Source organism: Citrobacter sp. wls829 (assembly GCF_005280825.1).
GTDB lineage: Bacteria > Pseudomonadota > Gammaproteobacteria > Enterobacterales > Enterobacteriaceae > Citrobacter > Citrobacter gillenii.
Genome location: NZ_SZWP01000058.1, coordinates 1 through 57,671 on the forward strand (window position 1 = coordinate 1; position 57,671 = coordinate 57,671).

At 54.3% G+C, this 57,671-nt stretch carries 45 protein-coding genes and 1 pseudogene (1 of these 46 running past the window's edge); 25 read left to right on the top strand and 21 right to left on the bottom strand.

Annotated elements, in window-relative coordinates:
* The coding region (locus FDW88_RS11735; protein ID WP_137362597.1) for an Ig-like domain-containing protein at positions 1-7,041 on the top strand (7,041 nt) is incomplete at its 5' end.
* A 65-nt stretch (positions 7,042-7,106) separates the two neighbouring features.
* A complete protein-coding gene (locus FDW88_RS11740; RefSeq protein WP_370316670.1) occupies positions 7,107-7,358 on the top strand; it encodes a hypothetical protein in 252 nt (83 codons plus the stop codon).
* A 157-nt stretch (positions 7,359-7,515) separates the two neighbouring features.
* Here the strand turns inward: FDW88_RS11740 and lapD are convergent, their stop codons facing one another.
* From lapD to FDW88_RS11765, 5 genes are read right to left on the bottom strand one after another with little or no spacing between them, the layout of a single operon-like run.
* Positions 7,516-9,450 (bottom strand): cyclic di-GMP receptor LapD, encoded by a 1,935-nt coding sequence (gene lapD, locus FDW88_RS11745; protein WP_137362598.1) that lies wholly within the window; start codon positions 9,448-9,450, stop codon positions 7,516-7,518.
* A gap of 9 nt (positions 9,451-9,459) precedes the next feature.
* Positions 9,460-10,149, bottom strand: coding sequence for a cysteine protease LapG (gene lapG / locus FDW88_RS11750; protein ID WP_170974167.1), 690 nt, complete (start codon positions 10,147-10,149; stop codon positions 9,460-9,462).
* A 5-nt stretch (positions 10,150-10,154) separates the two neighbouring features.
* Positions 10,155-11,048: a transporter substrate-binding domain-containing protein gene (locus tag FDW88_RS11755; RefSeq protein WP_096755939.1), complete on the bottom strand. Its 894-nt coding sequence runs from the start codon at positions 11,046-11,048 to the stop codon at positions 10,155-10,157.
* Positions 11,032-11,964: a transporter substrate-binding domain-containing protein gene (locus FDW88_RS11760; protein ID WP_137362599.1), complete on the bottom strand. Its 933-nt coding sequence runs from the start codon at positions 11,962-11,964 to the stop codon at positions 11,032-11,034. The genes FDW88_RS11755 and FDW88_RS11760 overlap by 17 nt, the downstream gene beginning before the upstream one ends.
* Complete coding sequence (locus FDW88_RS11765; RefSeq protein WP_137362600.1) at positions 11,957-14,149, bottom strand: bifunctional diguanylate cyclase/phosphodiesterase; 2,193 nt, start codon at positions 14,147-14,149, stop codon at positions 11,957-11,959. Before FDW88_RS11765 ends, FDW88_RS11760 begins: the two co-directional genes overlap by 8 nt.
* Positions 14,150-14,770: 621 nt before the next feature.
* Between FDW88_RS11765 and FDW88_RS11770 the strand changes: the two genes are divergently transcribed.
* The 9 genes from FDW88_RS11770 (at position 14,771) to FDW88_RS11810 (ending at position 26,674) form a co-directional block, all read left to right on the top strand.
* Complete coding sequence (locus FDW88_RS11770; RefSeq protein WP_096755942.1) at positions 14,771-16,963, top strand: EAL domain-containing protein; 2,193 nt, start codon at positions 14,771-14,773, stop codon at positions 16,961-16,963.
* A 65-nt stretch (positions 16,964-17,028) separates the two neighbouring features.
* Positions 17,029-19,119, top strand: coding sequence for a Cache 3/Cache 2 fusion domain-containing protein (locus FDW88_RS11775; protein WP_137362601.1), 2,091 nt, complete (start codon positions 17,029-17,031; stop codon positions 19,117-19,119).
* The gene (locus tag FDW88_RS11780) at positions 19,116-20,183 is read left to right on the top strand and encodes a chemotaxis protein CheB (protein WP_137362602.1); all 1,068 of its coding nucleotides are present in this window, start codon (positions 19,116-19,118) and stop codon (positions 20,181-20,183) included. The genes FDW88_RS11775 and FDW88_RS11780 overlap by 4 nt, the downstream gene beginning before the upstream one ends.
* Positions 20,180-21,592 carry a protein-glutamate O-methyltransferase CheR gene (locus tag FDW88_RS11785; RefSeq protein WP_137362603.1) on the top strand — a complete coding sequence of 471 codons (1,413 nt, stop codon included), beginning with the start codon at positions 20,180-20,182 and terminating at the stop codon, positions 21,590-21,592. The genes FDW88_RS11780 and FDW88_RS11785 overlap by 4 nt, the downstream gene beginning before the upstream one ends.
* A gap of 11 nt (positions 21,593-21,603) precedes the next feature.
* Positions 21,604-23,730 carry a response regulator gene (locus tag FDW88_RS11790; RefSeq protein WP_137362604.1) on the top strand — a complete coding sequence of 709 codons (2,127 nt, stop codon included), beginning with the start codon at positions 21,604-21,606 and terminating at the stop codon, positions 23,728-23,730.
* 22 nt (positions 23,731-23,752) lie between these two features.
* Entirely contained in the window at positions 23,753-24,109 is a 357-nt protein-coding gene (locus tag FDW88_RS11795) for a response regulator (RefSeq protein WP_115257614.1), read from the top strand.
* A 15-nt stretch (positions 24,110-24,124) separates the two neighbouring features.
* Positions 24,125-25,810, top strand: a complete 1,686-nt coding sequence (locus tag FDW88_RS11800; protein ID WP_137362605.1) for a diguanylate cyclase — start codon at positions 24,125-24,127, stop codon at positions 25,808-25,810.
* Entirely contained in the window at positions 25,807-26,331 is a 525-nt protein-coding gene (locus FDW88_RS11805; RefSeq protein WP_096755949.1) for a chemotaxis protein CheW, read from the top strand. The genes FDW88_RS11800 and FDW88_RS11805 overlap by 4 nt, the downstream gene beginning before the upstream one ends.
* Positions 26,315-26,674, top strand: a complete 360-nt coding sequence (locus FDW88_RS11810) for a hypothetical protein (RefSeq protein ID WP_096755950.1) — start codon at positions 26,315-26,317, stop codon at positions 26,672-26,674. Before FDW88_RS11805 ends, FDW88_RS11810 begins: the two co-directional genes overlap by 17 nt.
* A 29-nt stretch (positions 26,675-26,703) precedes the next feature.
* On the opposite strand, the gene sitD is transcribed toward FDW88_RS11810, so the two are convergent.
* From sitD to sitA, 4 genes are read right to left on the bottom strand one after another with little or no spacing between them, the layout of a single operon-like run.
* Positions 26,704-27,555, bottom strand: a complete 852-nt coding sequence (gene sitD, locus FDW88_RS11815; protein WP_115257616.1) for an iron/manganese ABC transporter permease subunit SitD — start codon at positions 27,553-27,555, stop codon at positions 26,704-26,706.
* Entirely contained in the window at positions 27,546-28,409 is an 864-nt protein-coding gene (sitC, locus tag FDW88_RS11820) for an iron/manganese ABC transporter permease subunit SitC (protein WP_137362606.1), read from the bottom strand. Before sitC ends, sitD begins: the two co-directional genes overlap by 10 nt.
* Positions 28,406-29,227 (bottom strand): iron/manganese ABC transporter ATP-binding protein SitB, encoded by an 822-nt coding sequence (sitB, locus tag FDW88_RS11825; protein WP_137362607.1) that lies wholly within the window; start codon positions 29,225-29,227, stop codon positions 28,406-28,408. The genes sitC and sitB overlap by 4 nt, the downstream gene beginning before the upstream one ends.
* Complete coding sequence (sitA, locus tag FDW88_RS11830) at positions 29,224-30,141, bottom strand: iron/manganese ABC transporter substrate-binding protein SitA (protein WP_137362608.1); 918 nt, start codon at positions 30,139-30,141, stop codon at positions 29,224-29,226. Before sitA ends, sitB begins: the two co-directional genes overlap by 4 nt.
* A 186-nt stretch (positions 30,142-30,327) precedes the next feature.
* On the opposite strand from sitA, the gene FDW88_RS11835 reads away from it, so the two are divergent.
* Positions 30,328-30,672, top strand: coding sequence for a nitrous oxide-stimulated promoter family protein (locus FDW88_RS11835; protein ID WP_137362609.1), 345 nt, complete (start codon positions 30,328-30,330; stop codon positions 30,670-30,672).
* Between the two features lie 78 nt (positions 30,673-30,750).
* On the opposite strand, the gene flhA is transcribed toward FDW88_RS11835, so the two are convergent.
* From flhA to hypA, 6 genes are all read right to left on the bottom strand, one after another.
* Positions 30,751-32,829, bottom strand: a complete 2,079-nt coding sequence (gene flhA, locus FDW88_RS11840; RefSeq protein WP_115257620.1) for a formate hydrogenlyase transcriptional activator FlhA — start codon at positions 32,827-32,829, stop codon at positions 30,751-30,753.
* Between the two features lie 131 nt (positions 32,830-32,960).
* Positions 32,961-33,971, bottom strand: a complete 1,011-nt coding sequence (gene hypE, locus FDW88_RS11845; RefSeq protein ID WP_137362610.1) for a hydrogenase maturation carbamoyl dehydratase HypE — start codon at positions 33,969-33,971, stop codon at positions 32,961-32,963.
* Positions 33,968-35,089: a hydrogenase formation protein HypD gene (gene hypD / locus FDW88_RS11850; protein ID WP_096755957.1), complete on the bottom strand. Its 1,122-nt coding sequence runs from the start codon at positions 35,087-35,089 to the stop codon at positions 33,968-33,970. The genes hypE and hypD overlap by 4 nt, the downstream gene beginning before the upstream one ends.
* Complete coding sequence (gene hypC / locus FDW88_RS11855; RefSeq protein ID WP_096755958.1) at positions 35,090-35,362, bottom strand: hydrogenase 3 maturation protein HypC; 273 nt, start codon at positions 35,360-35,362, stop codon at positions 35,090-35,092. It lies immediately after the preceding gene.
* Positions 35,353-36,225 (bottom strand): hydrogenase nickel incorporation protein HypB, encoded by an 873-nt coding sequence (hypB, locus tag FDW88_RS11860; RefSeq protein WP_096755959.1) that lies wholly within the window; start codon positions 36,223-36,225, stop codon positions 35,353-35,355. Before hypB ends, hypC begins: the two co-directional genes overlap by 10 nt.
* A gap of 85 nt (positions 36,226-36,310) precedes the next feature.
* Positions 36,311-36,667, bottom strand: a complete 357-nt coding sequence (hypA, locus tag FDW88_RS11865; protein ID WP_096755960.1) for a hydrogenase maturation nickel metallochaperone HypA — start codon at positions 36,665-36,667, stop codon at positions 36,311-36,313.
* A 198-nt stretch (positions 36,668-36,865) separates the two neighbouring features.
* On the opposite strand from hypA, the gene hycA reads away from it, so the two are divergent.
* The 9 genes from hycA to hycI all read left to right on the top strand — a co-directional run bounded on the left by hycA (position 36,866) and on the right by hycI (position 44,745).
* Positions 36,866-37,324, top strand: coding sequence for a formate hydrogenlyase regulator HycA (hycA, locus tag FDW88_RS11870; protein WP_096755961.1), 459 nt, complete (start codon positions 36,866-36,868; stop codon positions 37,322-37,324).
* Positions 37,325-37,468: 144 nt separating this feature from the next.
* Positions 37,469-38,080 (top strand): formate hydrogenlyase subunit HycB, encoded by a 612-nt coding sequence (gene hycB, locus FDW88_RS11875; RefSeq protein ID WP_096755962.1) that lies wholly within the window; start codon positions 37,469-37,471, stop codon positions 38,078-38,080.
* Positions 38,077-39,903: a formate hydrogenlyase subunit 3 gene (gene hycC / locus FDW88_RS11880; RefSeq protein WP_137362611.1), complete on the top strand. Its 1,827-nt coding sequence runs from the start codon at positions 38,077-38,079 to the stop codon at positions 39,901-39,903. Before hycB ends, hycC begins: the two co-directional genes overlap by 4 nt.
* 2 nt (positions 39,904-39,905) lie before the next feature.
* Positions 39,906-40,829, top strand: a complete 924-nt coding sequence (locus FDW88_RS11885) for a respiratory chain complex I subunit 1 family protein (protein ID WP_096755964.1) — start codon at positions 39,906-39,908, stop codon at positions 40,827-40,829.
* A 17-nt stretch (positions 40,830-40,846) separates the two neighbouring features.
* Positions 40,847-42,556: a formate hydrogenlyase subunit HycE gene (gene hycE, locus FDW88_RS11890; protein WP_096755965.1), complete on the top strand. Its 1,710-nt coding sequence runs from the start codon at positions 40,847-40,849 to the stop codon at positions 42,554-42,556.
* Between the two features lie 9 nt (positions 42,557-42,565).
* Positions 42,566-43,108, top strand: a complete 543-nt coding sequence (gene hycF, locus FDW88_RS11895) for a formate hydrogenlyase subunit HycF (protein ID WP_115257624.1) — start codon at positions 42,566-42,568, stop codon at positions 43,106-43,108.
* Complete coding sequence (hycG, locus tag FDW88_RS11900; RefSeq protein WP_115257625.1) at positions 43,108-43,875, top strand: formate hydrogenlyase subunit HycG; 768 nt, start codon at positions 43,108-43,110, stop codon at positions 43,873-43,875. The genes hycF and hycG overlap by 1 nt, the downstream gene beginning before the upstream one ends.
* A complete protein-coding gene (locus FDW88_RS11905) occupies positions 43,872-44,282 on the top strand; it encodes a formate hydrogenlyase maturation HycH family protein (RefSeq protein WP_115257626.1) in 411 nt (136 codons plus the stop codon). The genes hycG and FDW88_RS11905 overlap by 4 nt, the downstream gene beginning before the upstream one ends.
* Complete coding sequence (hycI, locus tag FDW88_RS11910) at positions 44,275-44,745, top strand: hydrogenase maturation peptidase HycI (protein ID WP_117343181.1); 471 nt, start codon at positions 44,275-44,277, stop codon at positions 44,743-44,745. The genes FDW88_RS11905 and hycI overlap by 8 nt, the downstream gene beginning before the upstream one ends.
* A 67-nt stretch (positions 44,746-44,812) precedes the next feature.
* On the opposite strand, the gene FDW88_RS11915 is transcribed toward hycI, so the two are convergent.
* The 3 genes from FDW88_RS11915 to ascF all read right to left on the bottom strand — a co-directional run bounded on the left by FDW88_RS11915 (position 44,813) and on the right by ascF (position 48,148).
* Positions 44,813-45,052, bottom strand: a complete 240-nt coding sequence (locus FDW88_RS11915; RefSeq protein WP_115257628.1) for a SymE family type I addiction module toxin — start codon at positions 45,050-45,052, stop codon at positions 44,813-44,815.
* 194 nt (positions 45,053-45,246) lie between these two features.
* Positions 45,247-46,671 (bottom strand): 6-phospho-beta-glucosidase, encoded by a 1,425-nt coding sequence (locus FDW88_RS11920; RefSeq protein WP_135911523.1) that lies wholly within the window; start codon positions 46,669-46,671, stop codon positions 45,247-45,249.
* Positions 46,672-46,693: 22 nt separating this feature from the next.
* A complete protein-coding gene (gene ascF / locus FDW88_RS11925; protein ID WP_117343183.1) occupies positions 46,694-48,148 on the bottom strand; it encodes a PTS cellobiose/arbutin/salicin transporter subunit IIBC in 1,455 nt (484 codons plus the stop codon).
* Between the two features lie 263 nt (positions 48,149-48,411).
* Between ascF and FDW88_RS11930 the strand changes: the two genes are divergently transcribed.
* The 3 genes and pseudogenes from FDW88_RS11930 (at position 48,412) to hypF (ending at position 52,472) form a co-directional block, all read left to right on the top strand.
* On the top strand, positions 48,412-49,425 hold the full coding sequence (locus FDW88_RS11930) for a LacI family DNA-binding transcriptional regulator (RefSeq protein WP_115257631.1): 1,014 nt from the start codon (positions 48,412-48,414) through the stop codon (positions 49,423-49,425).
* 144 nt (positions 49,426-49,569) lie between these two features.
* Positions 49,570-50,115, top strand: coding sequence for an electron transport protein HydN (gene hydN, locus FDW88_RS11935; protein WP_096759340.1), 546 nt, complete (start codon positions 49,570-49,572; stop codon positions 50,113-50,115).
* A 141-nt stretch (positions 50,116-50,256) separates the two neighbouring features.
* Positions 50,257-52,472 (top strand): annotated as a pseudogene (gene hypF, locus FDW88_RS11940) (carbamoyltransferase HypF).
* A 117-nt stretch (positions 52,473-52,589) separates the two neighbouring features.
* On the opposite strand, the gene norW reads toward hypF, so the two are convergent.
* On the bottom strand, positions 52,590-53,723 hold the full coding sequence (gene norW / locus FDW88_RS11945; protein WP_096755975.1) for an NADH:flavorubredoxin reductase NorW: 1,134 nt from the start codon (positions 53,721-53,723) through the stop codon (positions 52,590-52,592).
* Positions 53,720-55,168, bottom strand: coding sequence for an anaerobic nitric oxide reductase flavorubredoxin (gene norV / locus FDW88_RS11950; RefSeq protein WP_096755976.1), 1,449 nt, complete (start codon positions 55,166-55,168; stop codon positions 53,720-53,722). Before norV ends, norW begins: the two co-directional genes overlap by 4 nt.
* Before the next feature lie 191 nt (positions 55,169-55,359).
* Between norV and norR the strand changes: the two genes are divergently transcribed.
* The gene (norR, locus tag FDW88_RS11955; RefSeq protein WP_117343185.1) at positions 55,360-56,883 is read left to right on the top strand and encodes a nitric oxide reductase transcriptional regulator NorR; all 1,524 of its coding nucleotides are present in this window, start codon (positions 55,360-55,362) and stop codon (positions 56,881-56,883) included.
* Here the strand turns inward: norR and gutQ are convergent.
* On the bottom strand, positions 56,880-57,671 hold the 3' portion of the coding sequence (gene gutQ / locus FDW88_RS11960; protein ID WP_096755978.1) for an arabinose-5-phosphate isomerase GutQ. 174 nt of this gene lie beyond the right edge of the window; 792 of the gene's 966 nt are visible here — the last part of the coding sequence; the start codon falls outside the window, past its right edge — the gene reads right to left on this strand; the stop codon is at positions 56,880-56,882. The two genes, norR and gutQ, sit on opposite strands and share 4 nt — an antisense overlap.

Consider the following 57,671-nt stretch of genomic DNA (forward strand, 5'->3'; position numbering starts at 1 on the left):
ACCACGGTGACGCTGGATACCCAGGCGGCGGATGCCATCAGTATTGATACGGTGGCGGATGACAACACCGTCAACCGCAGTGAGTCCCGTATGCCGACGCTGATTTCTGGCGCAGTGACCGGGGATGCGCAGCCGGGTGACCCGGTGGCGGTGCAGGTGAACGGCCAGACCTTTAACGGTGTGGTGGTGACTGATGAACACGGGGCGCTGCGCTATAACGTGGCGGTGCCGACCTCCGCCCTCCACGAAGGCCGCAACGACGTGCAGGTGACCGTCACCGGCGTGGATACGGCAGGCAACACCGCGGTGGCGGTGCAGAACACCACGGTGACGCTGGATACCCAGGCTCACAACGCCCTGACCATCGATGATACGCTGAATTTTAATGAGCTATCGGCGAAAACGCGGACCATTACCGGTACCGTCAGCGGGGAAGATGCCCGGGCGGGCGACCGGGTGGATCTGGTCATCAACGGGCACGACTACCACGGGCGGGTGATCGATCTGGGCAACGGCAGCCTGGGCTACAGCATCGCGGTGGACTCCGCCGCCTTTGCGGACAACAGCGGCAAGGTGCTGAAAGATGTTGATGTGCACGCCAGCGTAGTCTCACAGGATGCGGCGGGTAACGTGGCGGTGGCGGTCAGCACCCACACCGTGCATATCGACAATTACGCTGAAAACCAGGTGCATATTGATCAAGTAGCCGTCGATGACATTATCAATATTAAAGAGTTTTCAGAAAACGGCGGCTTTACGCATATCACCGGAACAGTGACCGGTATTGACGCGAAAGCAGGCGATGTGGTGACGCTGGAGCTGAAAGGCGGATATACCCTTACAACGACGGTGATTGCGCTGGCGGGTGGTGGGTTAGGTTATAGCTTCCCGGTAAACACCCATATGCTGATAATGCATCCGGAGATTAACGTTACTGTGACCTCAAGCGATGCGGCGGGTAACCACGTCACCCATAGCGCGTCAAAAGCTATCGACTCGGATATGTACACACAGTCGCATATCACCATTGATGGCGTGACCGCTGATAACGTCATCAACATCAAGGAGTCGACGGACAATAACGGTCAGACGAAGATCAGCGGCACGGTGAGCGGAGATGCAAAACTGCATGACACCGTTGAGCTGATGATTGATGGTCATCGGTACTCTGGTTTTGTCGAAGCATTGCCTGGCGGGAATCTGGGGTATCACATCCTGGTGGATACCCAGTCGCTGGTTAACGATCCGGTGATTCATGCCCGTATCAACACCACCGATAATCACGGTAACGAAAGCACCGCCACGACAGAACGTACCGTTGGGCTCGATCTCAATGCCAGCGCCAGTATCGGTATTGATACCGTGGCAGGTGATGACATTATCAGTCATGCCGAATCTCTGCTGAACACGACGACGATAACAGGACCGGTCGGTGGCGATGCGAAACCTGGCGATGTTGTGACCTTAACGTTCAACAACCAGACCTGGCACGGTAGCGTGGTGGTGCTGGCGGACGGCTCGCTAGGCTACAGCATTCCGGTGAGCACCAAAAACCTGCCTGATGGTGTCGATCAGAACGTGCATGTTTCAATCTCCACCGTCGATGAACACGGTAATCAGTTAACCGTGTCCCACGATCATACGGTGCATATCGACCTGCATGCGGATGCGAAAATCACCATCGATAAGGTGACCGACGATAATGTGCTGAACCACTTTGAACTGGATAAGCCTAAACAGTTGGTGAGCGGTACGGTGGGCGGCGATGCACAGGTCGGTGATGCGGTGAACATTGAGATTAATGGTTACACGTTTACCGGCAAGGTTATCGACCTGGGTGGGGGTAAGCTGGGTTATCAAATTCCAGTTGATTCGGCTGCATTCAGCAATAACCAGGGTAATCAGGATAAAAATGTCACCTTTACGGCAACGGTGACTTCCCACGATGCGGTGGGTAATGAAGTCACCATCGGCACTTCCCACACTGTTCATATCGACAACCATGCAAGGGCAGGGATCACTGTTGATACCGTAGCGGGTGACGATGTGCTCAATGGTGCAGAGGCTGCTCGACATACCACCGAGGTGATGGGTACCGTTTCTGGCGATGTGAAATTCGGCGATAAGGTGCAGATCATCGTCAACGGGCATACCTACAATACAACCGTACAGCACTTACCTGAACATAATGGCGCACTGGGTTATAAACTGGATGTTCTGACCCGCGATCTGCTTAAAGACCCTCATATTATTGCCCAGGTCAATGGCGTGGATACTCCACACAATATTCAGCATATGCAGACGCCTCACGATCTGACGGTGGATCTGCACGCGAAAGCAATGCTGAGCATCGATCCCGTTACCGGCGATAACCGGGTGAACGGTGATGAATCTCACCAGCCGTTTACCTGGGTAACCGGAAAAGTCGCTGGTGATGTGCACGTCAATGATGTGGTGTATCTGACGGTGAAAGGCCACGTCCTGACAGGGAAAGTTGTCGATCTGGGCGGTGGAGTTCTCGGGTATAGCATCAAGGTCAGCACCGCTGATTTGCTGGCCGACCCGCACTTAACCGCCACCGTCAGCACCACCGATGCGGCGGGCAACGTGGCGAAAGCGGATGCCGAAACGACGGTGATTATTGATACGCGTGTCGACGCAGCAATCAAGATTGATACGGTAACGCCGGATAACACGCTTAACCGCGATGAGCAAATGCAGGGCCATACGCTGGTCAGCGGCACGGTAACGGGCGAAGTGCATCCGGGCGATCCGCTGGTGATGACAATCAACGGGCAGATTTATACCGGGGTGGTGGAAGACCTCGGCGGTAATAAAATGGGCTTCCATATTTCGGTGGCGACGTCCGATATTATCGCCAGCCCACATATCGATGTGTCGATGGATGTCACCGATGCGGCGCAAAACCATGCGCATATTACGGCACACCATAACGTGGGGCTGGATGATAAAGCCTACGCCGCAATCACTATCGATCCGGTCACCGGTGATAAGGTTCTGAACGGTGCTGAGTTGCAGAAAACAACCACCGTAGTGAGCGGGACGGTGGGCGGTGACGCGAAGGCGGGCGATATTGTTCATCTCAATATCGGCGGACATCTGGTGGACACTCAAGTGATTCCGCTGCCGAATTTGGGCGGAACATTAGGCTACAGCGTCGATGTGGCCACCCAGTGGTTGCAGCACGATCCGCATATTACCGCCACCATTACCGCCACCGATCCGCATGGCAATAGTGCCACAGCGCAGGCGCAGGATGTCCTGACGATTGACGACCATGCTGTGGCTACGGTGCACATAAACCCTATCGTTACGGCGGATCACGATTCCGTCATCAACTATAACGAGGCGCATAACCCGCTGACAACCGTCACCGGGACGGTGGGCGGTGATGTGCTGGTGGGCGATTGGGTTGAGCTGACCGTCAACAATCAGGTCTATTACGCCCAGGTACAGGACAGTAACGGGCAGCATACCTTTAGCGCGGATGTCTCCACGCTGGACTTGCTGTTGGATCCGCACATCCATGCGGAAGTGTCGGCCACAGACGCGGCAGGTAACGTGGCATATGGGCATGATGACCGTCCGGTAGTGATTGATACCCATGCCGATGCCAGGATTACGATTGATTCAATGACCACCGGTTTATTGCCCAACATGACGACCCCGCAGGATCTTGCTCCGGGCAGAAAACCTGACTATGTGATTGTCACCGGACATGTTGACCCAGATGCTAAGTTGAATGATGAGGTGATTCTTATTGTTGGGAATGGGATCCGATATACAACCCATGTCATTGAATTACCAAATCACATTCTGGGTTTTCAGGCCTCAGTGAGCACGGGTGATCTCGGTGATAACGGTAATATCACCGTGTCGATTACCACGCATGATGATCATGGTAATACCGCGACGGCAACGGACCACAAACTGATTGATCTGCCATGGACTCACAATCAGGCTGTCAGTGGGAATACGCCGTATATCATGCATAACCCGCCAGCGATCACTACGCCACCAACCGGCACTGGAACGTCAGCGCCGCATCAGCCGCATGTTCATCTGACCGTTGATAAGGTGACGGGTGATGATGTGCTGAACCACGATGAAGCACAAAAAACCACCACGCCGGTGCGCGGGCGGGTGACGGGGGATGTGCATGCCAACGACGTTGTCACCGTCACGGTGAACGGCGTGGACTACCACGGCAAGGTATTTGCGATTCCGGGGCTGTCAGGCGAATTTGGCTACCAGGTTGATGTTCCCTCAAATGTGCTTCAGGCACACCCGACGTTTGATGTCTCTGTTACCGTGACCGAGGGCAATCTGACGGGATCGGATACGCAGCACAAGGTTATTAGCATCGACACCGATAACCCTATCACCATCAACATGAACCCTGTGGCCAGCGATGATGTCATCAATGGCAAAGAAGCGCTTACAGGCAAAACGATGATAACGGGTACGGTTAAAGGCGAAGGGTTACACGATGGCAGCGTGGTGTCCTTGCAGGTCAATGGCAATACCTTAACCACCGTGGTGCATAACAATAACGGCACGCTGGAGTGGTCAAAAGAGGTCAGCATTAATGACCTGCGCATCAACCCGACTATTGTTGCGACCGTAACCGGCACCGATGCGGCCGGGAACACGGTCACCGGGTCGACGGACCGACATCTCATCGTCGATCTGAACGCCGTTGCGGGAGTGACGATTGATAACATCACCGCTGATAACGTGCTCAACGCGCAGGAGTCTGACGTCACTGTGCATCCGATGACTACGGTGACGGGCTCCGTGACCGGCGATGTGAAGTTCGGCGATATCGTAACACTGGAAGTGGACAATCATACCTACACCGCGACGGTTGATAACCAGCTGCATTATTCGGTGGATATCGACACCCAACACCTGAACGCCGACCACTCAATTGTGGCGAAAGTCACTGGTCATGACGTTCACGGTAACGATCAGGACGCCAGCTACACGAAGAACTTTACGCGTGATACCACGGCGGCAGCGACGGTGACCATTAACACCGTCGGCGGTGACGATGTCATTAATGCGGATGAAGTGAAGGCAGGCCAGATTGAAGTCAGCGGCACCGTGGGTGGCGATGTGCATAAAGGCGATAAAGTGCATATCACCGTCAATAACATCACGGTGGATGCCGATGTGGTCGAACTGCCGCATATGAACGGACAACTGGGCTACTCCGCGTTAGTGAGCACCGCTGGTCTGCAAACCGATCCCACTATTTACGTTAGCGTGACGGGTGAAGATGCGGCGAAAAATACCCAGACTGCGAACAGTCAGAAACCGGTGACCATTGACACCAATGTGGTGGCAGAAATTCATCTGGATAAGGTGTCGGATGATGATGTGTTGAATAACGCGCAAACGAAACTTCAGCACACCAAAATCAGCGGCTATGTCACCGGTGATGTTGACGTTGGCGATCTGGTCACCATCAGGGTCGGCGGCAAAGACCTGGTGGCGAAAGTTACCAGCAGCGGCGGTAAAAAAGTGTTTAGCGTCGATGCCAGCACCGTGGATTTGGTCCATGACCAGAATATTACGGCACATGTGACCGCCCATGATGATGCGGGCAACCGTCAGGAAATCGATACTGCGAAAACCCTCACCATTGATCGGGAGGCGAAGGGGACGGTGGATATCGATAACGTCACTGCTGACAACGTCCTGAACCAGCAGGAGCTGCAGGCGCTGAAAACGACGATTACCGGTACTGTGGGAGGGGATGCGCAGAAAGGCGATCCGGTGGTTTTAACGATTGGTAACCGTACATTTAATGGTTCGGTGGACGTGCTGCCAGGCGGCAGGCTGGGCTATCAGATTGATGTGGATACCGATGTATTAAAAGCCAACACCAGTATTGATGCCAAAGTCACTGGTCATGATGCCCCCGGCAACCCGTACAGCATCCACATATCCCATTCTTACGTGGTTGATGATCATGCCGAAGGTACGATTGTCATCAACAACGGTATTGCGGGAGATAACGTAATAAATCAAACGGAATCTCAACACGACACCGTTATTTCTGGCGTCGTTACCGGTGATGCGAAAATGGGGGATAGCGTCACCCTGACGGTGAACAGTTTCTCCACAACGGTGAAGGTGACACAGGATCCGCACAGCAATAAATTGGTTTACGCAGTTGCGGTACCGACCAGCGCGCTGAATGAAGGCGATAACGACGTTCAGGTGAAAACCACGGTTAAGGATGCGGCAGGTAACACGCTGGATGTGACCAATCATAAAACCGTGGTGCTGGATACTCACGCTGATGCCACTATCGTGGTGGATAAAATCACCGGCGATAACCACATTTCGCAGGCAGAGTCGCAGAACGCGATCACCCACCTTACCGGCAGCGTAACCGGCGACGTGCATGATGGTGAACACATTACAGCGCGGGTCAATGGTCATCAGTACGATACGGTTATTCATCTGAATAATAACGAACTGCGTTATGACTTTGCGGTGGATACGTCGACCTTGCGTACCGGCCATAATCGCGTCAGCGTGATGGTTGAGGCGAACGATAACCACGGCAATACCACGACACATGCGCAAATGGCTGATGTCACCATGGAAGATCATGCGCCAGTGAAAGCGCATGCGGCAGACAAGGGACAGCACGCCGCAGCACAGCATGCGCTGCACAATCTGTTTGATGACAGCGCATTGTCTTTGTCATACGCGCCAGCGGCATCCGCGCACGGACAGGCGGCAGCCGTACTGGGTCCTGACGATAAAGCGAAGGCCGTGCTCGATAAAGTCGATCTGAGCGATTTGGCCCGTGAGCTGCATGAAGGCGTTGATATTGCGAAGTACATTCAAAGCGGCGGCGATCATCATCTGATTGCCAGCCCGGCGAAGGTTGCGCATGGCATTGACACGGCAGTCTCCACACCGTTGAGTAGCGATGTGCATGCGTCAACGTACTCGCTGGATCACCTGATCGCCAAACCGGAACAAAATCACTCTCACTAACGGAAGCTGACTGCCCTGTGTAAACGGGGCAGTCACGTCACGACATATTAATCTAAGGCAACAAGATGAATGCTGTTCCACCTGATGAACACGGCACTGAAATAGACAACCAACAGTTCCTGGCCATGCTGCAAAAGAGCGACCTGGAGATGGTGCGCGTACTGGATGACTTGATTTACCTGTTGATCCGTAAAGGCGTTATAGCGATTACCGATCTACCGCCGATGGCGCAGGTTAAATTAATGAATCGCGCGAACGCGCGTCAGGAACTCGGAGGGTTAGAACAACTGCTCGGTAACGATGACCGAATTTTTTAACGGCAACAGACAGCCTGCAGACAACGTAGAAAATGCCCGGTGGCGCAGGCTTACCGGGCCTACAAAAATCATAACCATTTGATTTTATAGGCCAGATAAGCGAAGCGCTATCCGGCAAAAGCAAGCAAAACAACGGTGCCCAGACGGCCTGTTTTCATCACAGCGGTGCGGGCTCGCCTAACAGCTGTCCCATTGCGCCATCCACGCCCAATTCCTGCAACACCTTAAGCTCACCTGCGGTTTCAACGCGCTCGGCAATCAGCGGTAAATCAATACTGCGGGTGGCGTTACAGAGCACTTCAATAAACAAGCGCTTATCTTTTTCTTTGTCGATATGGCGGATATAGCTGCTGTCGATTTTCAGATACGCCAGGCCCCACTGTGACAGATGACCAATCATATCGAAGCGACTGCCGAAGTGTTGCAGGCCCAGCGAGCAGCGATATTGACTTACGGCTTTAACAAACATCGCCATTTGGTTCGGCCCAGGTAGCTGGTTTTCATCCAGCTCGAGAATTAACCGACCGGCCAGCTTTGGTGCGTATTTCAGCGGATTTAACAGGTCGGAAATGGCGCGAGCACTGGTTACTGAACTGCCTGAAATACTCAGCGCTAACTTACCGGGGGCGATTTTCAGCTGATTTAAGGTTAGTTTTAACATGACCTTGTCCAGACGATGGCTCCAGCCAAAGCGGTGGATCCACGGCAGGAAACGACCGGCGTTAATGGTATTGCCCTGCTCATCAACAATGCGCGACAGCACTTTGTAATGCAGGATTTTATCCGGCTGATGACAATCGACCACGGGCTGATACACCAGCTGAAATTGCTGATTCTCCAGCGCGTGCTCCAGACGCACAAACCATAAATGCTGATCTTCGCTCGCTGTGGCGACCTCTGTCGTCGGCACGACCTGGTGGTCGGTATGCGTTTCCGCTTCGACCAGCAGACGATCGGCCTGAATCAACAACGACTGCGGACTGTCTCCGGCGCTGAAGGGCACCATGCTGCAGTAGGCGACCGGCTGTTGATCTGACATTCCGGTGGCATAAAATGCCGTCAGTTTTTGCGTCAGCGAAGTACGCAGTTCCAGCATCTCACCGTGCGTGACGCCGGGGCAGAGCAGGGCGAACTCGCCGCCCCGAATGCGGGCGAGCGTGCTGTCGAGCGGCGCGTATTTGGCTTTGTGTGCATTCAACAGGTTGGCGATATTCAGCAACAGCTTATCGGTATGCGGGCCGCCAAAACGCTGGTTCAGCCCCCCCAAATCCTGAACGCGAACCAACATCAAATAGCCCGGTGCGGTATCCGCATCGCTCAGTCGCGCCTGCAACTGCATATCAAATGCGCGGCGGTTGGCAATACCGGTCTGGCTGTCGAGATAGGCTTCATTGTGCAGGCGCTCGCTGTAGATAGCCTGCTCTTCAAAGAGTGATTTCAGCTTGGTCGCCATCAGGTTCATGGCTGCGACGACCCGGCGCAGTTCCGGCGTTTTTGGCAGTTCAGGCAGCGTCAGGAATTCGCGACGGGTAATCGCTTCTGATTGTTTCGCCAGATAGTTGAGTGGGCGCAGCAGTTTACGCAACAGCATAACTCCCGCCAGCAGGCAGGCCAGACTGCAGGACAGCATCCACACCAAATTGCCTACAGTGCTGCTCCACAAACGTTGCACCGCAAAGATGGGGTCACTGGTGACCTCCACGCGGGCGGCCTGTTGCCAACCGCGCATAATGGTGGCATTGCCCGTTTGCGGGACCACATCTACCAGATCCACAAACCAGCCGGGTACATCCGGGATCGACGCCGCCGCGTGACGTTCCAGCATCGTTGTACCGTTGGTCAGATCGACGATGCGGATTTTTTGATAGTAACCACTATCAAAAATAGAGCTCACCATCAGCTCGATCATCGCCGGATCGTTGACGTTCGGTGTGAGTGAAACCCCCAGAGCCGTTGCCGCATCCTGGGCATGCGCCAGCAGCTGGTTGTTGTATTGATGGCGGGAGCTTTCCAGCGTCACAATAAAACTGCCGCTGAAGACAATCATCATGAAAAGAGAAATAGAAAAAAGTAACTGTTTAAAAAGTGACACTGACGTTCCCTATTTATCTATCGGGAAGCCTTCTTCCCGCATTTTGGTGAATACTTGCTGCCAGCGAGAAAGTCTCTTGCTGTCCCCAATACGTTTTGTGTTCTGGTTGCCCGGCAGCCACAGGCCGCTATCGTTAAATGAGTACACCGGTAATAAATCCTGACGCTGGCTGGCCGGTGAAAGGGTGTTTGTCAGACTATCGAGAACCAGAGGGATGGCGTCAGGCGTGGCATACCAGGTCAGTACCATATGTGCGCGGTTTAAACGTAGGGCTTTAACGTAAGTGATACGCAGCTTCTCTTCGGAAACGCCCAACTGCCGCAGCGTGAAATATTTCGCGATGGCGTAGTCTTCGCAGTCCGCTTTACCCTGGCGCAGGGATTCCACTGGCGTCGCCCAGTAATCGACGTTGTGCCAGACGTCGCTATCCTCGGCGTAACGGAGCTGGGTATTAAAAAACAGATTTACCGCGCGCAGCTGTGTTTGCTCATCGGCATGATGCAGTTGAATTAAAAGCTGTTGCCAGGCATTGATGCGCTGTTGTGCCGCAGCGCTGGCGGGGCCATAGAGGGCATCGGACTTCTGCATGATGGTGGCAAAATCCCACGCCGCGCGCAGCGAATTGACCATCAATAGCAACAACAGCGCCCCTGGGATCTGCCAGAGGCGAAGTAAGCGAGTGAGTGAACAGACGCTTATTTTTTTCAAGGGTGATGCTGACACGGTGTAGGAGGTTGATTTCCCGTATGTTTACAGGCATAAGGCGCCAGCCATTTTTTGCGCAGCTGTACATTAATAGGGGAAGCAAAAATGGTTTTCAGTGAACTGTCGATGAACGCCACAAACTGCGGATCGTTTTTGCGCATCATAATGGCATAGTGCATATCCGCGCCGATGGTTTCGGCCGACACGCTAAATGTGTCAGGCAGTTCACTCTGATTAATCAGCGGCCAGGCCAGGATATCATCGATAAACAGCGCTGCAGATTCATTCTGCGCCATTTTATTAAACGCCCCGTTTATCGTGGTAGTGGTTATTGTTGAAATATTAAGATGCTGTTCCCGGTTCGCCTTATTGAATTCCAGCAAATCTTTTGAACTACCTGTCAGGCTAACCGTTCGTCCTTTTAAGTCAGCCAGGGAATGGATATTGTTTTTACGTAAAGAGATGATGCGCATTTTCGCGATGTAGTAGTTAACGGAAAATGAAACGCTGGAGGTCCGCTCTGGCGCGTTAGTATTTACGCCACAGTCCATGTCTATTTTACGTGTTTTTAATGCAGAAAAGCGTTCCGCAAAATTCACCGGAATATAATGAATGGTTAAGTTATTGAGCTTGAGATACTGCCGCAGTTTGTCCGCAATCAGGTTACACACCGCAATGGTATACCCCGTTACCTTGCCGTTTTGGTCGGTAAAGGAAAACGGCGGCAGCTGGCGATAACCCACGTTCAGTACGCTGCTGATTTGTATGTGTTCCAGCGTGGCGGCATTCTGCTGCGCCATCAACACAGGGGACACGGTGAGGCCAGCCAGTAAAATCAGCCCCTGCGCCACACGTTTTATCCGGGCCATCTCATGCTTAATTATATTTTTCATAATCAAAACCGATCTTCTTTTTTGCTGACGTTAATGCTTTCAGATTATCTGACATGGGAATATTTAAATTGATGGCTTTCGGCGGTATTGGAGACTGAAACCATTTATTGTACAAGGTCGTAAACTCACCGCTGGTCATCAGAGAAGATAACGTGTCATCCACAAAAGCTTTAAATTCTTTATCGTGTAAAGGGATCAGCAGTCCCGCCGGAAGTGGCGCACTGAGCGCAATACGGGATAGCATATATTCATCCGGGTTGGCGGCCTGCGCAATCATCCCTTTTAATAATACAGTGCTGGAAATCAGCGCCGGATAGGCGCCGCTCTGAACGCCATTGAAGGCGACGTTGTTGTTAGTATCCAGCTCAATATTAATGTTAAGCGCGTTGGCGGTATTAATTTTCTGTAGTTGCTCAACGTAAACTGTGCCGCTTTTTACCAGCACGCTGTGCCCGGAAAGTGCTTGTAGATTGCCATTATAATCATTCCTACGCATCACATAGCGAGTGCTGGAAAAGTAAAATGGCAATGAGAATTCGCTAATGCTGTGGCGACCCTTCGAATAAAAAGCCGGAATGCACATGATATCGGCCATGTGTTTTTTAATGAGCACAAACTGAGATGCCGAGTTTGCGCGCACCCATTGCGTTTTCAATGTTTTAAGCTGTAGTTTGGTTTTCAGCGCAGCGACGATATTTTTACAGATATCAATGGAATAGCCAGCAGGTGACGTGCCTTCCTGGTACGAGAAAGGAAAGGCATCATCCTGGTAACCGAGGGTGATAGTTTTCATACTGGCAATCTTCTCCAGCGTGCGCTGCTCGGGCGAAAAATCCGTCGCGCAGCGTGCAGAGAAGGGGATTAACAGCGCAGCGGCAAGCACAATACGCGTTGCCAAACGCAGGCGATTAGTCATGCATAACCTCTTCTGCAAGGGCTTCATCGGCAAAAGCAGACAACACGTCACGCTCGCGTAGCGGATAGCTGAAGAAATATCCCTGCACATGTTGGCACTTAATTTTGCGCAAAATGTTGCGCTGGAGCGGTGTTTCCACCCCTTCCGCGGTGACGGAGATATTGTACTTTTGCGCGAACTGGATAAGCATCACAATCAAGTACTGGCTGGCATTATCCTGCTCTAATTTATCGATAAGCGTGCGGGCAATCTTGATGCGCGTGAAGGGATAGACCAGCAAATAGTCCAGCGCGGCGTAGCCTGTTCCCAGATCGTCCATTGCGATGTCGATCCCCATCGCGCGGATCTCTTTCAGTACCGGGAGGGCAATAGACTGATCCAGTTTCTCGGATTCGGTGATTTCAATTTCGAGTCGATTGGCTGACAGTTGGCTGGTGCGTAACGCTTCTTTGATGACGTCGACCAGCCCTGGGCTGTGTAGCTGGTTGGCTGACACATTGACGGCAATGCGGATGTGTTCCGGCCATTTTGCGGCGACGGCGCAAGATTGGCGAATGACCCATTCACCTAAACGCACAATCAGGCCCGAGCTTTCAGCAATATTGATAAAGTAATCCGGGTAAATCAGCCCTTTCGTCGGGTGATTCCAGCGGATCAGCGATTCGTAGCCGTGAACCGTTTCATCCTGCAGATTAACGATGGGCTGGTAGTAAAGTTCGAACTGCTCGTTATCAATACCATCAATAATTTCCTGATTAATGAACAGGCTGTGGCTCTGTTTCATCACCATGCCGTCTTCGAAGAAATGGAAGCAACCACGGCCATGGTGCTTGGAGGCATACATGGCCAGATCGGCATTGATCATCAATGTTGAGGTATTATTGCCCTGATTAGGGGCGCTGGTAATGCCAATGCTGCAACTGATAGAGAACGTGTGGGTGCTCCAGCTAAACGGTGTGCTCAGCGCGCGCAGAATACGTTTCGCCAGCCGGTTCGCCTCTTTAACGGCGTTGTCGCTGACCTGTTGCAGAATCGCAAACTCATCCCCGCCCAGACGTGCCGCCATATCGTTTGGCCCCAGCAATAATTGCAGGCGCTGCGCCACGTTGATTAACACTTCATCGCCGGCTTTATGGCCGAAGGTGTCGTTTACCGGCTTGAAGTTGTCGAGGTCAATCAACAGCAGGTTGAACGGTTTCTCTGCCTGCTGGACTTCACTGACGCGTTTATCCAGCGCCAGTCCGAAAGAGACGCGATTGGGTAAGCCTGTCAGCGAATCATGATGGGCCATATGCTCCATCTTTTGCGACATTTCATGCATGCGCTGTAGATAGCCGCGTTCTTTCATCGCGACGCGCAATTTTTCAATGGCGCTGGCGAGATGTCCAATCTCATCATCCTGGTCAAGATAGGGGGTGACAGAGTCGGTTTCTTCGCGGGCAATGCGGGTAATGGAGTTAATCAGCAACGGAACCGGGCGGAACAGACGGCGCATGAACAGCGTCACCAGCGTCAGCGTTGCCAGTAAAATGAGGACGAAAATGATACTGCTTTTTTTCAACATCGCATCATAGGCAGCGTACAGATCACTCTTCTTACCAATGCTGCTTATCAGGCTGCCGAGGATTTCACCTGAGGGCGTCAGAACAGGGACGGCGCTGATGAAGCACGCTTCGCCGTTGATCTGGGCAAATCCGATATAGTCATTGACCAGCACATCACGTGGCAAACGCCCGGCGAAGGAGATTACCCCGTCGCCCTCTTCAGACTTATTGTTGATGCCCACGAAACCTTTATCGGGCGTATACAGGAACATCCAGGTGGGATTGTGTGTTTGCGCTGAGGCCAGTGCCAGAACGTCTACCGGGTTGTAGCCGGTCTGAATAATGGAGTCGGTATCGCCAAGCTGTCTGTCCGAGACAATACGGGATATTTGCCCCGTGTCGCGGGTTTCAACCGAAACGGTGGTATACACGCTGCGGATGATGTAGGTCATGATCTGGGCGTTGGCTTCTGCTCTCTGTACCCACTGCTGATAAGAAAAGTTGTCGATCAGACTCCAACTGGTAAAGGCACCAGCACCAAACGCAATAATGATCCCCGCCAGCAAAAACTGTGTTATTTTGCCGGTGATCGAATGTTGCCATCCTTTTATTGCCTTTAGGGAAAACAGAGACGTGGCCACGGATTCTTTTTAATTCCTGAAAATACACATATATGCTGAATTAAATTTCTTTTATGACTTAATGAAATAACAGTATGGGTATTTTTGTTACAAGTAAGTAGATGAAAGGTGTGAAACTCTCAGGTACAACATTTAATTAACACTGGAGCTGAATAGCTAACGATAAAATAACGGTGTATAAATATAAGGATCGCTGTACATTTCGTCAACAGGTAAAAATGTACATTAAAACACAATTTCATTCAGTGGTGATGTGTCATGTTAATGTTGACATTAATGCCTGTAAGGAATGTTTTTTGTACACACGTTAAAGATGTGCGATGGATACGCTGGCGGCGCTGTATTTTTACACTATTAATCAATTGATTAGGTTGCTTATTAACTGGTGAGATAAAAATAAAAATATCATGATATGTCCATTTTTATCTATAAATGATGGTTTATTTTCTGATTCGATATGAATAAGATGCACGCTTCAATGTAGAACCTTTTTTATTTTCTCAGTGTGCGGTTAATGTCATCAATTTTACAATGGTTAATGACTGGCCCAAATGGATTTGTTTGCGACATTAGAATCTGGATTAAAGTCCTATTGGTATAGTGTATAGCGGATAAATTGATTTGGACGCAATAATAAATACAAACACTGCAAAAATCACTCGTGAATGGTGTCTGCCGCTTGCTATTCCTGGCCTTTTTTATCCACTGGCACACTATCTTAACGGTTACTGCATTCTTAATAATACTCTATTAACCGTTTACGATCTCAAATTAGCCGTATTTTCCGCCGCATTGGTTCTCTTTGGTTATCGGGTTCTGCCGGGGATAATGCTGTTTCTGGCGGTGATGTTTTGGGTTGGTCCTGCAGGCGAACACGTGGATGCGTTGTGCCTGACGGCGGCATCGACGCTGAGCTATGCCATTTATCGTAAAGTGACGGGCAGACGCAGTAGCGCGAGCTTTAGCCGGATCACCATCAGCCTGAATCGTATGATTTGGCTCTGCGGCTACAACATTTTGCTGTATCTGCTTTTCAGCAAAATTTTCGCCTTTGTGGTTCCCCACAGTCAGCGATCGGATGTGGCGAACCTGCATATTATGAGTCTGGAAATGCTGGTGCGTGTCCAGGGACTTGCTAACGGTTGCCTGACGGGGATCCCCTTTTTCTACAAAGCATTTCGCATCCTGCGCCGACCGTCTTGGTTGTTTACCTTTATTAAGTCGATCGGCGAACAATGCAAAGGCAATGTCACGGTATACGGCGTCATGGCGTGGTGCACCGTGCTTATTGGTCTGATGCTATGTTTAACGTCGCCCTATAACTCGAATATTTTCTTCTCATTCTACAGCCTGATCCTGCTTTTCCCGTTGATGCTGTGGGGAGCTATTAAGATTGGCCACTCATTTACGATGCTGGTGTGGACGGTGGTATTAATTATTCTGGGCAAGCATAACGATAATTATATCGCCAGCGATGAGAGTTTCATGCTGCACCAGGCTATGGTTTCAACGCTTATTTTTATCTTTTCACTCACCATTGTGATTATGGGCGCGCTGGCAAAATTTACCCGTCAACGATTTAGCCAGGCTCTGGTATTAGGTCTGACCGACCCGATGACGGGCATGGCAAACTTGCGTGCGCTGAAGACGGAGCTGTTTACGACCGAACATGCGACGGTGTGCCTGATTCAACTCCCCGAACTGGAGCTTTTTTCCCGCCGCTACGGTTTTCATTTTCGTACCCGTTATCAGAAAATTTTGGCTGAGCATTTGCAAAAGCACTTGGTCGAAAGTGAGAAGGTCTATTATCACGCCGGTTATGATCTGCTGATCAGGCTGGAAAATTGTACCTGGGAGCGGTTGTGTGATTTATACCAGGCTGCTAACGGTTTTCGCCTTTTTCATAATAATCAGCGGCTGGGGTTTCGCAGTGGTTTGGGCTATTGCCTGATTCACGATGTGAGCGATGACATCTATCAGTTGGTGGGGAAACTGGGCATGGTCGCGGGGTTGTCTCTGACCAACGGCAGACCCGAAAACCTGGAAACGCAACATAGCCGCATGCTTGGCAACCATATTGTGGATAAAACCGATATTCGCACGGCGTTGCAAAATGCGTTGGATAACAATGCGTTTGTGCTGATGGCCCAGCCTATTGTCAGCACCCAGGGCGAAGAACACTATCATGAAATATTGATCCGCATGTTAAACGATAAGGGTGAGTTTATTTCGCCAAACAGTTTCCTGCCGGTGGCGCATGATGCGGGGCTGGCACCGGAAATCGATTTATGGGTCATCGAAAATACGCTCAAAGCCATGTGTCACCATCCACAGCGTTGCTTTTCTATTAACCTGGCACCGGTGACGGTGTGTCGTTCAAATATTGTCTCGAAGATCACCCAGCTCTTACAGGAATACGCCGTCGCGCCGCAGCGCATTATTTTTGAGATTACCGAAGCGGATACGCTGTCCGATAAACAACAAACCGTAGAAACGCTGCGTTTAATTCGCCAATTAGGCTGCCGGGTGGCGATTGATGATTTTGGTACCGGGTTCGCCAGCCATGCGCGTTTGATGAATATCGAGGCGGACATTTTGAAAATTGATGGCTCGTTTATTCGGCGGATCACGGAAAGTGAAATCAGCTACTACATCGTTGAATCATTCTGCCGCGTTGCCGAAATGAAAAACATGCAAGTCGTCGCCGAATTTGTGGAAAACGCCAGTATTCAGGCATGCCTGGAGCAAATGAACGTGGGGTGGTTGCAGGGATATCACATTGGTAAGCCGACACCGCTGCTCACGCTGAAATAGCGTGGCGCCAGCACAATTCTGACTCAAAAAAAGAACAGCGCCTTCTCAGAAAGAGAATAAAAAATATGAGTGACATGATTAAAGTAAAAGAACGCCCGGCGGCCATATCTTCAGACGGACCCACTGCACGAGTGCTCGCCTGGCTGCACAGTATTCACCTGGGTGTCGCGATGAAACTCGGCATGATTCTGGTGGTGTGCATTGCCACGCTGCTGATTGGCGCCTCTTTTATGTTATCGAATTATCTGTCCAGCGAGCTGCAGGTTAATGCGCTGGAAATGATCAAAACCAACACCCGTATTTTCCACAACAATATCTCTAATGAGTTTCAACGGGTTACCCGGGATGCGGAACATTACAGCAATGTTTACATTAATAATTATCAGAATGTAGCCAATAAGCCACTGCGCTCTATGGACGCGTCTGAACTAAAAGCCGTTTTGAGTAACCCCAATACAAACGACCATTTCACCGAATTAACCAGCGTCTTTGCCAGTACCTTTATTCTGCAGGGTGAGCAGTTTGTTCGCGTCAGCAGCACGTTGCTGGCCAGTTCCGGTAACACGGCGACGGCAACGGTATTGGGGCGTGATAATCCGGCATTGCCATTACTACTGAAAAATAAACCGTTTTCAGGTGTGGTCACGCTGTTTGGTAAGCAGTTTATTAGCCACTATGAGCCGATTGCCGATAAATATGGTCAGGTGATTGGTGCCGTGGCGGTCGGGTTTGATGTCAAACAGACCCTGCAACCGATCATCAGGCAGTTGTTGGATGTGCATATTGGTAAAAATGGCTACGCCTACGTGCTGGATGCCGGATTCGACCCTGGGCGTATGTTGGCGCACCCTTCGCTGACTAACCAGCAGGCGGTGAATATTACTGACGCCAACGGTTATAAGCTGTTTGCCGATATCCTCGAACATAAAAATGGCATCACCTACTACAACTGGGTGAGTGGTTATGGTGTCGCACCTAAGACCAAAGTTGCCGTCTATGAGTACATTGAAGGGATCAACTGGATCATCGCCACCACCAGCTATGTGGATGATGTCGCCAAGAGCAGCAATCTTGTGCGCAATGGCCTGTTGCTGTTCACCGCGTTGCTGTTACCCATCATTTTATTGCTGATTGCGATTGCCAGCCGCTTCCTGATTTCACGCCGTCTAAACCGTGTGCTGAGAATTGCGCAGACCATCGCGGAAGGTGACTTAACGGTGGATGTGCAGGTCGATCATCCTGATGAAATTGGCGAACTGCTCGGCGCTGTAGAAATGATGCGCCAGCGCCTGCACTCGCTGGTGGGGGATATGGTGTCTCATGCGAACTCAGTGCACCAGGCATCATTGCACATCACCGAGGCGGTAGACGGCCAGGCCTCAACCAGCGTGGAAACCTCATCTTCAGTGGCTGAAATTACCTCCACCATGGAAGAGCTGTCGGCCTCTTCCACCCAGATAGCCGAGCATTCGCGGGCGGTGGTCGATATTGCCAACCAGACGCTTGAGGATTGCAATAAAGGCTCTGATTCGATGTCGCAGCTGCTGATGCGCATGACGGATATCGACAACGATAACCAACAAAACATGCGTGAAATCATGATGCTCGGCAACAAGTCGACGGAAATCAGCCGCGTGATGGTGATCATTAACAGTGTGGCGGATCAAACCAAACTGATCGCCTTTAACGCCGCGCTGGAAGCGGCCAGCGCCGGAGAAGCCGGGAAACGTTTCTCCGTGGTGGCGGCTGAAATCCGTCGTCTGGCGGATTCAGTCACCGAATCGACGGTTGAAATTGAGAATAAAATTAGTGAAATCCAGAACGCGATTAATCGCCTGGTGCTGAACGCGGAAAAAGGTGGCGAGAGTATAAAATCGGGGACGAGGGCGTGTCAGCTGAGCGCTGAGCACCTGAATGATATCGTCGTTACCGCAGAGCAAACCTCTACGGCGGCGCTGCAGATCTCGCTGTCTACCCAGCAGCAGAAAACCGCCAGCAATCAGGTGGTCATGGCGCTGCGTGAAATTGTTGTCGCCAGTAACTACACGTCGCAGTCGATCAAAGACATTCTGATTGTGAGTCAGGATATGACACAGTTGTCGAAGGCGCTGAAAGAGGCCTCTGCATCATTCACCCTGATGGATATGGATGCATGAGTAGCCGCGGTATTCGGGTACTGATCCTGGATTTGGGCAGCGTGTCGCGCAACCAACTGGTCAAGCAACTGGAAGATCATCCACATATTTCGGTGGTTGGGCAGGCGGCCCATCGCCGCCAGGCAATGCGGTTGTTGCAACAGTTAGGGCCTGATCTGCTGATCCTTACGCTGGAAACGTCGACCGCCGATAACGTCGAGATCGTCGAAACCATCATGGCGACCAGCGCAATCCCTATTCTGGTCATGCATTTTGGTGGTGAAAATGCAGGCGATGAGGATTACATCTCTCGCGGGGCGCTGGCGGTGTTGCACTATAACTACGACTCCCCACTCGCCACCCGGACGCTGCATCGACAGGTGGAACTGCTGGTGGGCGTGAAGGTCATCCGTCATATCAAGGGGTTACGCTACCCTGCAGAACCGAGTGTGTCGGGCACGCGTTTGGCAATGGAAACGGTTGAGACCACGGCCGACTGGCCCTATGTGCTGGCGATTGCCTGTTCGACCGGTGGGCCGCAGGCACTGAGCAAACTGTTGCAGGATTTACCCGGTACGTTCCCGTGTCCGGTACTGATTGCCCAGCACATTGCCGATGGTTTCGCCAAGAACATGGTGCACTGGCTGGACAGCGTAACCGATCTGAAGGTACGGCTGGCGCAGGATAATGACCCGGTGGAGGCCGGAAATGTCTATATCCTGCCACCGGAACAGCATCTGATCGTCAAAAGTAACCAACGGCTGGCGACGGTTCCACGACAAGAAAGCGACGTGTATCACCCCAGCTGCAATCTGTTACTGGAGTCGGTCGCTGAGGTGTTCCGCGAAAAAGCGGTTGGGCTGATCATGACCGGAATGGGCAGCGATGGATGTCGCGGCATCGAGCTTATCGTCCAGCGAGGTGGACGAACGCTGGCGCAAGATGAAGAAAGTTCGGTGGTCTTTGGTATGAACAAGAACGCGATTGATAAGCAGCTCATACACCGCACGATCCCGCTGAATGGCCTCGCGAAGGTGCTGCTTTCGATGGCAGGTCACGGGCATTTCGAGAGTACATTGCCATGATACCCAACCTTCCAGAATATGCCCGCTTGATCAAAGAACGGGTGGGTTTGCACTTTGATAATGCGATGGAAGCGCTGCTGAAATCGGCGCTGAGTCAGCGCATGGCTGAGCGTAATATCACTGATTACTATGAATACTATGAAAAACTGCGGCTGTCGCAGGATGAGTTTGATCGCTTTATTACCCTGATTACGATTAACGAAACGTATTTTTTCCGTGAAAGCGACACGCTGGATTTAATCTGCGAAAAATGGGTGCCGCGCATCATGCAACAGCGTAGCGGTCCGGTGCGTATTCTTAGCGCAGGGTGTTCATCAGGGGAAGAAGCCTACTCGCTGGCCATCAAACTGCATGAAAAGTACCAGGATGGGATGGCGGAACGGGTTGAACTCTACGGCTGTGATATTGACCCGGCAATTCTCGCGAAAGCCAGAAATGCCAGCTATTCCAGCTACTCGTTTCGTGGCGTCGATCCGTTAATTCAGCAGCGCTATTTTACCCGTACGGGAAACCAGTTTCGGCTGCATGACGTCATCCGTGAAAAGGTGTCATTCCACCGCACCAACATCATCAAAGAGCAACTGCTGCCGGAAGTGGACATTATTTTGCTGCGCAACGTGTCTATCTATTTCGACACGCCGACCCGCCGCGAGCTGCACGCAAATTTGCAAAAGATGCTGCAGCCGCACGGCGCTCTGTTCTTCGGCAACGCAGAAACGCTGGCGAACAATTTCGATATCCTGAAGCTTGAGCAGGAAGAGAGCATTTTCTATTTTTGCCACCACGCTGAATCTCCTCGGGTGGTGCCAACACCACGGGCTACGCCGCGCGCGACCGTCACCGCCTCCGTTGTTGCCGTCGAGCCTGCCGCACCCGCGACGCTTAAGTCTGACGACTGGCTGAAAAAGGCGCGTGCCTGCCTCGATGAAAAACGTTTTTCCGATGCTGAAAAGTGCATCGCCTGCGTATTACGCAGCGATCCAGGCCATCAGGATGCGCTGCTGATTCAGGGCGTGATTGCGCTTGAGCAGCGAGAGTTCTCGCAGACCACTGGCAATGCGCAAAAGATCCTCGCCCAGGATGAATGGTCGGCAGAGGCAAAAATGTTGCTCGGTCTGGCGATGATGTGGCAGCACCAGACGCAGCAGGCGATTGCCTGGTTCAAACAGGTGGTTTATCAGGAACCGGGTTACTGGCCCGCGCATTATTATCTGGCCGAAATGTATCGCCAAAGTGAACTTCACCAGCCCGCGCAGCGGACTTATCGCGTGGTGATGCAATTACTTAACGATGAAATCAACAATCCTTCAACGGTGTGTCGTCTACGTTTGCCGATGGTCTTTCCCGGCACGACGTTTCGCTTTCTGTGTGAACATCAACTGGCGCAATTCGCCCATCAAAGCGGGTAATAAGAACGATTATGGCTATCGATCTGAAAAAATTCGTTCTGCGTTTTATTGATGAAGGGAGAGGTCATTTGCAGACGCTCAGCGAGGGGGCCTTTCTGCTCTCCGCTGGGGAACATACCGATGCCGGGATAGGTGAGATGTTTCGCGCCGCGCATACTCTGAAAGGGGGCGCACGGATGCTGAAACTGCAAAGTATCGCCGATGTCACGCATCACCTGGAGGACGTCCTGAGCGAACTGCGGGAAAAAAAACTGACGCCGGACCGGGCGCTGGGCAACCTGATTCATGAAGCGGTGGGGTATCTCTCAAACCAATTGACCCAGCTTTTTGTCAGCGCAGGGGATAACCAGCTGCCGCCTGCGGATGCGGGGCTGTGTGAACGTCTTGCCTGTGCGAGCCGTGGGGAAGCCGCTACGTTGGCGGTGGAGGCGGTTATTCACGCGGACAAACCCGCGCCGTCGGCGGCGTCGATTACCGTGGACGGTGGCATTAAGCAGGCTGACTTCGTGCGCGTCAAGCTCAACAAGCTGGATGATCTGATCGACATTCTGGGGGAAGTGGTCGCCGGTCATGACCGCCTGGAACAGCAGATACAGAACCTGAGTCACATTGTGCCGCGGCTGTTAGGGCTAAGCGCAGAGCAGCTTCGTCAGCAGATCCGCGATTTCAGCGCCCAGTTAAAAGAGAGCGTACAGGTTCAGCATTTGCAGATGTTTGAACTGTATGACGTGGCGGCGCGGATCCGCATGCTCCCGCTTTCCACGCTCTTTGAGCCGATTTCATTGCAGGTGAGTGAGCTGGCCTCCACGCTGAATAAGCAGGTGGTCTGCCGCTTTGTGGGCGGGGAAGTGGAGATTGACCGCCAGCTTATTGACCGGCTATCGGAGTCGCTGACGCATCTACTGCGCAACGCGGTCGATCACGGCATTGGTGACATTGATGAGCGGTTGGCGCTCGGTAAATCCACGCGCGGTACGATCACCATCACTACCCAGCAGGATGGCAGCGGAATATTACTGCGGGTGGAAGATGATGGCCGTGGGCTGAACTATCCGGCCATCAGCGCGAAGGCGGTCAGTAGAGGACTGGTTCCCGCGTCGATGGCCGGGCAGCTCTCCGAGCAGGAGTGCAATGAACTTATTTTTCATCCCGGTTTTTCAACCAGCAAAATCGTTTCTGAACTGTCCGGTCGCGGCGTCGGTCTTGATGTGGTGCGCAAAACGGTGGTAACCGATTTGCAGGGGGATTTGCAGGTGTACAGTCGGCAAGGTGTCGGAACGAGTTTCACGCTGCGTCTGCCGGTATCACTGACAATGATGCGTATCCTGCAATTTGAAGAGCAGGGACACCTGTTTGGGTTGCCCGCTCAGTACGTGGTTGAGGTGGTGGAGTACACCCCGGAAGGGATCAGCGATATTGCCGGACGCCCGGCCATTATTTTGCATAACGAGTTTATTCCGGTGGTTTGCGCAGGCCTGCTACTCGGTATACACGCACGTCAGGGAAGCCGTTCTCCGGCGGGGCAGCGCTTAATCATTGTGCAGAATCAGTACAGCAAGATGGCGCTGCGGGTCGATAAGTTGCTCGATGAGCGCAAGATGATGATCAAACCGCTACCGAAGCATATGCAACAGCAATCGCTGGTATCCGGAATGGTCCAGACGCCGGAGAACCAGCTAGTCAGTATTTTACAAGTTCCGGCGTTGATGGCGATGGCGCAGCAATCGCGACAGACCAGTACGCCCGTAAAACCGGTGAGCGTGGCGCAAAACGCCTGGCATGTGCTGGTGGTTGATGACTCGCTGAATACCCGCGAGATAGAAAAAAATGTACTGGAAGCGCACGGCTATCAGGTGACGCTGGCGGAAGATGGGCTGTCAGGCTTGCAGAAAGCGAAACTGACCCAGTTTGATGCGGTCCTGACGGATGTCGAAATGCCGTTTATGGATGGTTTTACCTTCACAAAATCGCTGCGTGGCGAGAAAAACTACCAGCACACGCCGATTATTATCGTGACCTCCCGCGCCAAGGAAGAAGACCGGCGGCGCGGTATTCAGGTAGGCGCGGATGCCTATATTGCCAAGGGCGATTTCGAGCAGGACAGCCTGATAAAAACCTTAAAAATGCTGTTGTGCTGAGGGCACAACACCGAGAGAGACGATGCGAATTTTATTAGTTGATGATGATCTTTTTGCCGCTGAACTGGCATCCGTCTTCCTGGAAATGGACGGCTACGAGGTGGTGATTGTGGAAAGTGCCATCTCTGCCTTAGCGTGCCTGGATTCGGATAAAACGCTCGATCTGGTGATTAGCGACCTGCATATGCCAGAGATCAGCGGACTGGATCTGCTGGCGCTGCTGCGTGCCCAGGGCTGGTCTAAACCGTTTATTTTGCTGAGCGCCAATGAAGTGACGGCCAGCGATGTGCCGTATGATCGCTGGGTGAAAAAAGATGAAAATCTGGCGGAAAACCTCGGTTCCGCGGTCAATGCGCTGCTGCAGCCTGCTACTGAATAAGTCAAAAACCTCACGATGAAACAAGAAAATAAGCACCTTGCTATGGCTGCCGCTCAGGAAAAAATCTCACGGCTGAGACAGGGGTTTTTACGCCGCATTCCCGATATGCTGGCACAAGCGGACAGGCTATTGGTGCAACTGGTCGCCGAACCCAGCGAGGTTTGTCGTAAACAGCTGCATATTTTGCTGCACAGTATTCACGGGTCTGCCGGGTCTTTTGGCTTTGCTCCGCTCGCTACCGCCTCCGCGGAAGGTGAGCGATTACTCACCGAGCCGGAGCAATGCACATTACATTGCGATGAGCTGCGGAGGATCCTCCGTTGGCTGTATACCCTGACGCAAGAACAGCTCAGTCTTGAGCATCGTATCAGCGACACAGGCTTCAAATTACCGAACCCTGAGGAGCGTCCAGAGGAGGCGTTTGTCCGCCGTACCAGTAAACCGATCTACCTGTGCGATGATGACCTCGATCAGGTTGAACTGCTCGCCACCCAACTGCGCTGCTTTGGTTTTACCTGCCATGTCTTTGCGAATACCGAGGACTTTACCCAGGCCGTACTGGCGCAACCGCCTTCCGTGGTGATCATGGATGTCAGTTTTCCGGACAACGCCTACGGCGGCCCGCTGACCATGTCGGATCTGAAAAAGAAAGTTGGCATCGCTTTCCCGGTGCTGTTTCTCTCCTGTCACAGCGACTTTACGGCGCGCATTAACGCCATAAAATCGGGCTGCGACGGCTACTTTGTTAAACCGGCGTCTATCACCGATTTAGTGCAGGAGCTTCACCGCTTAACCCAGCCGTCGCTAAAGAAACCCTATCAGATCCTGTTGATTGACGATGAGCCAGCGGTCGCGGAATACAACGCGGAAATGCTGCGGATGGCGGGAATGGACGTGCATGTGCTGGAGAAACCTCAGTATTTGCTGCATGTGCTGAACGCCCAGCCGATTGATCTGGTATTGATGGACTACCACATGCCTGAGTTTAGCGGCGTGGATCTGACCAAACTGATCCGCCAGATCCCGCAGCACATTGGCCTGCCGATTGCCTATCTTTCCAGTGAAACTAATAAGACGGCGCAGTTTGGCGCCATGAGTATTGGGGCGGAGGACTTTATCCTCAAACAGGCCGATCCTCAGGGATTGATCCATGCCGTGTCGATCCGAGCGGAAAGAATGCGCACCCTGCGCGCCCGGATGTCGCAGGACAGTTTGAGTGGGTTATACAACCACTCGACGACCACCCACTTTCTTAAAAGCGCGATCGCCGAATCTAACTACAGCGGTAAATCGTTCTGCATGGTGATGGTGGACCTGGATCATTTTAAAAATATTAACGATACCTACGGCCACGTCGTCGGAGACCAGGTGATTGTCGGCATCTCGCAGCTGTTTTCCCATCGTTTACGCAGCACCGACATCGTGGGCCGCTACGGCGGGGAAGAATTCGCCATCATCATGCCGAATACCACCAGCGAAACGGCAGCCCTGGTAGTGGAACGTTTACGCAAGGATTACGAGCAGGTCGCGTTCTCCGTTAATGATACCTATTTTCACAGTACCTTCAGCGCTGGTATCGCGCAGTGGCAGTTTGGCGATCGTATTGAAACGCTGCGTGAGCGTTCCGATCAGGCGCTGTATGCCGCCAAGCAAAAAGGCCGCAACACCTTCTGTATCGCTGAAGAAAAGGAGAGGGCATGAGTCCACAACTGGAGCAGATCCTGGCGCTGAATCATGGTGAGAAACCCGAGTGTGAAAGCGTCGATGAGCCGCAGTGCACGCTGGTGTTATTTCAGCTGGCGGATAAAAACTTTGCTTTCTACGGCGCGCAGATAAGAGAGATCCTCGCGGAACGTCCTATCTCGTGGGTACCCTGTTGTCCGCCGATGCTTGAAGGCGTGATCAACTATCGCGGGCGCGTGGAGTCAGTCATGAGGCTGGACGGCCTGATTGACAACCCCGTGGCTAACGCCCTGGGAAAACGGACTATCCTGATTGGCTGCGGTGAGAGGATGCAAAGTGGCATCCTGATTGACAGATTGATTGATGTTCTTGAGGTGGTGGAAAGCCAGATTCATTTACCCGGTGATTCACTGCCTCCGGCGCTACAACCGATTGCGGTCGGGGTGGTTAAGGTGGGCGACACCTGGTTCACCCTGCTGGATCTGAATCTGGTATTTGACCGTTATCAGGAGACCTGTGGTGATGACGCAACCCGTTAACCTGGCGGCCGTGCGCATCCGCATGGGAACGCAGGAGTTTTACATTCCCGCAAGCCAGGTCCGCAACTGCTCGCGGGTGACGCACGTTTCACCGGCTATCCCGCGCTTTAGCCAGTGGCTGGGCATTGCCGATGAACCGCCAGAGGGCGGGCATTTGCATTTTTTTGTTCCGCCAAGTGGTGTTGATACTGGCTGGTACTTATGGGGGCAACTGGAGAATGTCATGCTCTCAAGCGACATCATTTTTGCGCTGCCTCCGCTGCTGGCTCACAGCTGTCGCCTGCCCGCGCTACGGGCACTGGTGGGGCGCGAAGCGCTCAGCCCGCTGTTGAGCTGGGGCTGATAAATACCTCACGCTCTTATCTTTGTGCGTTATATACCGCCGTACTGGCGTCGCCGTTCTAAACGGCGATCGCGCAGGGTGGAATAAATAAAGGCGATAACAAATAGCAGGGAGAATAAGACGACGATGGTCGGGGCCGGTGCGCTGTCGATGAAAAATGACAGGTACACGCCCATAAATGAGGTGACCATCGACATGACGACGGCGAGTATCAGGGCGTGGGAAAACTGGCGCGTGAGTAAAATTGCAATCGCGCCCGGCGCAATTAACAACGAGATCGACAGAATAATACCCACCGACTTCAGCGTGGCGACGATGGTGAGCGCGATCATACACAGCAGACCATAATGCAGCAGGGTGGTGTTCAGCCCGCAGGCTTTTGCCTGGTGCGGATCGAAGGCGTGCAGCAACAGATCTTTCCACTTTAACCCGATGACAAGGGCAATCCCCAGCGCAATAACCGCCGTTTGTGCGATATCCCCCAGCGAGACACCGAGCATGTCGCCGAAAAGAATATGGTCCAGATGAATCTCAGATTGGATTGAGACGTACAGCACCAGTCCTGCGCCAAACATGCCGGAGAAGACGATACCCATCAGCGTGTCGCGTTTGATGCGGCTGTTATCATCGAGATAGCCGGTCGCCACCGCGCAGAACAGCCCAGCGATAAACGCGCCAATGGCCAGCGGAATGCCCGCGATGTAAGCCAGTACGATCCCCGGAAATACCGCATGGCTCATGGCATCGCCCATCAAAGCCCAGCCTTTAAGCACCAAAAAAACCGACAACAGCGCGCAGGGTATGGCGACGATAACGGAGATGGTCAGCGCGTTCACCATAAAGCTGAACTGAAAGGGTTCCAACAGGGCGGTTAAGAACATGAGGACTCCTTATTCACCTGGCGGGCGCGGCGACGGTTGGCCAACAGACCGTGTTTTGGCGCGAAGACAAACGCCAGCAGAAACAGCAGTGTTTGCAGAACGACAATAATTCCGCCGGTCGCGCCGTCCAGCCAGTAGCTCAGCCAGGCACCGAAAAAGCTGGTCAGGCTACCGATAGCGACGGCGATAGTGAGCAGACGGGGAAAGAGATCGGTCAACAGCCAGGCCGTGGCACCGGGCGTCACTACCAGGCAAATCACCAGAAATGCGCCGACAGTTTGCAGCGCCGCAACGGTGGAAACTGAGAGCAGCGTAAAAAATAACAGCTTCAGGCGGCCTGGGTTCAGACCGATAGAACGCGCGTGGTTCTCATCGAAAAAAACCACCATCAAATCTTTCCACTTCAACAGCAGAATGGTGAGTGAGATGACGCCGATAATCGCCAGTTGCAGAATATCTTCCGGTGCAATCGCCAGCACATTACCGAGAATAATGGTCTGAATGTTCACCGACATCGGATTGAGCGACACCATAAACAGCCCGATGCCGAAGAAAGAGGAAAAAATCAGCCCAATGATCGCATCTTCCTTCAGGCGCGAACGCTGGTTAAGGAACAGCATACTGCCCGCTGCCAGCCCGCCAGAAAGAAACGCGCCAAGCGCAAAGGGGAGCCCTAACATATAGGCCCCGGCAACGCCCGGCACAATCGAGTGTGACAGTGCATCGCCAATTAACGACCAGCCCTTGAGCATTAAATAGCAGGAGAGAAACGCGCACAGGCCGCCGACCATCGCCGAGACCCACATAGCGTTGAGCATATACTGGTAGCCAAACGGTTCTGTCAGCCAGTTCATGGTGATTCCCCCTCGTTGGGCGTACGTCGAGAAATAAACGGCCGTTCATCATCGGTGATTACGTGCTGCTCACCGCCGCTCAGCTTCACATGGCGCAGGACGCCGCTGAACGCCAGCTCGAGATTTTCGGGGGTAAAGGTGGAGTCGGTCGGGCCGCTCGCCAGCACCGTCCCTTTGATCATGACTGTGTAATCACAAAACTCGGTCACCGAACCCAGATTGTGAGTAGAGACCAGCATCGTGCGCCCCTCATCGCGCAGTTCGCGCAGCAGGTCGATGATGCGGGCCTCGGTTTTCACGTCTACGCCGGTGAACGGTTCATCCAGCAAAATGACCTGCCCGTCCTGGGCGATGGCGCGCGCCAGAAAAACACGTTTTTTCTGCCCGCCGGAGAGTTCGCCGATCTGCCGATGGCGGTATTCCAGCATATCGACCCGCGCCAGCGCCGCATCCACGCATTGATGGTCGCGCGCGGTTGGTCGTCGCAGCCAGCCCATATGGCCAAAGCGTCCCATCATCACCACGTCTTCCACCAGCACCGGAAATGACCAGTCCACCTCTTCCGACTGGGGAACGTAGGAAATCAGATTCTGTTTTAGCGCCTTGCTGACCGGCTGCTGCAGAATGGAAATTTCGCCCTGCGCCAGGCGGACAAACCCCATCAGCGCTTTAAACAGCGTTGATTTCCCGGAGCCGTTGACCCCGACCAGCGCGGCAATCGAACCACCCGGTACCTGAAAGGTGGCAGCGCGCAGCGCGGTGTGTCCGTTGCGATACGTCACCGTCACCTGATTGACGGAAATCGCTGAATGACTCATGGCTGGCTCCCCAAACCTGCGTTAATCCCGCTGACAATGGTTTCCGTTGTCACGCGCAGTAAATCCAGATAGGTCGGTACAGGGCCATCAGCAGCGCTCAGCGAATCGACATACAGCACGCCGCCGTAATGTGCGCCGGACTCACGCGCCACCTGACGGGCAGGCTTGTCGGACACCGTGCTTTCGCTAAATACCGTCGGGATCTGTTGAGTTCTGATCGCATCGATCACTTTGCGCACCTGTTTGGGTGTGCCTTGCTGATCGGCGTTGATCGGCCACAAATACAGCTCTTTCAAATCGTTATCGCGCGCCAGATAGGAGAATGCGCCTTCACTGGTGACCAGCCAGCGTTTATCGGCCGGGATTTTTGCCAGCGCCGCATGCAGGGGATCGAGCGTCTGACGAATTTTTGTTTTATAGCGCTCTGCATTGTTCTGGTAGATGGTGGCATTGTCCGGATCGTACTTCATCAGCGCATCGCGGATGTTATCGACGTAAATCAGCGCGTTCTCAGCTGACATCCAGGCATGGGGATTCGGCTTGCCGTTATAGGGGCCTTCGCTGATGCCCATCGGCTTCACGCCGTCAGAGACCATCACCTCCGGCACGCCGGATAAATGCTGGTAGAAGCGGGAAAACCACAGTTCCAGATTGAGACCGTTGGAGAGGATCAGCTGTGCGCCCTGCGCGCGTTTAATGTCGCCCGGCGTGGGCTGATATTCGTGAATTTCAGCCCCCGGCTTGGTAATGGAGCTGACCTCGGCTGCGTCACCCGCTACGTTGCTCGCCATATCGGCAATCACCGTAAAGGTGGTGACCACCTTAAATTTTTCTTGCGCCGATGCGGGCGACAGCGTCAGCGCCGTCAGGACGCAGGCAAGGAGAAATGATTTCAGATGGGGCAGGCGCGGCATAGTATCCCTCACAAGAAAGTGGTTAATTTATCATCGAATATAGCCTTTGCTATGTTATATAGCACAAGGCATGATAAATGAAAATAATTCTTATTTGCGTAGGGTGCTAAGGATGTATCACCTTCAGGTAATAGTGCCGCGGATTACTAAGGTGTATTATGCATGCAACTTAAATGTGGAGGCATCATGTCCGGCAAACGTATTGCACGTGAAAAAATGACGATCCAGAAAATGATCTCGCTGTATGAGAGCCAGTGTCCGCAGGCTTCAGACGAGCCGGGGCATTACGATGCGTTGTTTGCCTATGCGCAAAAACGACTGGATAAGTGCGTATTTGGTGAGGAGAAACCAGCTTGCAAACAGTGTCCGGTGCACTGTTATCAACCTGCAAAACGCGAAGAGATGAAGCAGATTATGCGCTGGTCCGGGCCGAGGATGCTCTGGCGTCATCCGATCCTGACCGTGCGTCATCTGATGGATGACAAACGCCCGGTACCGGAATTGCCAGAGAAATTTAAGCCTAAGAAGTAAAGTTGCTGTGTGCCGGATGGCGGCTGCGCCTTATCCGGCCTACAAAGGCATACGCATCTGCGCCATCAGCCACAATCGTTAAACCAGCGCATCCTTATCAATACCCAGTCGCTTCATGCGTGAGAGCAACGTTGTGCGTTTCAGTCCCAGCCGCTGTGCTGCGCCTTTTGGACCGGCGACCACACCGTTGGTCTCTTTCAGCACGCGCATAATCAACTGGAATTCATCTTCGCCTTCCTGCGCAACTTCGGTCGCCACCGGCGGTGTGCACGGCGCCGGCGTGATGATATCCGGCAGGGACAGTTGCAGCACGTTGCCTCTGGTCAGCAGGACCGCGCGTTCCACCACGTTTTCCAGTTCGCGCACGTTTCCCGGCCACTCCATGCCGCTTAGCGTGCGCAGCGCTTCAGCCGGAATGCTGTCGATATTGCGCCCCATCCGGCGAGCAATTTTAAAGGTGAAGGCCTTCACCAGCAGCGGGATATCTTCCGGGCGCTCGCGCAGCGGCGGTAGGTGGATCGGGAAGACGTTCAGGCGATAGTACAGATCGTTGCGGAATTCGCGATCGGCCACCATTTTTTTCAGATCGCGGTTGGTGGCGGCGATCAACCGCACGTCGGTCTGGATCAGTTTGTTGCTGCCCAGGCGTTCAAATTCCTGCTCCTGCAGAACGCGCAGCAGCTTAGGCTGTAGCTCCAGCGGCATGTCGCCAACTTCGTCGAGAAACAGCGAGCTTTTATCGGCCAGTTCGAAACGCCCGATGCGCTGCGTACTGGCACCGGTAAACGCACCACGCTCATGACCAAACAGGTCGCTTTCCAGCAGTCCGGCAGGCATCGCCGCACAGTTCATCTTCACCATCCGACGGGCATTACGTCCGCTGAGATTGTGAATAGCCCTGGCAATCAGCTCTTTACCCGTTCCGGTCTCGCCCAGAATCAGCACGGTGCTGTCGCTTTGCGCCACCATCTCGACCTGTTTGAGCACGCTGTACATGGCTTCGCTGCGGCCAATGATTTCACCAAACTCACTGTCCACGTTATTGAGCTGCTCGGTCAATGCCAGGTTCTCATCGACCAGCCGTTCTTTCAGGCGGTGGATCTCCTGGTAGGCGAGGGCGTTATCGACAGCAATGGCCACGCGCTCGGCAATCTGGCGCAGCAGCTTGAGATTGGCGGTAGTGAAGACTTTTTCTTCGCACTGGGCCAGCTTGAGGACGCCAAGCATCGTGTTACCGGACATCAGCGGCAGCAGACACAAGGTTTGTAACTGGTTGCCCCAGGTGTCAAACAGCATGCGTTCGTAAGGCGCCAGCGCATCACGTTCGCTCAGGTTAATCAGCAGCATCTCTTTGCTTTTGAATACCCGCTCAGAGAGCGTGCCCGCTTCGTCAACTTCGCTCTGCTCGTGCGCCGGATGATGCTCATCCAGATAGTGGGTGGAATAGATGCTCAGCTTATTTTTGCGATCGCTGCGCAGCACGATGCTGATGGCGTCGATATCGAAGTAGTGGTGGATCTCTTTGGCGACTTCGCTGACCAGCTCATCAATGTCCAGGCGGGAGAGCACCGCATTGGTGATGGCGACCAGGATACGAAAGTTGTCACGCTCACGACATAGCAGATCGTAGTCGACGTTGTTGCTGACCCGGTTCTGGATCTGTTCGGCCACGACGCCGACGATCTGGGTAAAGGTTTGCAGGCGGTTGTACTCTTTTTCACTCCACGGGCTGTCTTCGTGGCGGATAAATTCACAGCCGCCGAAGATGCGCCCATCGGCCGCCAGCGGCAGCAGACAGTAGTGACCAAATTGGGAGTACAACCCGCCGGATGCCAGCTGCGGCCAGGTTTCACTAAACTCATGATAGCTGCAGTGCAGGGCATCGGGACGAGACAGAATGCGGCGCACCGGACCGTGTGCCAGCACCGTTTCGTCTTCATAATCGATGGGTTTACCATTTTCACGCGTCGTAAAGTAACGCGCACGCTGCGTCTGCGCCTGCCATAACACAATAGCCGCACTGTCGGCCAGCGCCGAACGCTTGACCAACTGTGAAAGCGCCTCACTGAGAGACTGAAGATCGGGCTGCTGTAATAATGTACGAGTGATATCGAACAAGCCTTGCTGTCCGAGGTCGCTCATCGGTGTATACGACATATTGCTTTTCCAGGAAGCACCAACGGTGCAAAAACGGTAAATGAATTATAGGTATAAGTTGAAAATTATTGTCGGATGGCCAGGGTACGCCATCCGTAGGCCCGGTAAGCGAAGCGCCACCGGGCAATATATCAGCATATGCGTGGGAGTGGTTCGGCGTGTGGTAAATCAAGAGTTCGCTTCACGCCGTACAGTCCGGCCAGACGAACGCCTTTACGTTCCACCACTTCACCAATCAGCGCTGCATCGCGGCCCAACGGATGCGCGTGTAGCGCGGCAAGCACGCTTTCTGCGGCCTGGCGTTCCACGGCGATAACCAGTTTGCCTTCGTTGGCAAAGTTGAGCGCATCCAGACCGAGCAGTTCGCAGACGCCACGTACCGCTGGCTTCACCGGCAGGGATGATTCGGACAATTCAATGCCGAAGCCGCAGGCCGCCGCAAACTCGTGGGTGACTGCATTCACGCCGCCGCGAGTGGCGTCGCGCAGCGCTTTCACGCCGGGGATGTCACGCAGCGTCTGAATCAGCGGCGTTAACACCGCGCAGTCGCTGACCAGTTCACCGTCCAGCCCCAACTGCTCGCGCAGGTTAAGGATGGTTGCGCCGTGGTCGCCGAGCGTTCCGCTGACCAGCAGCACATCGCCTGGGCTCAGGGTTTGTGCACCCCAGTGGATATTAGCGGGGATCGCGCCCATTCCGGCGGTGTTGATAAACAGTTTGTCCGCCGCGCCGCGCTGCACCACCTTGGTGTCGCCGGTGACGATGGCAATGCCCGCTTCGCGCGCGGTGGCCGCCATGCTGTTGACCACGGTTTTCAGCGTGTCCATCGGCAGGCCTTCTTCGAGGATAAACCCGCAGGAGAGGTAGCGAGGGATCGCACCACTGACGGCGACGTCGTTAGCCGTACCGCAGACAGCCAGCTTGCCGATATTGCCGCCAGGGAAGAACAGCGGATCAATCACGTAGCTGTCGGTCGAAAATGCCAGACGGTCGCCTTCAGCCATCAGTTGCGCCAGATCCAGACGCGCCTGATCTTCTTGTTCCGCCAGCCACGGATTGGCAAATGCTTCCATAAACAGGCTATTGATCAATTGTTGCATAGCCTGACCGCCGCTACCGTGGGCGAGTTGTACGCTGTTCATGCTTCACACTCCTGCTGACGATACTGATACCAGGCGGCACACGCGCCTTCGGAGGAGACCATCAGGGCGCCAAATGCGGTCTCCGGATTACAGGTTTTACCAAATAACGGGCACTGATGCGGTTTACATCTGCCGGTCAGCACCTCGCCGCAGCGCGCGCGCGGGTCGTCATACACCTGCTGTGGCGCCGGTTTGAAATGTGCTTCGGCATCAAAACGTTGGTAGTCAGGCGTCAGATGAACGCCGGAGGATTCGATAACGCCCAGACCGCGCCATTCGCTGTCGCCATCGACGCAGAACACCTCGGCGATAGCCTGCTGCGCCAGGGCGTTACCGGCATCCGGCACCACGCGACGGTACTGGTTTTCAACCTGGCTGTGGTCGGCAATTTTCTGCTCAATCAGCATTACCACGCCTTGCAGCAGATCGAGCGGTTCGAAACCGGCGACCACCAGCGGGCGATGGAAATCGGAGGCGATGAAATTATAGGCATCGGTGCCAATGACCATGCTGACGTGACCCGGTGCTAAAAAGGCGTCAATACCGTTATCTGGCTGTTCCAGCAGGCTGCGCAGTGTTGGGATCAGCGTAATGTGCTGACAGAAAAAGTAGAAGTTTTGCACGTCACGCTGTCTTGCCTGCTGGAGCGTGATGGCGGTCGTCGGCATGGTGGTTTCAAAACCCAGACCAAAGAACACGACTTTGCGGGTCGGGTTTTCCTGCGCCATCTTCAGGGCATCCATCGGCGAATAGACGATACGGATATCTGCGCCACGCGCTTTGGCCTGCAGCAGCGACCCCTGTTTTCCCGGGACGCGCATCGCGTCGCCAAAGGTGCAGAAAATCACTTCCGGGTGGCTGGCAATTTCTACGCAGCTGTCAATTCTGCCCATCGGCAGCACGCAAACCGGGCAGCCGGGGCCGTGAATAAACTCCACGTTTTCAGGCAGCAGTTGGTCAAGACCGAATTTGAAAATAGCGTGGGTATGGCCACCGCACACTTCCATAATGCGCAGCGGACGTTCAGCGGTGTAGGGGAGGTGAGCAGCACGTTCACACAGGTGGTCAATCAACTGCATCACCTGTTCTGGTGCGCGATATTCGTCAACGAAACGCATTTATTTTTCCTCGCCGTACAGCAACGCGCCGACATCCGGCTCAACGTCAAACATGTTTTGCAGCGCCTCGAGCGTGTCGCGCGCTTCAGCCTCATTAATGATGCTCATGGCAAAACCAACGTGCACCAGGACCCATTGCCCCAGACGTGGTTGACCGTGCTCATCACAACTACCGACCAGCGTCAGGTCGACGTCGCGCTGAATACCGCAAACATCGACCTTGGCCTGGTTTCCCTCAATGGTGCGGATCTGACCCGGAACACCTATGCACATCGCTGCGTCTCCAGCCAGGAGAGCCATTGATCCATGCCTTCACCGCTGGTGGCGGAAATCAGGATGATCTCAATTTCCGGGTTCACTTCCCGGGCGCTGGCGATGCATTGTTCAACATCAAAATTGAGGTACGGCAGCAGGTCGACTTTGTTGAGTAGCATCAGCGAGGCGGCGGCAAACATATGCGGGTATTTCAACGGTTTGTCTTCGCCTTCGGTAACGGAAAGCACCGCCACTTTATGACGTTCGCCGAGGTCGAAGCTCGCCGGGCATACCAGGTTACCGACGTTTTCAATGAACAGAATACCGTTGTCTGCCAGCGGCAGTCGCGGCGCGGCATCGGCAATCATTTGTGCATCAAGATGGCAGCCTTTACCGGTGTTCACCTGGATGGCGGGCGTACCGGTGGCGCGAATACGCGCGGCATCGTTAACCGTCTGCTGGTCGCCTTCGATCACCGCACACGGCACGCTGTCTTTCAGCTTCATCAATGTTTCGGTTAACAGCGTTGTTTTACCGGAACCGGGGCTAGAGACCAGATTCAGCACCAGATGCTGACGGGCGGCGAAGCGGGCGCGGTTACGCTCGGCCAGACGGTTGTTCTTGTCCAGCACGTCAATTTCCACTTCCAGCATACGGCGCTGGCTCATGCCTGGCGCGTGGGTGCCGGCTTCACCATGACCGTAGTGTAAATCGCCTTCTTCAGTTTGGCTCGGGGTGAAACTGGCGGTCTTCACTCCGGTAATATTCAGCGCCGGACGAGCGGCCGGGGCAAATGGCGCGCTGCGAAACGCCGAGTGGGGGTTATGTTCATCACCCTCTATATAAAGGTTGCCTTCAGCGCAACCACATGTCGTACACATCGCTCACTCCTGATCTATTGCTTGTTACTCGCTTTTTGCCGGATGGCGACGCTAACGTCTTATCCGGCCTACTTTGTCACCAGCTTTAATCTTCAGCATCGCCTATTTCAATTCGTCGAATCTGCAGGCCGTCATCGGCCACGATTCTTAGCATGTCGCTGTGACATTGCGGACAACGGCGCACGCGCTGGGTCAGTAAGGTGACGTACTGCTGGCATGTTTCACACCAACATTCGGCTTCTTGTTCTTCGAGGTGGAGTTTACAACCTTCTGCAAGGGTGCCACGGCATACCAGATCAAAACAAAAGGCGAGAGCGCTGGTTTCTACGCAAGAAAATGCGCCAATTTTGAGCCAGACCGCAGTAACCCGTTTTGCACCGTGTTGCGTAGCCTGTTGTTCAATCAATTCCAGTGCCCGTTGGCAGAGGGTTATTTCGTGCATATCGCCTCCCATGTTGTTATCGGGATAAAAGCAAAAAACATGCCAAACTGAATTTTTTCACCCGTGACAATGACGACGATGACGAAATGACATGTCGTCACGACCAGTAAATTACCTATCTATATGAAATATAATCAATTAAATATTGGCATGAAACGTGCTTAACGCTGAATGTCTCTGCTAAACGGGTAACCTGACATGACTATTTGGGAAATAAGCGAAAAAGCCGATTACATCGCTGAACGGCATCGTCGCCTACAGGACCAGTGGCGTATTTATTGCAACTCGCTGGTACAGGGGATCACCCTGTCGAAAGCGCGTTTACATCATGCGATGAGCTGCGCGCCGGACAAGGACCTGTGCTTTGTCTTGTTTGAGCACTTCGTTATCTACGTCACGCTGGCGGACGGCTTTAACAGCCATACCATCGAGTACTACGTTGAAACGAAAGATGGCGAAGATAAGCAGTTGATTGCACAGGCACAACTGTCTCTCGACGGCAAGGTCGATGACCGTATCAGCAACCGCGATCGGGAACAGGTGCTGGAGCACTATCTCGAAAAAATCGCCAGCGTCTACGACAGCCTGTACACCGCGGTTGAAAACAATATGCCAGTGAATTTAAGCCAACTGGTAGAGGGTCATAGCCCGGTTTAAGCCTCGGGTGTGTCCACGTAAGTCATGATGCGGTGCGTATGCTGCGTCACGACAGTTTAGGGAATGGGCATGTCGATAAGTGTCGAAAATGACATTTGATAGACATGTTTTCGTCAAAAATGACTATCACCTGAGGAATGCCTGGTGAATCGTTTTGTAATTGCTGACTCCACTCTTTGTATCGGCTGCCACACCTGTGAAGCCGCCTGCTCAGAGACACATCGCCAGCATGGCCTGCAGTCAATGCCGCGCCTGAAAGTGATGCTAAATGAAAAAGAATCTGCGCCGCAGCTTTGCCACCAGTGTGAAGATGCGCCTTGTGCCACCGTTTGTCCGGTCAATGCGATTAACCGTGTCGATGGTGCCGTACAGCTGAATGAAAGCCTGTGCGTGAGCTGCAAACTGTGCGGGATCGCCTGTCCGTTTGGGGCCATTGAGTTTTCAGGCAGCCGTCCGCTGCATATCCCGGCGAACGCCAACACGTCAAAAGCGCCTCCTGCTCCGCCAGCACCAGCTCGCGTCAGCACGCTGCTGGACTGGGTGCCGGGTATTCGCGCCATTGCGGTGAAATGCGACTTGTGTAGCTTTGATGAACAAGGTCCGGCCTGCGTGCGCATGTGCCCAACGCAAGCCCTGCATCTGGTGAGCAATATGGACATCGCCCGCGCCAGCAAACGTAAGCGTGAGCTGACGTTCAATACCGACTTCGGCGATCTCACCTTGTTTCAGCAGGCTCAGAGTGGGGATGCAAAATGAGCGCAATTTCACTGATTAACAGCGGCGTGGCCTGGTTTACGGCGGCGGCGGTTCTGGCATTTCTGTTTTCGTTTCATAAGCCGTTAAGCGGCTGGATCGCCGGTGTCGGCGGTGCTGTGGGTAGCCTCTGTACGGCGGCTGCGGGGTTCCTCGTACTGACCCGCGCCGTTGCGGTTAGCGGCGTGATGCCGTTTATCGGTCATAGCCTGCAAATGTCGCCGCTAAACGCTATCTGGCTGATTACGCTGGGTCTGTGCGGCCTGTTCGTCAGCCTGTACAACATCGACTGGCACCGTCACCCGCAGGTAAAAGCCAACGGACTGCTGGTTAATCTGCTGATGGCGGCGGCGGTGTGCGCGGTGGTTGCCAGTAATCTCGGCACGTTGGTGGTGATGGCGGAAATCATGGCGCTGTGTGCGGTGTTCCTGACCGGGTGCAGCAAAGAAGGCAAGCTGTGGTTTGCGCTGGGTCGTGTCGGTACGCTGCTGTTGGCGATCGCCTGCTATCTGGTGTGGCAGCGCTACGGTACGCTGGAACTGCGCTTGCTCGACCTGCGCACTCAGCAGCTGCCGCTCGGCTCTGATATCTGGCTGTTGGGTGTGGCGGGCTTTGGTCTGCTGGCCGGGATTATCCCACTGCACGGTTGGGTGCCACAGGCACACGCCAACGCCAGTGCACCGGCGGCGGCGCTGTTCTCTACCGTGGTAATGAAGGTGGGTCTGCTGGGTATTCTGTCCCTGTCGCTGCTGGGCGGTAATGCACCGCTGTGGTGGGGCGTTACGCTACTGGTGCTGGGGATGATCACCGCGTTTATCGGCGGCCTGTATGCCCTGATGGAGCACAACATCCAGCGTCTGCTGGCGTACCACACGCTGGAAAACATCGGCATTATCCTGCTGGGTCTGGGTGCTGGCGTGACCGGTATTTCCCTTAACCAACCGGCACTGATCGCACTTGGCCTGACCGGCGGTTTGTATCACCTGGTCAACCATAGCCTGTTCAAAAGCGTCCTGTTTTTGGGCGCAGGCAGCATCTGGTTCCGCACCGGTCACCGTGATATCGAGAAACTGGGCGGTATCGGTAAACGTATGCCGGTGATTTCTCTGGCGATGCTGGTTGGCCTGATGGCGATGGCCGCGCTGCCGCCGCTGAACGGCTTTGCCGGTGAGTGGGTTATCTATCAATCCTTCTTCAAGCTGGGTAACAGCGGCGCGTTCATCGGTCGTCTGTTAGGACCGTTGCTGGCTGTCGGTTTGGCAATTACCGGTGCGCTGGCGGTGATGTGTATGGCGAAAGTCTACGGTGTGACGTTCCTAGGCGCACCGCGCACGAAGGAAGCGGAAAACGCCTGCTGCGCACCAATCCTGATGAGCGTGAGCGTGGTTGCGTTGGCTATCTGCTGCGTGATTGGCGGCGTTGCTGCCCCGTGGTTGCTGCCGCTGATTTCTGCCGCTGTTCCGCTACCGCTGGAAACGGCGAATACTACCGTATCTCAGCCGATGATCACGCTGCTGCTGATCGCGTGTCCGCTGCTGCCGTTCATCATCATGGCTATTTTCAAAGGCAACCGCCTGCCGTCACGTTCACGCGGTTCCGCGTGGGTGTGTGGTTACGATCACGAGCAGTCAATGGTGATCACTGCGCACGGCTTTGCCATGCCGGTTAAAGAAGCCTTTGCTCCGGTACTCAAACTGCGTAAATGGCTGAACCCGGTATCCTGGGTTCCGGGCTGGCAGAACGCGGCGGCACCGGTGTTGTTCCGTCGCCTGGCGCTGATTGAGCTGGCGGTGCTGGTGGTGATTGTGGTTTCACGAGGAGCCTGAGAATGAGTGTTTTATATCCGTTAATTCAGGCGCTGGTGCTGTTTGCCGCGGCGCCGCTGTTGTCCGGTATTACCCGCGTGGCGCGTGCGCGTTTGCATAACCGCCGCGGTCCGGGCGTGTTGCAGGAATATCGCGACATTATCAAGCTGCTGGGCCGTCAGAGCATTGCGCCAGCGGATTCCAGCTGGGTCTTCCGCCTGACGCCGTTTGTGATGGTGGGCGTTATGCTGACTATCGCTACCGCGCTGCCGGTGGTGACCGTGGGCTCGCCGCTACCGCAACTGGGTGATTTGATCACGCTGATTTACCTGTTTGCCATTGCCCGCTTCTTCTTTTCTATCGCCGGTCTGGATACCGGTAGCCCGTTCACCGCTATCGGCGCCAGCCGTGAAGCGATGCTCGGCGTACTGGTGGAGCCGATTCTGCTGCTGGGCTTGTGGGTGGCGGCGCAGGTTGCTGGTTCGACCCACATCAGCAACATTGCCGATACCATTTATCACTGGCCTGCCGCGCGTAGCATCCCGTTGATTCTGGCGCTGTGCGCCTGTGCCTTCGCCACCTTTATCGAAATGGGCAAGCTGCCGTTCGACCTCGCGGAAGCCGAGCAGGAGTTGCAGGAAGGTCCGCTGACCGAATACAGCGGCAGCGGTTTTGCGGTGCTCAAGTGGGGTATCAGCCTCAAGCAACTGGTCGTTTTGCAAATGTTTGTCGGCGTGTTCCTGCCGTGGGGGCAGATGGAAACCTTCACTGCGGGCGGGCTGCTGCTGGCGCTGGTGATTGCTGTCGTTAAGCTGGTCCTCGGCGTGCTGGTCATCGCCCTGTTTGAAAACAGCATGGCGCGTCTGCGTTTTTGCGCCACTTCACGCGTGACCTGGGCCGGTTTTGGGTTTGCGTTTTTAGCCTTCGTCTCCTTGCTGGTGGCGTGATTTAAGAGAGTTTGAACATGTCTGAAGAAAAAGTAGGTCAACACTATCTCGCCGCTCTGCACCAGGCCTTCCCGGGCGTGGTGCTGGATGAAGGCTGGCAGACCAAAGATCAGCTGACCATCACCGTGAAGGTCAACTATCTGCCGGAAGTAGTTGAATTTCTCTACTACAAACAGGGCGGCTGGTTGTCGGTGCTGTTTGGTAACGACGAACGTCAGCTGTGTGGCCATTACGCCGTCTACTACGTCATGTCGATGGAACAGGGCACCAAGTGCTGGATAACCGTTCGCGTAGAAGTTGACGCCAATAAACTGGAGTTCCCGTCCGTGACGCCGCGCGTACCGGCCGCCGTTTGGGGCGAGCGTGAAGTGCGCGATATGTACGGCTTGATCCCGGTAGGGTTACCGGACGAACGCCGTCTGGTACTGCCGGATGACTGGCCGGACGAACTCTATCCGCTGCGTAAAGACAGCATGGATTACCGTCAGCGCCCGGCGCCGACTACCGATGCCGAAACCTACGAGTTCATCAACGAACTGGGTGACAAGAAAAATAACGTGGTGCCGATTGGCCCACTGCACGTCACCTCCGATGAACCGGGTCACTTCCGCCTGTTTGTTGATGGCGAAAACATCATCGACGCCGACTACCGTCTGTTCTATGTCCACCGCGGCATGGAGAAACTGGCGGAAACCCGTATGGGTTATAACGAAGTGACGTTCCTGTCGGATCGCGTATGCGGTATTTGCGGTTTTGCCCACAGCACCGCGTACACCACCTCCGTGGAAAATGCGATGGGGATTGTGGTGCCGGAACGCGCGCAGATGATCCGCGCCATTCTGCTGGAAGTGGAACGTCTGCACTCGCACCTGCTGAACCTTGGCCTGGCGTGCCACTTCACCGGCTTTGACTCCGGCTTTATGCAGTTCTTCCGTGTGCGTGAAACGTCGATGAAAATGGCGGAGATCCTCACCGGGGCGCGTAAAACCTACGGCATGAACCTGATCGGCGGCATCCGTCGTGACCTGCTGAAAGAGGACATGATCCAGACGCGTCAGCTGGCGCAGCAGATGCGTCGTGATGTACAGGATCTGGTCGACATGCTGCTCAGTACGCCGAACATGGAACAGCGCACCGTCGGCATTGGTCGTCTGGACCCGGAAATTGCTCGTGACTTCAGTAACGTCGGCCCAATGGTGCGTGCCAGCGGCCACGCGCGTGATACCCGCGCGGACCACCCGTTCGTCGGTTACGGTTTACTGCCGATGGAAGTGCACAGCGAGCAGGGCTGCGACGTTATTTCCCGTCTGAAAGTGCGTATCAACGAAGTCTATACCGCGCTGAACATGATCGACTTTGGCCTCGATAACCTGCCGGGCGGCCCGCTGGCGGTGGAAGGCTTTACCTATATTCCGCACCGCTTCGCGCTGGGCTTTGCCGAAGCACCGCGTGGCGATGACATCCACTGGAGCATGACCGGCGACAACCAGAAGCTGTATCGCTGGCGCTGCCGTGCGGCCACCTACGCCAACTGGCCGACGCTGCGTTACATGCTGCGCGGTAACACCGTCTCCGATGCCCCGCTGATTATCGGTAGCCTCGATCCTTGCTACTCCTGTACTGACCGTATGACCGTGGTCGATGTACGTAAGAAGAAAAGCAAAGTCGTGCCGTACAAAGAACTTGAGCGCTACAGCATCGAGCGTAAAAACTCGCCGCTGAAATAAGGAATCGCCATGTTTACTTTTATCAAAAAAGTCATCAAAACCGGGGCACCAACGTCGTCCTATCCGCTGGAGCCGATTGCGGTTGATAAAAACTTCCGCGGTAAGCCGGAACATAATCCGCAGCAGTGTATTGGCTGTGCGGCCTGTATCAATGCGTGCCCATCTAACGCGCTGACAGTAGAAACAGATCTGGTCACCAATGAGCTGGCGTGGCAGTTCAACCTCGGTCGCTGTATTTTCTGTGGCCGCTGTGAAGAAGTCTGCCCGACGGCGGCGATCAAGCTGTCGCAGGAGTATGAGCTGGCGGTATGGAAGAAAGAAGATTTCCTGCAGCAGTCTCGTTTTGCTCTGTGTAATTGCCGCGTCTGTAACCGTCCTTTTGCGGTGCAAAAAGAGATTGATTACGCCATTGCGTTACTGAAGCACAACGGTGATTCCCGTGCGGAAAATCACCGTGAAGGCTTTGAGACCTGCCCGGATTGTAAGCGCCAGAAATGCCTGGTGCCGTCTGACCGTATTGAACTGACTCGCCATATGAAAGAGGCCAGCTGATGAGCAATTTATTAGGCCCACGTGATGCCAACGGAATTCCGGTCCCGATGACCGTGGATGAATCCATTGCCAGCATGAAAGCGTCATTGCTGAAAAGCATCAAGCGTTCAGCGTACGTTTACCGCGTCGACTGCGGTGGCTGCAACGGTTGCGAAATCGAAATCTTCGCCACCTTGTCCCCGCTGTTTGACGCCGAACGTTTTGGCATCAAAGTGGTTCCGTCGCCGCGCCATGCGGATATTCTGCTGTTCACCGGTGCGGTAACCCGCGCGATGCGTTCTCCGGCACTGCGTGCCTGGCAGTCTGCCCCGGACCCGAAAATTTGTATCTCCTATGGGGCCTGCGGCAACAGCGGCGGTATCTTCCACGACTTATACTGCGTATGGGGCGGCACCGACAAAATTGTTCCCGTGGATGTTTATATTCCTGGTTGCCCACCGACGCCTGCCGCCACGCTGTACGGCTTCGCGATGGCGCTTGGCCTGCTGGAGCAGAAAATTCACGCACGTGCACCAGGCGAACTGGACGCACAGCCTGCGGAAATTTTGCACCCGGATATGGTTCAGCCGCTGCGTGTGAAGGTCGATCGCGAAGCACGTCGTCTGGCGGGTTATCGCTATGGTCGTCAGATTGCCGATGACTATATGAATCAGTTGGGGCAGGGTGAGCAACAGGTGGCGCGCTGGCTGGAAGCGGAAAACGATCCGCGTCTGACCGAGATCGTCACGCATCTTAATCATGTTGTAGAAGAGGCGCGTATCCGATGAGTGAAACGGTGGTGTTCAGTCAACTGAGCCGTAAGTTTATTGATGAGAACGATGCAACGCCCGCCGAGGCGCAGCAGGTTGTCTATTACAGCCTGGCGATTGGTCACCACTTAGGCATAATCGACTGCCTGGAAGCGGCGTTAACCTGCCCGTGGGATGACTATCTGGCGTGGATTGCCACGCTTGCCGAAGGAAGCGAAGCTCGCCGTAAGATGGAAGGCGTACCGAAGTACGGTGAAATCGTCATCGATTTTAACCATGTGCAGATGCTGGCGCGCGCGTTTGATGACGCGCTCGCCGCGCAAACGCCGCAGCAGCAGGAATGGAGCAAGCTGGTGCTCAGCATGCTGCATGACATTCACCAGGAAAGCGCCATCTATCTGATGGTGAGGAGACACCGTGACTGACGTTTTATTGTGTGTCGGCAACAGCATGATGGGTGACGACGGTGCGGGTCCGCTGCTGGCAGAAATGTGTGCCGCTGAGCCTAAAGGTAACTGGGTGGTCATCGACGGCGGAAGTGCGCCAGAAAATGACATCGTCGCGATCCGCGAACTGCGCCCGGAACGTCTGCTGATTGTTGATGCCACTGACATGGGACTCAATCCCGGCGAGATCCGCATTATCGATCCCGATGATATTGCCGAGATGTTCATGATGACCACCCATAATATGCCGTTGAACTATTTGGTTGATCAGCTCAAAGAGGATGTTGGCGAGGTGATTTTCCTCGGCATTCAACCGGATATTGTCGGCTTTTATTACCCGATGACACAGCCAATCAAAGAGGCGGTCGAGACCGTGTATCAGCGATTAGCCGGTTGGGAAGGCCATGGCGGATTTGCTGAGTTAGAAGCGCCAGAAGAGTAAGCATTCCCAGCGCCGGATGTCAGCCACGCTCGGCATCCGGCCTGTTCCGCCTTTACATATCCAGCCGTTATTCAGTTGCCTGCTCAATAATTAATTTCCCCTGCATCACCGAAACATTCACCTCTGTGCCGGTCGGAAAACCCGCCTGTTCCAGCCAGTCGCCATTCAGCGTTAATGAGGCGTGTCGACTGATACGCAGGGTGAATCCGGTACGGCGATCTTCGTAGCGTCTTCTGACGTAACCCACTTTTAAACGACGAACGGGTTTGGCGATAATCATTGGTGTTTGAACATTATCAGTAGACATGAACGTTTCCTTGTTACGAACGGTGAAAAGTAAAAACTACTGAATAAAATGCCAGTAATAATGCGCGACAGCAAACCGCAGAATGGAATGACGATCCAGAAAAATGAATGTAAAAAATGAAACGGGAAGGAAGGGAGGATGTTTGTGGCGGGTGATCATGTGGGCCGGATAGCAAGCGCCATCCGGCCCGACGATCAGTCCAGCTCAGCCCCGTTGCTGGCGATCACTTTTTTGTACCACCAGAATGATTTCTTGCGAGTACGCGTCAGCGTGCCATTGCCTGCGTCATCGCGGTCGACATAGACAAAACCGTAGCGTTTGCTCATCTCGCCGGTGGAGGCGGAAACCAGATCGATACAGCCCCAGGTGGTGTAACCCATCAGCGGCACGCCGTCTTCAATGGCGTCTGCCATGGCGCGAATATGGTCGCGTAAATAGCGGATGCGATAGTCGTCGTTGATCTCACCGTTGGCATCGATTTCATCTTTTGCCCCCAGTCCGTTCTCCACCAGAAACAGCGGTTTCTGGTAGCGGTCATACATCATGTTTATGGTGATGCGCAGACCCAGTGGGTCAATGCCCCAGCCCCATTCGCTGGCTGCAATGTACGGATTGCGCAGCGACTTCACCACGTTGGCGGCGCTGGTGTTGCCGGTGTTCATTTCTGCCGAGGCGCAGCGCGAGGCGTAATAGCTGAAGGAGACAAAATCGACGGTATTTTTCAGGATGTCGTCATCTTCCGGGGCTTTCTCAATCACTACGCCCTTGTCACGAAACACGCGGGCTGAGTAGGCGGGATAAGCACCACGCGCCTGTACATCAATAAAGAACAGGTTTTCACGGTCCTTTTCCAGCGCGGTCCACACATCTTCAGGTTTGCACGAGTAGGGGTAAAAGTTTCCGCCCGCCAGCATGCACCCGACCTGGTTGTGCGGATTGATTTCATGGGCGATTTTGGTTGCCAGTGCGCTGGCAATCAGTTCGTGGTGCGCGGCCTGGTATTTCACCTGATCCTGATTTTCACCCGCTTCAAACACCAGTCCCGCGCCGGAAAAAGGGCTGTGCAGCAGGATGTTGATTTCATTGAACGTCAGCCAGTATTTCACCAGACCATCAAAGGCCTCGAAGCAGGTACGGGCGTAGCGGGTGAAAAACTCCACCATTTTGCGGTTACGCCAGGAGCCATACTCGGTGACCAGGTGCATCGGTACATCAAAGTGGCACAACGTCACCAACGGCTCAATACCGTACTTTTTGCACTCGGCAAACACCGAGCGATAAAAATCAATGCCTTCCTGATTTGGCGTCAGTTCATCCCCGTTCGGATAGAGCCGACTCCAGGCAATTGAGGTACGAAACACCGTGAACCCCATTTCTGCCATCAGGGCGATATCGTCTTTATAGCGATGATAAAAATCAATCGCTTCATGGCTGGGATAAAACTCGTCATCCCGCAGTTGAACGCGCTTTTCCTGACCCAGTTTAACCGGCATTCGATGTGCGCCGTGGGGGATCATATCCACGGTAGTCAGCCCTTTGCCGCCTTCCCGATACGCCCCTTCAGACTGGTTGGCGGCCAGTGCGCCGCCCCATAAAAATCCTTGCGGAAAAACAGACATAATAAACCTCAGTTAGTATCCGTCAGATGCTGGCGCCATTGATATTTCCCGGCTGCGCAGCCTGATTTTTTCTGGCCTGCGCGGCCGCATCTTCGACGGGAATATCCTCAAAGCCGAGCAGCAGCGTTAAGACAAACGACAGCACTACCGCCAGCGCCATGACGCCAAATACCCAGACAATGGTCATCGGATTGGCCGGGTCAAAAAACTGTACGCTGGTGAACAGACCTGGTGCAGCCATCGAGTGGCTTGCCAGTCCGGCCATCCCGGCTACGGCACCGCAGATAAAGCCGCTGATAAGACTGGCAATCAGCGGACGTTTCAGGCGTACCGCCACGCCGTACAGCGCCGGCTCGGAAATCCCTGCCATAATGGCGGAGGCCGCCGCGGCTAACGCTGTCTGACGCAGTTCCGGGTTTTTGGTTTTCCAGGCGACCGCTAAAGAAGATCCACCCAGCGACAGGTTGGCGCCAATTTCAGACGGCATAACCATGCCTTCTTTACCGGTTTCGGCAATGGTTTGAATAATGGTGGGGGTAAAGACGCGGTGCATGCCGGTCATTACCAGAAGCGGCCACAGTGCGCCCATAATGGCCACCGACAGCCAGCCCAGATAACCGTGAATGGTGTACACCAACGCGGAGATCGCGCTGCCGATCCAGATGCCAATTGGGCCAATTAAGACGATGGCGAGCGGGGCGGCGATCAGCACGATCAGCATTGGTTTCAGGAAGTTTTTGGTTACGGCTGGCGTGATGCGATCCACCCACCGTTCGATGTACGACAGGCACCAGGTCATGACCAGCGCCGGGATCACCGTGTAGGTGTATTTCACCGCTGTGACCGGGATCAGCGCGAACTCAACGTGCTCGCCCTGTGCGGCCTTAGCCATCAGATCAATAAAGCTCGGATGCACCAGCACGCCCGCAATAGCAATAGCCAGCGACATGTTGGTTTTGAATTTAATGGCGGCAGAGGCGGCGACCATCAGCGGCAGGAAGAAGAATGCGCCGTCGCCAATCACTGTCAGGATCGTCAGCGTCGAGGAGCCTTTTTGCAGCACGCCGGTCATTTCGAGGATCATTGCCAGCAGTTTCAGCATCGATCCACCGATAATCGCCGGGATCAGCGGTGACATAGTGCCGATCAGCGCATCAAGGATCCCTGCCCCAATACGCTTGAGCGTCAGTTTGGGTTTGCCTGCGGGGTCGCTGGGCTGCATATCGCCCGGCAGCAGGCTGACGACCTCGCGATACGCCTGGGACACGGTATTACCAATGATCACCTGGCACTGATTGTCGCTACGCACTACGCCGAGTACGCCATTAAGCGTTTTTAACGTGGCGCTGTCGACCTGCGAATCATCTTTGATAACGAAACGTAAACGGGTCATGCAGTGGGTTACTGCGGTGATGTTCTCGACGCCGCCCAGAGCCGTCACAACCGAGCGCGCCAGCGCTGCATAATTTTTAGACATCGGATTTAATCCTGTTTTATCAGTAGGGTAGGTAATGTCTTACCGTTTATTTTCGTCTCATGTTGGTGATGATGAAACATTGATAGGAAACCGGTTCCACAAAATCATGTTTAATTTATACTATTTATACAAGATTATATTTTGATCATTTTTTGTATTTGTGACTACGATCACCAGATAACGCGTTCTGCGATTGAGCAGCAAGGACAGCGGTGAAACGGTGCAGTACACTGCGTCACATTGCGTGAAAAGGGATGAGTAAGATGACCACGATGTTGGAAGTGGCGAAGCGTGCTGGCGTGTCGAAAGCTACGGTTTCCCGGGTGCTTTCGGGGAACGGCTACGTCAGCCAGGAGACCAAAGACCGCGTGTTCCAGGCTATTGAAGAGAGTGGCTATCGTCCCAATTTGCTGGCGCGCAGCCTGGCGGCGAAGAGCACGCAGACGCTGGGTCTGGTAGTGACCAACACCCTGTATCACGGCGTTTATTTTAGCGAGTTGCTATTTCACACTGCGCGTATGGCGGAGGATAAAGGACGCCAGCTTCTGCTTGCCGACGGTAAACATAGTGCCGAGGAAGAGCGTCAGGCGATTCAATATCTGCTCGACCTGCGCTGTGATGCTGTCATGATCTATCCGCGTTTTCTCAGTGTGGATGACATCGATGAGATTATCGATGCACACGCCCAGCCCATTATGGTGCTTAACCGACGCCTGCGTAAAAACACCAGCCACTGCGTCTGGTGCGATCAAAAACAGACCAGCTTTAATGCCGTCACGCAGTTGATTCGCGCCGGGCATACCGAGATTGCTTTTATCAGCGGCTCAATGGATTCGCCCACCGGCGTGGAGCGACTTTCCGGTTACAAAGACGCGCTGGCGCAGCACGGCATTCCGTTGAATAATGATTTGATTGTGAAGGGTAAATGGACGCCAGCCTGTGGCGCTGAAGGCGTTAAAACCTTACTTTTACGCAAGGTGAATTTCACCGCGCTGGTGGCCAGCAATGATGATATGGCGATTGGCGCGATGAAGCAGTTGGACGAGCAGGGCATTAATGTTCCCGCGCAGGTGTCGGTGATTGGTTTCGATGATATAGCCCTTGCGCCGTACACCATTCCGGCGCTTGCCAGCGTCAAAATCCCGGTCACGGAGATGGTCCAGGAAACCATAGGACGCCTGATCTTTATGTTGGACGGCGGAGCCTTTACGCCAGCGAAAAACTTTACCGGCGAGCTTATCCCTCGCGCCTCTCTTGCCCCGACACTTTCACGCTGATGCTGTCATTTGTCATCGTCACTAGTGACGATGACAGGCAGTTTTGCAGCGGAGTAAAATAAAAATCCTTTAATAACAGTGTATTAAATTCTGGCACGATTTATGAATGTTTCGGCAGATAATCTGTCATTGCTGGAGAATTTGATGAACCGTTTCATCATTGCAGACGCCAATAAATGCATTGGTTGCCGTACCTGTGAAGTGGCCTGCGTGGTATCCCATCAGGATAACCAGGACTGCGCATCGCTGACCCCTGAAACCTTTTTACCGCGCATTCACGTGATCAAAGGCGTTAACGTCTCTACCGCGACGCTGTGCCGTCAGTGTGAAGATGCGCCGTGTGCCAACGTCTGCCCGAACGGTGCAATTAGCCGCGATAAAGGCTTTGTCCACGTGATGCAGGAACGCTGCATTGGCTGTAAAACCTGCGTAGTCGCTTGTCCTTATGGCGCAATGGAAGTGGTTGTCCGTCCGGTTATTCGTAACAGCGGCGCGGGTCTGAACGTGCGTGCTGAAAAAGCCGAAGCCAACAAATGCGACCTGTGCCACCATCGCGAAGCCGGTCCTGCCTGTATGGAAGTCTGCCCGACGCATGCGCTGATTTATGTCGATCGCAATAAACTGGAGCAGCTGAGCGCGGAAAAACGCCGTCGTGCGGCACTGGACTCCACCGCATCTTTGCTGTTCTGATTGTCCAAAATCCGCGTAAAATACCTGCCTGATGGCGCTACGCTTATCAGGCCTACAGGGCAATAACACGTAGGCCGGATAAGGCGAAGCCGCCATCCGGCAAAGGGATATTTCAGGGATACACGATCGCGGGAATTCAACATGACACTAAGCAACCACTCCGGTGTAGAGCTGCGCATTCGCGGTAAGGTACAGGGCGTTGGGTTCCGACCCTTTGTCTGGCAACTGGCGCAGCGGCTACAGCTGCATGGCGACGTCTGTAACGACGGCGACGGGGTGGTGGTGCGTTTGCTCGAAGACGCAGCGCAATTTATTGCCGAACTGCATCAGCACTGCCCGCCGCTGGCGCGGATTGATAGCGTCGAGAGTGCGCCGTTTGTCTGGCAACAAAGACCCGCAGATTTCTCCATCCGCCAAAGTGCTGGCGGAACGATGAATACGCAGATCGTACCGGACGCCGCAACTTGCCCTGAATGTCTTGCTGAAATGAATACCCCCGGTGAACGCCGTTATCGTTACCCTTTTATCAACTGTACCCACTGCGGCCCGCGCTTCACCATTATTCGCGCAATGCCGTATGACCGTCCGTTTACCGTCATGGCTTCATTCCCGTTGTGCCCACAATGCGATGCTGAATATCACGATCCGTATGATCGTCGTTTTCATGCCCAGCCTGTCGCCTGCCCGGCGTGTGGCCCGCATCTGGCGTGGATAAGCGCAGACGAGCGAGCGGAAAAAGAACCGGCGCTACAGGCGGCGGTTACGCGGTTGAAAGCCGGTAGCATTGTGGCGGTTAAAGGCATTGGTGGATTTCATCTGGTCTGTGATGCGCGCAACGACGCTGCTGTGGCGCTACTCCGTCGGCGTAAACATCGCCCGGCTAAACCGCTGGCGGTAATGCTGCCGGGGGATGACGGACTGCCAGAAGCGGCACGGCGTTTGCTGACTACGCCCGCTGCCCCCATCGTGTTGGTCAATAAACAGTATGTGGTTTCACTGTGCGAAGGGATTGCGCCAGGACTTACCGAGGTCGGCGTAATGCTGCCTGCCAACCCGTTACAGCATTTGCTGTTGCAGGAGATGAAGGGGCCGCTGGTGATGACCTCCGGCAACCTTAGCGGCAGGCCGCGGCGCTGGACGATTTGCACGACATTGCCGACGGCTTTTTGCTGCATAACCGCGAGATTGTGCAGCGCATGGATGACTCCGTGGTGCGAGAAAGCGGGGAGATGTTGCGTCGCTCCCGAGGCTACGTGCCAGATGCCGTGGCGCTGCCGCCAGGTTTTCGCGACGTGCCGCCGTTGCTGTGCTTAGGCGCTGATCTGAAAAATACGTTCTGTCTGATCCGGGGGGAACAGGCGGTGATTAGTCAGCATCTGGGCGATCTGAGCGATGACGGCATTCAGCATCAGTGGCGCGATGCGCTGCATCTGATCCAGAACATTTATGATTTTACCCCGCAGCGTATCGTCTGCGACGCGCATCCTGGCTACGTTTCCAGCCAGTGGGCCCGTGAGATGACGTTGCCAATTGAAACGGTGCTGCACCATCATGCGCATGCTGCGGCCTGCCTGGCTGAGCACGGCTGGCCGTTGAACGGTGGCGATGTCATTGCCCTGACGCTGGACGGTATCGGCATGGGCGAAAACGGAGCGCTGTGGGGCGGCGAGTGCCTGCGGGTGAATTATCGCGAATGCGAATACCTGGGTGGCTTGCCCGCGGTGGCGCTGGTGGGGGGCGATCTGGCGGCAAAACAGCCGTGGCGCAATCTGCTGGCGCAGTGTCTGCGCTTTGTGCCTGACTGGCAGCGTTATCCGGAAACGGCGTTTGTGCAGCAGCAAAACTGGAGCGTACTGGCTCGTGCCATCGAGCGTGGGATCAACGCGCCGTTGGCATCATCGTGTGGGCGCTTGTTTGATGCCGTTGCCGCCGCACTGCAGTGCGCACCACAATCCCTGAGCTATGAAGGCGAGGCCGCCTGTGCGCTGGAGGCGTTAGCGTCACAATGTGCAGGCGTTGAACACCCGGTCACCATACCGCTTAACAACAACCAGTTGGATTTGGCGGTTTTCTGGCAGCAGTGGCTGAACTGGCAGGCGACTCCCCCTGAACGCGCCTGGGCTTTCCACGATGCGCTGGCGCGTGGGTTTGCCACGCTAATGCGCCAACAGGCACAGTTACGCGGTATTACGACGCTGGTATTTAGCGGGGGCGTGATGCATAACCGTTTGCTGTCAGCCCGTCTGGCGTTTTATCTGCATGACTTTACGTTACTGTTCCCGCAGCGTTTACCGGCTGGGGATGGAGGATTGTCGCTGGGGCAGGGCGTGATTGCCGCGGCGCGGGCATTGCCGTAGAAATAAAAAAAGCCCCGGGACTGGCGGGGCAAGAAAAGCAAGTCGGGGCATACCGACAAGTGGCAACGCACATCCGTGTGCGTGAGGTTAATAAAACAAGCAATGGCACAACATTGTTTACACGGGCAGTGTTTTCAGCAGCGCGAAGGCCTCCTTCATACGATCTTCGCTCACCACGAAGGCACACAGTTGGCCTTCGCTGTTCATTCCTCTGGCGACCATACCTTCTGCTTCAGCCGCAATATGCCAGTTCAGATCGCGACGCTGGGTTTCCCCTGCCAGGTGTAATGGCAGCTCCGGCGTTTTGATTTTTACCAGCATGGCTGGCAGTTTCAGCGGGGCATTGCCGCCGAGCAGGTTTTTCGCCAGATACATCGCGCTGAGCTGAATCGGCTGCAGGAACGGCAGGACCTGACCATTAATTTCTGCGCAGTCACCGAGGGCGTAAATATCCGGGTGGCTGGTTTGCAGATAGCTGTCAACGCAAACGCCGCGATTGATGGTTAACCCGGCGCGACGCGCCAGCGCGGTTTCTGCACGCAGACCGGTTGCGGCAATCACCGCATCAACGTCTACACTGCGGTTACGATCGAGCGTGGCGCGAATACCGGTGCTGGTTTTCTCCAGACTCTGCAACTGTGATTTCAGCAGCAGGTGTACGCCCATATCGGTCAGACGATGCTGTAAACGGCTGCTGACTTCTGGCGGCATTAACGAGGCCAGAATGCTGGCAGCGTTATCGATAAGCGTCACCGCTTTACCGGCACGGCAGAAATCCATCGCCAGCTCGCTGCCAATCAAACCACCGCCAACAATCAGGACTCGCTGCGCATCGCGCAGTTGCGTTTCACAGGCGCGATACTCCTGCTGGCTGTTCAGTGTGAGCATTAACTCACGTCCGGTCACCGGCGGTACAAAGGCTGATGCCCCCGTAGCCAGCACCAGCTTGTCATACTGCCACTGCTTGTCCTGGCTTTTCACTACGTGAGCATCGGCATCGATGTCGGTCACCCAGGTGTGCGGGAACAGGCGCAAATTAAACTGTTCGGCAAACTCCCCCGCCGACTGGCGGGTGAGGTCGTCGGCACGCTGTGCCTGGCTGATAACATGGCTGAGATCGGGCTTGTTGTACTCATCGATGCTGTCAGCGGCAATCAGGGTCAGCGGGACAGTCGCATCCTGCTTACGGATATTTTTGACTAACTGGCGGGCGGCGAATCCCGAACCAATAATGACAATTCCGCGGCTCATTTTGCCTCCGTAGCCAGTACGTCGAAGACGTCTTTGCCTAATGAACATTCCGGGCACAGGAAGTTTTCCGGCACGTCGCTCCACGGTGTACCCGGTGCGACATCCTGCAGCGGCTCGCCTTTCTCTGGATCGTAGATCCACTGGCAAACGCTGCACTGCATGCAAGGTCCAAGGTCAGCGGCCGCGGCGGCGGCACAGGCGCACTCTTCCTCTTTGGTTGCGGCTTTGACGCTGGTTTCCGGCAGTGGAGCGAGCGCCCACTGACGTGCAATTTCACGACCGTGCTGACGGCACAGTTCCAGCGCATCCAGATCCGGGCGCCATTTGGCTTTCAGGCTCAGGGACATTTCAAAACCGGCATCCTGCAGACGCGTGGACAGACGGTCTACCGCACCGCCGCTCCAGCCGTGTGAGCCGAAGGCGCTGGCGCGTTTATTGCGAAAACGCAGGCCGGTCATCTCTTCGACCAGACCGGCGATCTTCGGCATCATCACGTTGTTCATCGTGGAGGTGCCGACCAGCACGCCTTTAGAGCGGAAGACGTTCGTCAGGACTTCGTTTTTATCGCTGCGGGCGACGTTAAAGATTTTCACTGCCACGTTCGGGTCAACTTCGTTGATGCCCTGGGCAATGGCGTCGGCCATCATACGGGTGTTATTGGACATGGTGTCGTAGAAAATGGTGATGCGGTCTTCCTGATAATCCGCCGCCCATTTCAGGTACATCTCAACGATCTGCGTTGGGTTGTCGCGCCATACCACACCGTGAGAGGTGGCAATCATGTCAACCGGCAGATTGAAGCCGAGGATTTCAGTGATTTTTGGCGTAACCAGGCGGCTGAACGGTGTCAGGATGTTGGCGTAGTAGCGCTGGCACTGTTCGAACAGTTCAGTCTGATCTACTTCGTCGTTGAACAGACGTTCGTCACAGTAGTGCTGACCAAAAGCATCGTTACTGAACAGCACGGCGTCACCGGTCATGTAAGTCATCATGCTGTCCGGCCAGTGCAGCATCGGGGTTTCAACGAAGATCAGCTGTTTGCCATTACCGATATCCAGTGAGTCACCGGTTTTTACCACGTTGAAGTTCCATTCCGGGTGATGGTGGTGGCCGGTGATGGAGTCAATAGCGTTAGCGGTGCAGTAAATCGGCGTGTCCGGGATGCAGGACATCAGCTCGGTCAGCGCACCGGCGTGGTCTTCTTCTGCATGGTTAATGATGATGTAGTCAATATCTGCCAGGTCAATTTCATTGCGCAGATTCTGCACGAATTCACGGCTAAACTTGTGGTCTACTGTATCGATCAGGACATTTTTTTCTTCACGGATAAGATAGCTGTTGTAGCTGCTACCGCGCAGCGTTTTGTATTCGGTCCCGTGGAAATCACGAACTTCCCAGTCACGTTGGCCAACCCAATGAATGTTATTTTTAACCAGAATAGACATAGCAACCTCAGTAATTAATTTAGCGTGTTTCTAAAAAAGATGTTTTGCTTATTGCAGGTTGCGTGCCAACTTTTTATTTAATTGATTCATAACAGTTTAATGTTTTACTACTCTAAATGGGCTGTCAAAATGACTATGCTTTTTGTTGTCAATATGACAATATGCATTGTCAAAATGACAATGAGGTAGCCATGAGTTTTTCCGTTGATGTGCTGGCGGGTATCGCCATTGAATTACAAAGCGGTATTGGGCATCAGGATCGTTTTCAACGCCTGATCACGACGCTGCGTCAGGTGCTGGAGTGTGATGCGTCGGCGCTGCTGCGCTATGAATCACGACAGTTTATTCCGCTGGCGATCGACGGGCTGGCGCAGGATGTTCTCGGCAGACGTTTTACGCTGGAGGGGCATCCGCGTCTGGAAGCGATTGCCCGCGCCGGGGACGTGGTGCGTTTTCCAGCCGACAGCGATTTGCCCGATCCGTACGATGGGCTGATCCCCGGCCAGGAAAGCCTGAAGGTCCATGCCTGCATTGGGCTGCCGCTGTTTGCCGGACAAAATTTGATTGGCGCGCTGACGCTGGATGGTATGGAGCCAGATCAGTTCGATGTCTTCAGCGATGAAGAGCTTAGGTTGATTGCCGCACTGGCGGCGGGGGCGCTGAGCAATGCGCTGCTGATTGAACAGCTGGAAAGCCAGAATATGCTGCCGGGTTCGTCCACCGCTTTCGAACAGGTGACGGAAACGCAGATGATTGGCCTGTCGCCTAATATGATGCAGCTGAAAAAAGAGATTGAGATTGTGGCAGGCTCCGATCTTAACGTCTTAATCAGCGGCGAAACGGGAACCGGGAAAGAGCTGGTGGCGAAAGCAATTCATGAAGGCTCGCCGCGTGCGGTGAATCCGCTGGTGTATCTTAACTGTGCCGCGTTGCCAGAAAGCGTCGCGGAAAGCGAACTGTTTGGCCATGTGAAAGGTGCCTTTACCGGGGCCATCAGCAACCGTAGCGGCAAGTTTGAAATGGCGGACAACGGCACGCTGTTCCTGGACGAGATTGGCGAACTGTCACTGGCGTTGCAGGCCAAGCTGCTGCGCGTGTTGCAGTACGGTGATATTCAGCGAGTGGGTGACGATCGCAGCCTGCGGGTGGATGTTCGCGTGCTGGCAGCCACCAACCGTGATTTACGCGAAGAGGTGCTGGCCGGGAATTTCCGCGCCGACCTGTTCCACCGTCTGAGCGTCTTTCCCCTTTCGGTGCCACCGCTGCGTGAGCGCGGTGAAGATGTGGTTTTGCTGGCGGGTTATTTTTGCGAACAGTGCCGGCTGCGGCTGGGACTTTCCCGTGTGGTGCTAAGCCCTGGTGCGCGTCGCCATCTGCTGAGCTACGGTTGGCCGGGTAACGTGCGTGAGCTGGAACATGCTATTCATCGTGCGGTGGTGCTGGCCAGGGCAACAAGGGCAGGGGATGAAGTGGTGCTGGAGCCGCAGCACTTTGCCTTACAGGAAGAGGCGCATACGCCGCAGGCTGAAGCCGACGTCATGGCGGAGATCCCGCTGAATCACAATCTGCGCGAAGCCACGGAGTCTTTTCAGCGGGAGATGATCCGCCGGGCGCTGGCGCAGAATAACCATAGCTGGGCGGCAAGCGCGCGGGCGCTGGAAACCGACGTCGCCAACCTGCATCGGCTGGCGAAGCGTCTGGGACTGAAGGATTAGAGAATGCCCGCCTGATAAAAATCCTGCAGGTTAATTGCGCCGGTGAGTTTGCCGTTTTCATCCACCACCGGTGCGGCAGTGATTTTGCGCTTCATCAGAACCTCTTTGGCGTCAATCGCGCGGCTTTGTGCCTGCAGCGTGACGCCATTCGGGGTCATCGCTTCGCGTACTTCCGTGCTGAGTGCGCCGCCACCAACCAGCCAGCGACGCAGGTCACCGTCGGTAAAGACACCTTTCACCAGAGACTGCTCGTCGCAGACCGCCACCAGACCCAGACCGGTGCGGCTCAGTTCCAGCATGGCGTCCATAACGCTGGTAGTAAGCGTCACCTGCGGTACGGCGTCGTCGCGGCGCATCAGGTGGTGCACCTTGTTTAACAGACGAGCGCCCAGCGCACCGGCCGGATGAGAGCGCGCAAAATCCTCTTCGTTAAAACCGCGCGCTTGCATGACGGCAATTGCCAGCGCATCGCCCATCATCAGGGTGTTGACGGTGCTGGAAGTGGGTGCCAGACGCATCGGACAGGCTTCACGTTCAACCGAAATATCCAGTACGGCTTTGGCGGCCAGACCTAATGGCGAGGTGGGTTTTCCGGTCATCGCCAGCAGCGCGACGGATTTGTCTTCCAGACGCGGAATGATGAGATCCAGCTCTTTCGCGCCGCCGGAGTAGGAGATGAAGAGCATCACATCGCGGCTTTCAATCATGCCTAAGTCGCCGTGCAGTGCTTCCGCTGGATGCACGAAGAATGCCGGGGTGCCGGTGCTGGCGAGGGTCGCGGCGATTTT

Excerpts from the sequence above, each read along its gene's own strand:
- FDW88_RS11740 (WP_370316670.1), top strand. The coding sequence starts at position 7,107 with ATGAATGCTGTTCCACCTGATGAACACGGCACTGAAATAGACAACCAA.
- FDW88_RS11755 (WP_096755939.1), bottom strand. The coding sequence starts at position 11,048 with ATGAAAAATATAATTAAGCATGAGATGGCCCGGATAAAACGTGTGGCG.
- FDW88_RS11760 (WP_137362599.1), bottom strand. The coding sequence starts at position 11,964 with ATGACTAATCGCCTGCGTTTGGCAACGCGTATTGTGCTTGCCGCTGCG.
- FDW88_RS11775 (WP_137362601.1), top strand. The coding sequence starts at position 17,029 with ATGAGTGACATGATTAAAGTAAAAGAACGCCCGGCGGCCATATCTTCA.
- FDW88_RS11780 (WP_137362602.1), top strand. The coding sequence starts at position 19,116 with ATGAGTAGCCGCGGTATTCGGGTACTGATCCTGGATTTGGGCAGCGTG.
- FDW88_RS11785 (WP_137362603.1), top strand. The coding sequence starts at position 20,180 with ATGATACCCAACCTTCCAGAATATGCCCGCTTGATCAAAGAACGGGTG.
- FDW88_RS11790 (WP_137362604.1), top strand. The coding sequence starts at position 21,604 with ATGGCTATCGATCTGAAAAAATTCGTTCTGCGTTTTATTGATGAAGGG.
- FDW88_RS11795 (WP_115257614.1), top strand. The coding sequence starts at position 23,753 with ATGCGAATTTTATTAGTTGATGATGATCTTTTTGCCGCTGAACTGGCA.
- FDW88_RS11800 (WP_137362605.1), top strand. The coding sequence starts at position 24,125 with ATGAAACAAGAAAATAAGCACCTTGCTATGGCTGCCGCTCAGGAAAAA.
- FDW88_RS11805 (WP_096755949.1), top strand. The coding sequence starts at position 25,807 with ATGAGTCCACAACTGGAGCAGATCCTGGCGCTGAATCATGGTGAGAAA.
- FDW88_RS11810 (WP_096755950.1), top strand. The coding sequence starts at position 26,315 with ATGACGCAACCCGTTAACCTGGCGGCCGTGCGCATCCGCATGGGAACG.
- sitD (WP_115257616.1), bottom strand. The coding sequence starts at position 27,555 with ATGTTCTTAACCGCCCTGTTGGAACCCTTTCAGTTCAGCTTTATGGTG.
- sitC (WP_137362606.1), bottom strand. The coding sequence starts at position 28,409 with ATGAACTGGCTGACAGAACCGTTTGGCTACCAGTATATGCTCAACGCT.
- sitB (WP_137362607.1), bottom strand. The coding sequence starts at position 29,227 with ATGAGTCATTCAGCGATTTCCGTCAATCAGGTGACGGTGACGTATCGC.
- sitA (WP_137362608.1), bottom strand. The coding sequence starts at position 30,141 with ATGCCGCGCCTGCCCCATCTGAAATCATTTCTCCTTGCCTGCGTCCTG.
- FDW88_RS11835 (WP_137362609.1), top strand. The coding sequence starts at position 30,328 with ATGTCCGGCAAACGTATTGCACGTGAAAAAATGACGATCCAGAAAATG.
- flhA (WP_115257620.1), bottom strand. The coding sequence starts at position 32,829 with ATGTCGTATACACCGATGAGCGACCTCGGACAGCAAGGCTTGTTCGAT.
- hypE (WP_137362610.1), bottom strand. The coding sequence starts at position 33,971 with ATGAACAGCGTACAACTCGCCCACGGTAGCGGCGGTCAGGCTATGCAA.
- hypD (WP_096755957.1), bottom strand. The coding sequence starts at position 35,089 with ATGCGTTTCGTTGACGAATATCGCGCACCAGAACAGGTGATGCAGTTG.
- hypC (WP_096755958.1), bottom strand. The coding sequence starts at position 35,362 with ATGTGCATAGGTGTTCCGGGTCAGATCCGCACCATTGAGGGAAACCAG.
- hypB (WP_096755959.1), bottom strand. The coding sequence starts at position 36,225 with ATGTGTACGACATGTGGTTGCGCTGAAGGCAACCTTTATATAGAGGGT.
- hypA (WP_096755960.1), bottom strand. The coding sequence starts at position 36,667 with ATGCACGAAATAACCCTCTGCCAACGGGCACTGGAATTGATTGAACAA.
- hycA (WP_096755961.1), top strand. The coding sequence starts at position 36,866 with ATGACTATTTGGGAAATAAGCGAAAAAGCCGATTACATCGCTGAACGG.
- hycC (WP_137362611.1), top strand. The coding sequence starts at position 38,077 with ATGAGCGCAATTTCACTGATTAACAGCGGCGTGGCCTGGTTTACGGCG.
- FDW88_RS11885 (WP_096755964.1), top strand. The coding sequence starts at position 39,906 with ATGAGTGTTTTATATCCGTTAATTCAGGCGCTGGTGCTGTTTGCCGCG.
- hycE (WP_096755965.1), top strand. The coding sequence starts at position 40,847 with ATGTCTGAAGAAAAAGTAGGTCAACACTATCTCGCCGCTCTGCACCAG.
- hycF (WP_115257624.1), top strand. The coding sequence starts at position 42,566 with ATGTTTACTTTTATCAAAAAAGTCATCAAAACCGGGGCACCAACGTCG.
- hycG (WP_115257625.1), top strand. The coding sequence starts at position 43,108 with ATGAGCAATTTATTAGGCCCACGTGATGCCAACGGAATTCCGGTCCCG.
- FDW88_RS11905 (WP_115257626.1), top strand. The coding sequence starts at position 43,872 with ATGAGTGAAACGGTGGTGTTCAGTCAACTGAGCCGTAAGTTTATTGAT.
- FDW88_RS11915 (WP_115257628.1), bottom strand. The coding sequence starts at position 45,052 with ATGTCTACTGATAATGTTCAAACACCAATGATTATCGCCAAACCCGTT.
- FDW88_RS11920 (WP_135911523.1), bottom strand. The coding sequence starts at position 46,671 with ATGTCTGTTTTTCCGCAAGGATTTTTATGGGGCGGCGCACTGGCCGCC.
- ascF (WP_117343183.1), bottom strand. The coding sequence starts at position 48,148 with ATGTCTAAAAATTATGCAGCGCTGGCGCGCTCGGTTGTGACGGCTCTG.
- FDW88_RS11930 (WP_115257631.1), top strand. The coding sequence starts at position 48,412 with ATGACCACGATGTTGGAAGTGGCGAAGCGTGCTGGCGTGTCGAAAGCT.
- hydN (WP_096759340.1), top strand. The coding sequence starts at position 49,570 with ATGAACCGTTTCATCATTGCAGACGCCAATAAATGCATTGGTTGCCGT.
- norW (WP_096755975.1), bottom strand. The coding sequence starts at position 53,723 with ATGAGCCGCGGAATTGTCATTATTGGTTCGGGATTCGCCGCCCGCCAG.
- norV (WP_096755976.1), bottom strand. The coding sequence starts at position 55,168 with ATGTCTATTCTGGTTAAAAATAACATTCATTGGGTTGGCCAACGTGAC.
- norR (WP_117343185.1), top strand. The coding sequence starts at position 55,360 with ATGAGTTTTTCCGTTGATGTGCTGGCGGGTATCGCCATTGAATTACAA.